This is a genomic window from Archangium lipolyticum, assembly GCF_024623785.1.
Lineage (GTDB): Bacteria > Myxococcota > Myxococcia > Myxococcales > Myxococcaceae > Archangium > Archangium lipolyticum.
The window spans coordinates 1-56,460 of the sequence record NZ_JANKBZ010000014.1; the positions used below are offsets into that span (position 1 = coordinate 1).

The following is a 56,460-nucleotide window of genomic DNA, read 5'->3' on the forward strand; positions in this document are numbered from 1 at the left end:
ACTCCACGTGCGCCGTGGAGATGGTGATGCCGCGCTCGCGCTCCTCGGGGGCCTTGTCGATCTGGTCGTACGCGAGGAACGTCGCGCCGCCCGTCTTCGCCAGCACCTTGGTGATGGCCGCCGTCAGGGACGTCTTGCCGTGGTCCACGTGACCGATGGTGCCGATGTTCACGTGCGGCTTCGTTCTTTCGAACTTTTCCTTACTCATTGCTGCTCCTCGCGAGGCCGGGTTTCCGGCCGAATCGAGAAAAGGTGCTGCGTCGTGCTCCAAACCCGCGGAAACGTCAATCTAAATCGCCCGGCCCCTCTACAAGGGACCGGTCAAATCAGCGGTTCAACGCGTCCTTCGATGCCGGCGCGTAGTGGCTGAACCGCATGGTGTAGGTGGCTCTTCCCTGGCTGCGGCTGCGCAGGTCGGTCGAGTACCCAAACATCTTGGCGAGCGGCACCTGGGCGTGGATTGCCTGCACGCCTCCCGGCCGGGGCTCCATGCCCATGATCTTCCCGCGGCGACCGTTCAGGTCGCCAATGACGTCGCCCGTGAAGTCGTCCGGGGTGACGATCTCGCAGTCCATGATGGGCTCGAGGAGCACGGGATCGGCGGTCCGCACGGCGTCCCGGAAGGCCATCGAGCCGGCGATCTTGAACGCCATCTCGTTGGAATCCACGTCGTGCATCGAGCCGTCGTAGGCCTCCACCTTCACGTCCAGCATCGGGTAGCCCGCGATGGGGCCGCTCTGCATGGCCTCCTGGACGCCCTGCCTCGCCGCGTCGATGAACTCCTTCGTCACCACCCCACCGACGATCTGGTTCTCGAAGGCGAAGCCCGCGCCGGGCTCGTTGGGCATCACCCGCAGGTTGATGTGGCCGTACATACCCTTGCCACCCGTCTGGCGGATGTACTTGCCCTCGCTCTGCACCGCCTTGGTGATCGTCTCGCGGTAGGCCACCTGGGGCTTGCCCACGTTGGCGTCCACCTTGAACTCGCGCAGGAGCCGGTCGACGATGATCTCCAGGTGCAGCTCGCCCATGCCGGCGATGATGGTCTGCCCCGTCTCCTCGTTCGTCTTCACGCGGAAGGACGGATCCTCCATCGCCAGACGCGCCAGGCTCGTGATGATCTTGTCCTGGTCCGCCGTGGACTTCGGCTCGATGGCCACGTCGATGACGGGCTCGGGGAACTCCATCCGCTCCAGGATGATGGGGTGCTTGTCGTCGCAGAGCGTGTCGCCCGTGCTGGCCAGCTTCAGGCCCACCACCGCGCAGATGTCGCCGGCGTAGACCTCCTGGACCTCGTCCTTCTTGTCCGCGCGCATCTGCACCAGGCGGCTGATGCGCTCGCGCTTGCCCTTCACCGAGTTCCACGCCGCGCCGCCCGCCTCCAGCTTCCCCGAGTACACCCGGAGGAACGTGAGCGTCTGCGACTGGAACGACGGATCATTCATGATCTTGAAGACCAGCGCGCTGAAGGGCGCCTTGTCGCTCGTCTCGCGCGTCTCGTCCTCGCCCTTGGGGCTCTTGCCGTGCACCGGCGGCACTTCCAGCGGGTTGGGCAGGTAGTCCACCACCGCGTCCAGCAGCGGCTGCACGCCCTTGTGCTTGAAGGCCGAGCCACAGAACACGGGGAAGATCCGCAGGGACAGGCAGCCCTTGCGGATGGCGGCGCGGATCTCCTCCTCGGTGAGCTCCTGGCCCTCGAGGAACTTCTCGGTGAGCGCGTCGTCCTGCTCGGCGGCCGTCTCGACGAGCTCGGCGCGGGCCGCGTCGGCCTCCTCGCGGAACTCCTCGGGGATGTCCACCACGTCGAAGCGGCTGCCCTGCTCCGAGTCGTGGAACACGAGCGCCTTCATCCGCACCAGGTCGATGACACCGCGGTGCTTCTCCTCGGCGCCCAGCGGGAGCTGCAGACGCACCGGACGCGCGCCCAGCTTCTCCTTGATGGAGTTGACGGACATCGTGAAGTCCGCGCCCACCCGGTCCATCTTGTTGATGAAGCAGATGCGGGGGACCTTGTACTTGTCCGCCTGGCGCCAGACCGTTTCGGACTGGGGCTCGACACCGTTCACGCCGTCGAAGACCGCGATGGCCCCGTCCAGCACGCGCAACGAGCGCTCCACCTCGATGGTGAAGTCCACGTGCCCCGGCGTGTCGATGATGTTGATGCGGAACTTCTGATCGCTCCGGGTCCAGAAGGCGGTGATCGCGGCCGAGGTGATCGTGATGCCGCGCTCACGCTCCTGCACCATCCAGTCCGTGGTCGTGGTGCCTTCATGCACCTCGCCCATCTTGTGGATGGCTCCCGTGTAGAACAGGATCCGTTCCGTGGTCGTGGTCTTGCCGGCATCGATGTGCGCCATGATGCCGATGTTGCGATAGCGCTCGAGCGGATACTCGCGAGGCATTTCTCCGAACCTCTCCAAGAACGGGAACGGGCGTGCTCCCCTGCCCTTCCAACCACGAACTCACGTAAACGGATGTCAAAGACCGGAAACACCCGGACGCGGGGGGCCGCATCCGGGTGCCGGGCACTGCGTCAAACCGAGGACTACCAGCGGTAGTGGGCGAAGGCCTTGTTGGCCTCGGCCATCTTGTGCGTGTCCTCGCGCTTCTTCACCGCGTTGCCACGGTTGTTGGCGGCGTCCATGATCTCGCCGGCCAGCTTCTCCATGGCCGTCTTCTCACCGCGCGCCTTCGCGTAGGTGATGATCCAGCGCATGCCCAGCGCCACGCGGCGGTCCTGACGGACCTCCACGGGAACCTGGTAGGTGGCGCCACCGACGCGGCGGCTCTTCACCTCGAGCACGGGCTTGACGTTGTCCAGGGCCTTCTTGAAGGTCTTGAGGGGATCCTCCTTCGCACGCTCCTCGATGAGGGCGAAGGCGCCGTAGCACACCCGCTCGGCGATGGACTTCTTCCCCTTGCGCATCAGGTCGTTCACGAACTTCGTGACGAGGCGGTCCTGGAACTTCGGATCGGGAAGGATCTTGCGCTTGGCTACTACGCGACGACGAGGCATTGCTTTCTATCCCTTACGCCCCGCTCCCATGCACCCGGGAGGCTCTGTTGGGGCTTCGAACTGCGTTGGCGATGTCGAGGAAGCTCCCCAGGGTGCGGGGCAAGCGACCTATGCGAATGAGACGAAGGTGATCGACCCGAATCAGCTCGGGCGCTTGGCGCCGTACTTGGAACGGCCCTGCTTGCGGCCGGCCACGCCCACGGAGTCCAGCGTGCCGCGGATGATGTGGTAGCGAACGCCGGGGAGGTCCTTCACACGGCCACCGCGGATCATCACCACCGAGTGCTCCTGGAGGTTGTGACCCACGCCGGGGATGTAGGACGTCACCTCGATCCCGTTGGTGAGGCGCACACGGGCCACCTTGCGGAGCGCCGAGTTCGGCTTCTTCGGGGTGGTGGTGTACACGCGGGTGCAGACGCCGCGCTTCTGAGGGCACTCCTTCAGAGCGGGGCTCTTGCCCTTGATGTTCAACTTCTCGCGGCCCTGACGGACCAGCTGACTGATGGTTGGCACTGAGCTTCTCTTCCTTCCCGATTGTCCCGGGCGGGTGTACCCGGGGGCGCATACAAACCTACAACTGCGCTTGAAAAAGGGCCGCGAGTATAGGGAGGGAGCACCCCGTGTCAAGCACTGCCGGCCCACGGGGTTCGAACCGTGGACTCCACCGGGGTCCATTCCTACGGTCTGTTGGCGGGCTCGCTCCTCTACTCTCCCAGCACCTAGAAGTCGAGGACCATCACGATCGCGTCCTCGGGGGGCTGCCCCTCTTCCACGTAGTAGTTCGGCCGCACGCCCACCGGGCGGAAGCCGAACGACTTGTAGAGATTGATGGCGGGCTCGTTGCTCCGGCGCACCTCCAATGTCGCCAGGCAGCACTTGCGCGCCCGCCCCTCGTCCAGGGTGGCTTCCATGAGCCTGCGGCCCACCCCCCGCCGCCGGTGCTCCGGCGCGGTGGCCACGTTGAGCACGTGCACCTCGTCATGGACGATCCAGAAGATGGAGACCCCCAGCAGGCGGCGCCCTCCCTCCGGCAGGGGCTCCTCCAGGAGGAAGATGACCGACCAGTCGTGGCTCAGCTCGCGCTGCAACAGCTCGAACGACCACGGACTGCGGAACGAGGCCTTCTCCAGCTCCATCACCGCCGGCAGGTCCTCCCGCGTCATCCTCCGGATCAGGAACGGACACGGCCTCGACTCCCTCGGACGGAACTCCTCGCGCATCCGCCTCATGGCTGAGCCTCCCGGGCGAAGGGGGCCACCCGCCGCACCCGCGCACTCGCCCTCACCTTGTCGAACTCCTCCTTCGCCAGCTGGTGGTAGCTCTCCCGGACCAGCTTCTCCTTCAGCGCCTCCCGCACCGACTCGTACGGCCCGCCCAGCGTCGCCTTGTGCTCCTCCCAGTACCGCCGCACCTCCGCCTCGCTCACCTGTGCCCGCAGGCGGATCCGGCTATCCAGGATGCGCTCGGCCCGCACTCCCCGCTCCAGCACCGCCGTCAGCTGCTCCAGGTCCGCGTCGTGCCGCGCCAGGAACGCCAGCAGCGCCGGCTCGCTCTCGAAGCGCTCGCGGAAGGACCTCAGCCGCGCATCCACCTCCGAACGCTCCGCCTGGAACGCCTGCAGCCTGTCCGCCCCCGCCACCAGCAGCCGATGGCCGATCGCCAGCTCCAGCGCCTTCTGAAGCGTCTGCTCGTCGAGTGGGGCCTCGGCCGCTCGCATGCCTCCCAGCTGCACGAGCGTCACCCGCGCCTCGAACTCCAGCTCGCTCAGGGTCAGGACCTGGTTCTCGATGACCGCCACCACCCGGTCGATGACGCGGCCCCCGGACACCGAGGGCTCCTCGGCGACAGCCTGCCCGGCCACCGCCAATGAGACCAGCACGAGCCAGCCCATCAGCCCCGTCTTCGCTCCACCCAGGCGCGGCGCTCCCATGCTCTCCCTCGTCCCTCCGGCCACTTTATACATCCGGACCGAAGGACACACGCCGTGCTGGCGCTTGCCGCACAGCTGGTTACGATCTTGCAGTTTGGAGGGCGGCAAACCCCATGGCGGACGACTACTACCAGATTCTCGGCGTGTCCCGGACGGCCTCTGCCGACGAAATCAAGAAGGCCTTCCGCAAACTCGCTCGCCAGTACCACCCCGACGTCAACCCGGGGAACAAGGCGGCCGAGGAGAAATTCAAGCAGCTCAACGCGGCCTTCGAGGTGCTCTCGGACGAGCGCAAGCGCAAGCTCTACGACGAGTTCGGCGACGAGGCTTCCAAGTTCGGCTTCGATGAGAAGAAGGCCGCGCAGTACCGGGCCTACAAGGCCGCGCAGGCGGCCGGCGGCGGCATGCCGTTCGGCGGTGGCGGCGGCGTGGACTTCGACCTGGGCGACATCCTCGGGGACATCTTCAACCGCTCGCGCGGTGGCGGTGGCGGCGGCGTGGACTTCGGAGAGATCTTCGGGCGCGCCGGGGGAGGCCGGGGGGATGGACCCACCCCGGGTGAGGACATCACGGCCAGGCTCACGCTCAGCTTCAACGAGGCCCTCACCGGCATCGAGCGCGGCATCTCCCTGCAGCGCCCCGGCCGCTGCCAGCGCTGTCAGGGCTCGGGGCACGTGGGGACGCCCACCACGTGCGCCACGTGCGGCGGCACCGGGCGCGCCCGCCGGGGCAGCGGCATCCTGGGCATGGGCGGCGCGTGCCCCTCCTGCCACGGCTCGGGCCGCTCCGCGCCCCCCTGCCCTTCCTGCCAGTCCACGGGCGTGGTGGACGAGACGGCGCGCCTCACCGTGAAGATCCCCGCCGGCGTCCAGACGGGCTCTAAAATCCGGCTGGCCGGCCAGGGCGCCGCGGGCACGCACGGCGGCCCTCCCGGGGACCTCTACATCGAGACGCAGGTGACGGAGCACCCCCTGGTGCGCCGCGAGGGGGACGACCTCTACCTGGACCTGCCCGTCACCGTGACCGAGGCCATGCTGGGCGCCGAGGTGCGCGTGCCCACCTTCCAGGGCGAGGTCACCGTCAAGGTGCCCCCGGGCTCCCAGTCGGGCCGCCGCATGCGGCTGCGCGGCCGGGGGGCTCCCTCGCTCAAGGGGGGGCCCTCGGGTGATCTCTACCTCACACTCCAGGTGAAGGTGCCCGAACACCCCTCCTCCGAGGCCCGAAAGGCCGCCGAGGCGCTCGCCAGCGCATACCAGACGGATGTCCGGGGGTCCTTGCAGTTGTGAATCGATGGCCAGCCCCTGGCCAACCAAGCTTCTTGCGTTAGCTTGCGCCGCGTCCTACACGGCGCCCAAGAACTCGCAGCACCCCTCGGAGCATCCGCATCATGGGCATCTTCGATTTCCTCGGTGGCTCCGGCCCCGAGAAGGCTCTCAAGCTCAAGTCCAAGGTGACCCAGAAGTATGGGGACCCCACGACCCGTCAGAAGGCCCTCCAGCAGCTCGGGGAGATGAAGATCCCCGAGGCCGTCAGCGTCCTGCTCCACCGCTACAACATCACCGTGGAGCCCCTCACCACGGACGCCGACGAGAAGGAGCACGTCTTCGAGCTCGTCAAGGGCTTCGGCCAGGACGCGGTGGCCCCCACCACCGAGTTCCTCCGCAAGAACGAGCAGGCCACCTCCTGGGCCCTGCGCGTGCTGGAGGCCCTCCTGCCCGAGGGCGAGGTCATCGGCATCGTCGTGGACGCGCTCGGCGCCCTGAGCACCCAGTACATGCGCAACCCCGAGAAGAAGGTCGTCCTGCTCCACTACGTCACCGGCAAGCAGGACCCGCGCATCCCCGCCGTGGTGCTGCCCCACCTCGATGACATGGCCGACGAGGTGAAGATCGCCGCCCTCAAGGCGCTCGGCCCCCTGAAGCACGAGCCGGCCCGCGAGCCCATCCTCCACGTCCTGACCGCCGGGGACTCCGGCCGCCGCGTGCAGGTGGCCGCCATCGAGGCGCTCCTGGAGAGCGGCTTCAACGTGCAGAGCCACCGCGAGAAGGTGGAGTCGGTCATCTCCGAGCCCTTCTTCGTCGACGGCTCCGGCGTGGTGAAGCGCCGCGCCTGAGCCTCGTGTCTGGCACCTGACGGGTCGGGCAGCTTGCTCCCTCCCCGTTATGTCCTCCATCGGACAGCGCAATTGTCCTGCGGTCGTCCCTGTTCCGACGGAGGGCCAGGGGAGGGTTTCCACCCCGGCTCCGGGTGGCGCAGGATCGCCTCGAGAGGTGATCGCGTCGCCCCCTGGTTGCCGAGGTAGCTCCGTGCCGAAGAAGAAGGTTCCGCATCTCGCAGAGATCGTCACCCTGCGCCCCGAGGTGAAGAAGTCCCCCCGGCGCGCCACCAAGCCCCAGCCTCCCGTCGAGGCCGAGGACGCCGAGCGCGCCCTGGTGGAGATGGCCCAGCACATCACCTCCAGCGCCGGTCCCACCGAGGCCCTGCGCTCGCAGCTGCAGATCATCCACGGGCTGATGCAGGCCAAGGCCTGCTACGTGGCGCGCTTCCTCCCCTCGCGCAACCAGCTCCATGTCGAGCACGTGCGCGGCCGCTACGACGAGCGCATCACCGCCGCCACTCCCGAGGAGGGGCTCGTGGGCCGCGCCTTCGCCGAGAAGGCCATCCTCCGTGACGAGGAGTCCGTCGCCGTGCCGCTCGAGAGCCCCCAGGGCGTCAGCGGCGTGCTGGCCCTCATCGCCCCGCGCCGCTCCGCCTCGGACTCCCTGCTGATGGCCCTGGCCGGCCAGCTCTCCGCCTCCTACGAGGTGGCCCGCCTGCGCGACGACAGCGCCCGGCGCAACAAGGACCTGCAGACGGCCATCGCAGGCCTCAAGGCCCTCGAGCAGAGCCGCGACGAGCTGCTCGGCAACGTCTCGCACGACCTGAAGAACCCCCTCACCACCATCAAGGCCTACCTGGCCATGATGGGCCGCGAGAAGCTCGGACCCATCGCCGACGCCCAGCGCCGCGCGGTCCAGGTGTGCGACCGCAGCGCGGACCGCATGCTGCGCATGGTGAATGATCTGCTGCTCATGTCCCGCCTCCAGGCCGGCAAGATGCAGCTCAACCAGCGCCCCTTCGGGCTCAAGTCCGTGGCCGAGGAGGTCGTCCGCAACCTCACGCCCCTGGCCGAGCAGTCCAAGGTGCGGCTCGACCTGCCCCCCTCCGGCGAGGTCTTCGTCCGCGGCGACCGCGAGCGCATCGCCGAGGCCATCCAGAACCTCGTGGAGGCCGGCATCCACCGCTGCGAGGAAGAGGACAGCGTGGAGCTGCGCGTCTCCGTCGATGACGGGCTCGCCCTGCTCACCGTGAAGGACTCCGGGCCGGGCATCGGCGCCGAGGACCTGGAGCACGTCTTCGATCCCTTCCACCGGCCCCAGGGCAGCCGCGGCGGTCCGGGACGCAGCCTCGGCCTGCCGCTGGTGGCGAAGATCCTCGCGCTCCATGGCGGCCGCGTGGAAGCCTCCAGCACCCTGGGTGAAGGCACCAGCTTCCAGATGGTGCTGCCCATGTTCGCCGGCGCCGTCAGCTCGCCCGACGCGGCCCAGGCGGGGCCTCGCGCCGGTGGCATCCTCCTCGTCGAGGACGACGCCGACTGCCGCGAGGTGCTCCAGCAGGTGCTCGAGCAGGAGGGGTACCGGGTCATGTCCACCTCCGGCGCCGCCGAGGCCCGCTCCATCCTCTCCCACATCCGGCCGGCCATGGTGCTGCTCGACCTGCGGCTGAGCGAGGACGATGGGCGCTCCGTGCTGCGCTTCATCCGCGGCACCGAGTCCCTCGCCGACGTGGCCGTCTACATCATCTCCGGCGCCAGCGAGGTCTCCAGCCTCGGCGCGGGCCAGGGTTTGGACCGCATCGACGGATTTTTCGAGAAACCACTGCAATTGCCACGGCTGCTGGACACCGTGGCCGCCGTGGTCCGTCCAAGCCGCCGCAACCCGGCGGTCACCTGAAAGGCACTCCCGGCGCGGTGCGTTGACAGAAGGTGCGCGGATTATCGCCGGGTTTCGCTTAGTATCCGCGCGATCCAATGAGTCCTTCCGTCTATTCCCGCTATCGGACTGCCTTCGTCGAGGCGCTCGCCCAGAACCTGGGCGTGCCCGCCTCCGAGATCGATTCGCAGATCAAGCCAGCGGACCCGGCTCATGGGGACTTCTCCTTCCCTACCTTCCCCCTGGCCAAGGCCCAGAAGAAGGCGCCACCGGCCATCGCCGCCGCGCTCGCCCAGGCCATCCAGGTGCCGGGCCTCGAGGTGGTGGCCGCCGGCCCCTACGTCAACGCGAAGTTCGCGCCGATGCCCTTCACCGGCGAGGTCATCGACACGGCGCGCGCGCAGGGCGTGCGCTACGGCGGGAGTGACGCGGGCAGCGGCAAGACGGTGGTCGTGGACTACTCGTCGCCCAACATCGCCAAGCCCATCGCCTTCCACCACATCCGCTCGACGGTCATCGGCCACGGCGTCGCCAACCTGCACCGGGCGCTCGGCTACAAGGTCGTGGGCATCAACTACCTGGGCGACTGGGGCAAGCAGTTCGGCTTGGTGGCCGTGGGCTTCCAGGAGTACGGCGTGCCCGAGCGCCGCCACGACATGGCCCACCTCGTGGAGGTGTACGTCAAGGCCAACCAGCGCGCGGAGAAGGAGCCCGCCTTCGACGAGCGCGCCCGCGACTTCTTCCGGCGCATGGAGGCCGGGGAGCCCGAGGCGCTCGCCATCTGGAAGGAGTTCCGCGAGACGTCCCTGCGCGACTTCGAGCGCATCTACGCCCGGCTCGGCATCAAGTTCGAGTACATGGAGGGCGAGAGCCGCTACCAGGACAAGATGGAGCCGATGATCGCGGAGATCGCCCGGAAGGTCGGCGTCAAGGAGTCGCAGGGCGCCACCATCGTGGACCTCCCCTACGCGGAGAACGAGCCGCCCATCCTGTTGAAGAAGAACGATGGCAGCACGCTCTACGCCACGCGCGACCTGGCGGCGGCCATCGACCGGTGGGAGCGCTTCCACTTCGAGAAGTCGCTGTACGCGGTGGCCACGGATCAGTCGCTGCACTTCCGGCAGATCTTCCGTGTGCTCGAGGCCATGGGATGCGAGTGGGCGAAGCGAATGGTGCACGTCAACTTCGGCCGCGTGCACGGCATGAGCACGCGCAAGGGCACGGTGGTGCTCCTCACCGACGTGCTCGACGAGGCCAGGGGGCGCGCCCTGGAGAAGGTCCAGGAGAACATCAAGGCGGGCCGCATCCAGACGAACGATCCGGACGGCCTGGCCGAGCAGATCGGCCTGGGCGCCATCTTCTTCGGCGACCTGAAGAACCGCCGGGCCACGGACTACACCTTCGACTGGGACGACGTGCTCGCCTTCGAAGGCCACTCCGGCCCGTACCTCCAGTACGCGCACGCACGCACCTGCAGCATCCTGCGCAAGGGCGGTGGGGCCCCGGCCTCCTACGACGCGGCGCTGCTCACCCTGCCGGAGGAGCAGGCGCTGCTGCGCGGCATCGCCCGGCTGCCGGTGGTGGTGCAGGAGGCCGCGGAGCAGTGCGAGCCGAGCTTCGTCGCGCGGTGGCTGTTGGAGCTGGGCGCTACCTTCAACAGCTACTTCACGGCGGGCAACCAGGATCGAGGCAAGCGCGTGCTGCTCGAGGACAACGAGCCCCTGAAGGCGGCACGGCTGGCCCTGACGGACGCGACGCGCGCGGCGCTGGCCGCTGGCCTGTCGCTGTTGGGAATGGCAACTCCGGAGTACATGTAGAGAGGCTCGCGTGGAGAAAGGGGGGCCGCACGTGGATACCGCCCTGGTGCAGGCAACGAATCACAGCGAGGCATTGAAGGAGGAGTTCGGCCCCATCTCCCGGGCGCTGGGCCAGCGCTACCTCGACGGGGTGCGCTTCCCCGCCGAGGCCGAGGCGGAGCTGCGTGCGCTCCACGCCAAGGGCTTCGTGGTGCACGTCATGCGCACCACGGCGTGGGTCAACTACCTCTACCTGGCCTGGGCCACGGTGCGCCGGGCCCTGCCGCCCGTGCGGGCCGTGGTGAACCTGCGTCCCTGGTTCACCCGGCCCTTCCGCAAGACGGCGCAGCGGGGTGACTTCGACGTCCGCTTCACCTACGCCCGGCGCCACGGCGGCAGCGGCCTCATCTTCCTCAAGAAGACGGCCCTGCTGAGCGCCTCGGGCAAGGACATCGAGGAGAACCCCTTCCCCGCCCTGGTGGCCATGGCGCGCAAGGGGGACCGCACCGTCTACCTGGTGCCGGAGCTCTTCGTCTGGGAGAAGCGCACCGCCCGCGCCAAGCCCAGCGTGTGGGACCACGTCTTCGGCAGCCCCGAGGCCCCCGGCTTCCTGCACTCGATGGTGGCCTTCTTCCGCAACTACCGCCGCGCGCAGTTCCGCATGGGCGAGCCCATCGATCTCAAGCGCTTCATCGAGGAGAACCCGCAGGACTCGGACGAGGTGATCGCCCGCAAGGTGCGCAGCGCGCTCAACCACCACCTGGCGCGCGAGACGCAAGCCGTCTTCGGGCCGCCGGTGAAGTCCCCCGAGCGCATCATCGAGGAGACGCTGCGCGACCGCACCCTGCGCAAGTCCCTGGACACGGTGGCCGTCGAGAGCAACCGCCGGCCCGAGAGCGTGCTGCGCCAGGCCCGGCGCAACCTGCGCGCCATCGCCGCCAAGCCCAGCCCCACCACGCTGGCCTTCGTCTCCCCCGTGCTCGGGTGGGTGTTCAACCGCATCTACGACGGCATCGAGGTGGACGAGGCGGGGCTCAACCGGGCCCTGAAGGCCGCCAGCAAGGCCCCGCTGGTGCTGTGCCCCTCGCACAAGAGCCACGTGGATTACCTGGTGATGAGCTGGATCCTCTGGAACCGCGGCTACGCGGTGCCACTGGTGGCCGCGGGCGCCAACCTGTCCTTCTGGCCGCTGGGGCCCCTGCTTCGCCGCTGCGGCGCCTTCTTCCTGCGCCGCTCCTTCAAGGACGACAAGGTGTACGCCGCCTCCTTCAAGGGCTACGTGAAGAAGCTGGCCCACGACGGCGTGCACCAGGAGTTCTTCCCCGAGGGCGGGCGCTCGCGCACCGGCAAGCTGCTGCAGCCCAAGCTGGGCATGTTCACCTGGCAGGTGGAGTCCGTGCTCGAGGGGGCTCGCAACGATCTCATCTTCGTGCCCGTGTCCATCGACTACGAGAAGGTCGTGGAGTCGAGCAGCTACTCGAAGGAGCTGGCCGGTGGCGAGAAGAAGCCCGAGGACATCAAGGCCCTGCTGAGCACCCCCAAGGTGCTGACGGCACGCTACGGCCGCATCCACCTCACCTTCGACGAGCCGCTGTCGCTGGTGGAGCTGATGAAGAGCCGCGGGCTCGATCCGGCCCAGCCCATCTCGGACGATCAGAAGAAGGGCCTGGTGCGTGCGCTGGGCAACCGGGTGATGTACGGCATCAGCAAGGTGTCCACGGTGACGCCCCACGCCCTGGTGAGCGCGGCGCTGCTGGCCCACCGCCGGCGCGGCATGACGAGCCGCGAGCTGACGGACCGCATCTCCGTCCTGCGCCGCATCGCGGCGGAGGAGAAGGCTCCGCTGTCCACCCTGCTGAAGGACTCGCCGAGCAACCCGGAGGCCATGGGCGCCATCCAGGACGCCATGCGCACCTTCTGCTCGGATGGGATGGTGCGCACGCAGAAGGCGCACGGCGAGGTCATCTACCAGGCCGAGGACGTTCGCCGCGCCGAGATGTCCTTCTACAAGAACACGCTGATGAACCTGGTGGCGGCGCGCAGCCTCGTGGCCAACGCGCTGCTGGTGGGGGCTCCGGCGCCCTTCGACGAGGTGAAGGCCCGGGCGCTGTGGCTGTCGCGGCTCTTCAAGGTGGAGTTCATCTACCGGGTGGGCGCCAGCTTCGACACCATCTTCTCGGAGGTGGTGGAGCGGCTGGTGCGGATGGGACTGGTGCTGCACCAGGGGGACACGCTGAGCGTGGCGCCCGAGCCCCATGCGCGGCCGGAGCTGGAGTTCCTGGCGGACCTGCTGCGGGACTACCTGGAGGCCTACCTGATCGCCACCCAGACGCTGCCGGAGGTGGTGACGGGCGTGGCCCAGGACCGGAAGTCCTTCGTGAAGCAGGCCATGGATCTGGGCCGGGCCGAGTACCACTCGGGGCGCATCACCGCGGCCGAGTCCCTGGCCAAGGTGACGCTGGAGAACGCCGTCGCCTACCTGCTGGACCAGCGCTACCTCGTGGAGGAGGACAAGAAGCTGAAGCTGGGGCCGGCGGCGCCCGACGCGGCGGCCTGCAAGCAGTTCGCCGAGGAGATCCGCCGCTACCTGCGCCAGCAGGCCTGAGCCCCTGCCCTACACGCTGCCAGCCTTCTCGATCACCAGGATCCGCGCCTCGCCGAGGGGATGGGCCACGTGCTCATCCCCCACCTGGGCGTGGAAGACGTCCCCGGCGCGCAGCGGGATGATCCGCACCTGGCCCTCCTGCTTCACGTGCATGTCCACGGCCCCATCGAGGACGGCGAACACCTCCTCGCCCTCGTTGACGTGCCACTCGTAGGGCGCGTTGGTCCAGTGTAGACGCACCGAGATGCCGTTCAGCTCGGTGATGTCCTGGGCGCCCCAGGGCCGCTCGGCACGGAAGTCCCTGCTCCGAAAGTGTCGCATCCCCTACTCGCTCCTTACCGCACCCATCACGGCCGGTCAGGCCCACACCACCCCGTACGTCCTCGCCTGCGTTCATAACCGGGACGCACGCCGTCAGCCGGGCATTATAGAAGTGCCGCACCCTGGCGCCTCGTGTTCCGAGCGCCGCCCTCGCCGCCGGAGAACGCCGTTGGAAGACGTCACCCCCAGCTTGCCGCCTACACACCCGCCGACCCTGCTCGAGCCACGCGCCGTGGCGGTGGTCGCCGCGATGCTCGTGTTCGTGGCCTTCCTGGTGACGGGAGTGTTCGTTCAGCTGCTCAACGCGGCCTTCGGCATCTGGTTCACGCAGATCTTCGTCTTCCTCGGCCTGGGCTGGCTCGTGCTGCGTGCCACCGGGAGGGAGCCGGTGCGCTACACCGGGCTGACCTTCCCGGGCCTGGGTCCGATGGCCTTCGGGTTCCTCCTGGGCGCGGTCAACTTCTTCGCCATCGTCGCCCCCGTCCAGTTCCTCTCCCAGGCGCTGATGCCCAAGGAGTGGCGGGAGATCTACGACGTGGCGGACATCTTCCGGGGCCAGTCGCCGGTGGAGCTTGCCCTCATCGTGGCGAGCGTGAGCCTCGGGGCCCCGGTGTGCGAGGAGTTCTTCTTCCGGGGCATCTTCTTCCAGGGGCTGAAGGCACCCGGGGGACCTCCCCTGCGAGCCCTCGTCCTCTCGGCCGTCGTCTTCAGCGCGTTCCACCTGGATCCGGTGGGCTTCCTCGCCCGCGTGGAGCTGGGAGTGCTGTTCGGCTGGCTGCTGCTGCGTACCGGCTCACTGTGGCCCGGCATCCTCGCGCATGCGGCCAACAACATCGTGTCCACGGTGCTGTTCTTCATCGCGAAGCACATCGAGTCTCCCCAGGAGCCGACGACCGGCCAGGAGGTGCAGTTCATCCTGATGTTCGCGCTCCTGGGCAGCGGAGCTATTTGGGGGCTGATGTCCGCCGCGCGCCGCTTCCCGGGCCTGTTGGGTCCGCCCCGGCCGACGGAGCTCGTGGAGGCCCGGGAGGCTCCCGTCCGGCTGGAGCCACTCTTCAAGGTCATCCACCTGGCCATTCCCTGGATGTTCGCCGCGGCGCTGTCCCTGGGCGTCTACGTGGCGCTGGACACCCGAGGCATCCAGCTGAGTCAGATCGACCAGCGCCATCCCCTGCAACCCGTCCCCGAGGACGCGCCGGATGCGTTGCACGCCGAGCGCGATGCCCTGTACGAGCTCCGGGTGCGCGCACGCCGGGGAGAAATCCCCCTCGAGGAATACGCCCAGGAGCGGGCGAGGCAGTCCAGACTGAAGAGGACCGATGTTCGCTGAACGTGAATGCTCCCTCTCCCCCTGGGAGAGGGCTGGGGTGAGGGTCGAGACGTGAGAACGATCACCGCGACACGCTACGTCACGCCCCTGCGCGAGGGCGGCTCGGTGCCCGCCATCATCGAGGCGGAGGACTCGGGCCTGTACGTCTTGAAGTTCCGGGGGGCGGGCCAGGGCATCAAGGCGCTCGTGGCGGAGATCCTCTCGGGCGAGCTGGCGCGGGCGATGGGCCTGAGGATGCCGGAGCTCGTGCTGGTGGAGTTGGATCCCGCGCTGGGCCGCGCCGAGCCCGACGAGGAGATCCGCGACCTCATCAAGGCGAGCCCGGGGCTCAACCTGGGCATGGACTACCTGCCGGGCTCCATCACGTTCGATCCAACGGTACGCCCCGCGCCGGGGGCCGCGGAGGCCTCGGCGATCGTCTGCTTCGACGCCTACGTGACGAACGTGGACCGGACGCCGAAGAACCCGAACCTCCTGAGCTGGCACAAGAACCTGTGGCTCATCGACCACGGCGCGTCCCTGTACTTCCACCACGCGTGGGACGACTACCTGGAGCGCAGCCAGAGCCGCTTCGCGCCCATCCGCGATCACGTGCTGCTGCCGTGGGCCTCGGCGCTGTCCGAGGCGCTGGCCACGCTGCGTCAGCGGGTGACGGCGGAGGTCATCCGGCACGTCGTCTCGTGCGTCCCGGACGTGTGGCTGGGCCCGGCGGTGGAGCCGCGCTTCGCCACGGTGGAGGAGCACCGGGAGGCCTATGCCACGTACCTGCTGAAGCGCCTGGAGGCGGCGCCAGCGTTCATCGAGGAGGCGGAGCGTGCCCGCGCACAGCTCGTTTGACTACGCCATCGTCCGCGTCGTGCCGCGCGTGGAGCGCGAGGAGTTCATCAACGCGGGCGTCATCCTCTACTGCCTCACCCGGCGGTTCCTGGATGCGAGGGTGGAGCTGGACGAGCGGCGCCTGCTGGCGCTCGCGCCGGACATCGACGTGGAGCTCATCCGCGGGCACCTGGAGGCCATCCCCCGCCTGTGCGCGGGAGGAAAGGCGGCGGGGCCCATCGGACAGCTGCCGCAGAAGGAGCGCTTCCACTGGCTGGTGGCGCCGCGCAGCACGATGCTCCAGACGGGCCCCGTGCACTCGGGCCTGTGCCAGGAGCCGGCGAAGGCCCTCGAGCACCTGATGCAGCGGATGGTGCGGCCCCCCTCGGGAGGAGAGCCGCACCGTTGATTCAGATGAAGCGGTAGGAGGCCACGTTGAAGACGGGGCCCACCATGGCGGCGGTCAACACGTCGCGGGCCACGTCGCCCTCGACCTCCACGCGTTGACCGTCCTTCTTGATCTTCCGATCGCCACCGGCGAGCTGGTACGTGCGCCCATCATCCCCCTCGAGCACCCAGACCCCCGTCTCGATGTCGCGGAACACCACGCGTCCGGTCAGCTTCATACCGCCGACTCCTTGCGGAGCATGGCCCGCGCGATGATCAGGCAGATGAACACGTTGACCACGAGCCAGGGCACCGCCAGGAAGGTGAAGGGCATCCACGCGAGCGCGGGGGCCTTGGACCAGGCGGCGTAGGAGAGGAAGCCCGCGAAGCCGAGCGACAGTCCACCGATGGCCGGCCGGAGCCCCTGGAGCTTGATGGCCAGGAAGGACAGCAGCAGGGGGATGAGCGAGCTGTAGAAGAGCGGGTTGGCCAGCTTGCCCCGGCCGAAGATGATGCGCTGCCAGTCGGGGATGGGCAGGTAGGCGGCGTCCACCACGTCCCCCGCCACGCCCGAGGCCCCGCCGAACCACGAGCGCGCGAAGAACACGCCCACCGTGGCCAGCACCAACGGGATGAGGAAGCTCGGCCGGAAGAGGATGTTGAAGTAGCCCGGACGCTCGCGTCCGCGCATCGTCAGCAGCACCAGCGCCAGCAGGGCCAGCGCCCACCACATGGACGGCCAGCGGGACACCCCGCCCCCGAGCGCGTTCAGCGAGGCCTCGGCGTCCAGCAGCCCGTGCCCGTACTCCTCCGTCCAGGCCTGACCCCCCACCCGCTTCGCCCCGGCGTAGAGGGCCTTCTCCACCTCATCCGGCCCGCTGGCGCCCTCGGCGTACAGCAGCGCCGCCACGGCGGCCACGTGCGGCGTCGCCATGCTCGTGCCCTGGTAGGCGGCATAGACGGAGCGCGAGACATCCCTCGGATCGATGGTGTTCTGCAGGATGCCGCCCGCGTCGCCCTGGCGCTTGTCGCCGCCCGGGGCCGCGATGTCCAGCTCCTTGCCATAGGATGAGTACGGGGCGCGCGTGCCGCTCGGCCCCACCGCCGCCACCGCCACCGCGCCCGGGTACGCCGCCGGGAACTCCACCCGCGAGCGCCCCGCGTTGCCCGCCGCCGCCACCACCGTGACGCCCTTCTTCCGCGCGTACGCCACCGCGTCCGCCATCACCTGCGAGTAGCCCCCACCACCCAGCGACATGTTGATGACGTTGGCGCCGTTGTCCGCCGCGAAGCGGATGGCCTCGGCGATGTCCGCCGACGTGCCCGCGCCGAAGTGGTTCAGCACCTTCACCGGCATCAGCGTCGCCTCGAAGGCCACGCCGGCCACGCCCTGGCCGTTGTTGGTCGCCTGCGCGATGGTGCCCGCCACGTGCGTGCCGTGCCCGTGGTCGTCATTGGCGTGCTCGTCGTCGTTGACGAAGTCGTACCCCTTCTTGAACTTCGTCCCCTTCAGGTCCGGCACCTGCTTGAAGTCGTCGTGGTCCTCGTAGGCGATGCCCGTGTCCAGCACCGCCACCACCGCGCCCTTGCCGTGGCTCTCCTTCCACGCCTTCGGCATGTGGATCATCCGGAGGTTCCACTGCTTGGGGTAGTCCGGATCGTTCGGCGTGTAGCCGTCCTCGTCGGCCTCCTCGCGCGCGGCCGGCTCCTCGGACACGAGCGCCTCTCTCGGGGGCACCGCGTACACCCGCAGAGGCTCGGCGGACTCGACGGCCGGATTCTGGCGAATGCGCGCGAGCACCGCGTCCACGTCGCCCACCTCCCGGGCGATCGTCACACCCGTGCGCGAGCCCTCCACGGAGTTGAACTCGAGATCCACCCCCCAATCCGGCTCCCAGGCATCGAACTCGGCCTTGCTGGTGCCGTCCTTGAAGTCCACGACGATGCCGCCGGGCACCTCCTGGGACAGCTCTCTGCGCGCGGTGTCCACGGCCGGACGCTCCGCGGCCGACGCCTTCCCCTCCCCGTCCGAGCGGGACGAGCAGGCCGCCGCCGTCAGGGCCAGCACCGCCAGTGCCAGGGTCAATCGCTTCATGGGCATGGGCGCTCCTTATGACGACCCATACGAACGAACGGCGGAACGATTGGGTCTGAATCGAGTCTGGTCGATACCCCTCCTGGGGGACAAGTTCCCTACAGGATGAGGATCCTTCGTCAATTCAACGGGTTACAACACATCGGTCACTTGCCCGACAGCATCTTCAGCCAGGTGCGCACGGCTTTTCCCACCAAGGGTAGGGCGTGATGGAAATTGGCACCGGCCCCCTCCACCACCTGCAGAACGCCCCCCGCCGCGTCCACCGCCTCGGCCAGCTCGGCCCGGGACAGGGTGGAGTCCAGCTCGCCCACCACCACCAGCAGCTCCCGCCCGAGCCCGGCCAGCTCCCGGGCGCTCACTCCCCTGGGGCTCACCAGACACAGGCCAGCGATCTGGGGGCGTCGCGCCCGGAGTTCGAGGACGACGCGGGCACTCCCGTGGAGCGCGGCCACCGCCGCCGTGGGAGCCTGGGCGTTCTCCAGCACCACGTCCAGCGCGGCCTCGGCGTCCTGGAGCAGCGCATCACCCGAGCCCCGCTCCCCCTGACTGCCACCGACACCGCGGTAGTTGAAGCGCAGCGTGGGGTGACCAGCCGAGGCCGCGGCGAAGGCCAGCTCGGCCCCGATGACATGATCCATCCCACCCCCTTCCTCGGGCCGGGGTGGGAGGACGAGCAGCGGGGGACGCTCGTCGCCCCGGTGCGCCACACCTTCCATCACCTCGCGGCCCACGGGGATGAGCGTGGAGCGCTCGAGGAACTGTCCTTTGAGGACCATAGAGGGCCTGGAGATTAACGCGGAGCCTGTCCGCGCGCTTCACTCCTGGAGCATTTCCTCCCGGGCAGTGAACGACAGCCGGGCCTCACAGGACAGGGCGCTTCCACCCGCGCACGAGGCGCAGCTGGATTTCAGCTCCACCACTCCCTTGGAGATGGTGTCCCGGTCCTCGAAGACGATGCGCAGGGCCGTGGACTCCTCCACCTGGCCCTCGCTCGACACCTGCACCCGCTCGGCCGAGAAGGCGTCCCCGTCACCGATGATGTTCCCCGAGAGCATCACCGGAGGAGCATCCCCCAGCCGCCAGCCACCTTCGGGCGATTCCAGCTCCAGGAAGGCGCTGTCCTTCTCTCCGGCCTGCCAGACGGTCCACACGAGCCCCTGGTAGAGGTTGCGATCCTCCACGCGCGAGGACGGAGGCGTGCCACCCCGGAAGCAGGAGGCCGCGAGCGCCGACAGGGGCGCGGGATTCACCGACACACGGTAGCGCCGGATCTCCTCACCCCCTCCACAGCCAGCGAGCACGGTGAGCACCACCACGATTCCCAGATATCGCATGTCAGGTCGCTCCCGCCGTTTCCGCCGCGTGCTCCTCGCGGACCCAGGCGTAATACCGATCGGTGTTCTCGGGGGTGTGGAAGAGCACGAGAAGCGCCAGATGCTTCTCCTCCCAGAGCCGCGTCAGCATGCCCCAGAGTCGATGGATGAGCTCCCTCTGCTCGGCGTCGGGTACATCGAAGACCTCCAGGGCCCAGTCCCGGCCCGGGAAGTCGCCTTTCGTGGTCCGATGATCCGTCCACCGGATGGGCCGATTTCCGACGACCTCCCGCACCTGACGACGGATCTCCTCCCGCTCGTTCACCATATCGGTTCCTCTCCAAGCACCCACCGGACGATGGCCGTAGCCGTCTCCAGCGCCCTCATTGCCAGCTCGACCGTCAGCTCTTCCTCGAGATAGTCCGCGGCCACTCGCAACCGAACCAGATCGTAAAGCCCTTCGCTCGCCTGAGCGTCGAGCACCCCGGCCCTGAATGCCTCGTAGGGCAGAGCATCATGTAGGAAGTAACATACACCGGGTCTGACCTCTGGAGTAGGAATACCCACTTCGTTCATCGCGTGCCAGCACGCATGGTAGGCCGCGTAGTACGCCCGCGAAGCCGCCGCGTTGGGGCACGGATCCTCTTCGTCCAGAAGCACACGTGCCGCCGCCAGGTTCTCCCACGCCTTCCTATCCATCGCCCTTCCCCTCCCCGCCTCCTTTCCGTCATACCGCCCACCTCTGACATGGGGCCGGCCACCCCCACTCCCGCGGTCATCCACCGCATTCCTCGCGACTCCGGGCGGGCTGCTGCTAACGTCTCCCTCGGACGAACGACGCCTCCTGGAGGCGGAGGACCCATGACCCGCGACGAAGCGCAGCGCCTGGTTCAGGCGTTCATGAAGTCCCTCGGACAGCCGAGCGAAGGCCTCAACCCGCAGGGGTTCGGCGGCGCGATGCTCGGAGCTGCCCAGCTCTACTTCGAGTACCACTCGGACAAACAGGCATTGGAGGCGAGCGCCCTCGTCTACAAGTTCCGCGATCCGCCCAAGCCCGGCGTGCTCGACGGCTTCCGGGAAGAGGAGAAGGCCGGCACCGACACCGGCGGTGGCGCGGTGGACTACGAGACCGAGAACAAGAGCCTCTTCCTGAGCCGCATCTACTCCACGCCCCCCTCGGACGCGGCCTTCAAGGAGGACATGCAGCGCCTCACCCAGGCCAGCCTCGTGTGGGGTGACGAGGTGCTGGACCGCGTGGCCTCGCGCGTGTTCAAGCGCTGAGCCACACGCGGGACGTCAGGGAGCGGCGCGAGTCGCTCCCGCCTGCTCCGCCGCGTGCTCCTCGCGGACCCAGGCGTAGTAGCGATCCGTGTTCTCCGGCGTGTGGAAGAGAATGAAGAGCGCCAGGCGCTTCTCCTTCCAGAGCTGACTCATGATTCCATCGAACAGCTGCCCGTGAAGCTCACGTTGCTCGGAGGAGGGCACGTCGAAGACCTCCAAGGCCCAATCCCGCCCTGGGAAGTCCCCTTTGGTGGTCCGGTGATCCGTCCACCTCACGGGCCTGCCCCCCACGGCTTCCATCACCTTCCGACGAATCTCCTCCCGCTCGTTCACCATGTGGGTTCCTCCCCCAAGAGGCGTCGGACGAAGCCCGTGGCTACCTCCAGTGCCTCTTTCACCAGTTCGACCGTCAGGTCATCCAAAACGTAGTCCGCTGCCACTCGCAGCTCGGCCAACCAGCCCAGATCCTTGCTCGCCTGCCTGTCGAGCACTCCAACATCGAGTGCGTCTCGAGGCAGAGGCTCATGTAAGAAGTAATATACTCCCAGCCTGACTTCTGGAGTAGGTATACCTACTTCGTTCATCGCATGCCAGCACGCATGGTAGGCCGCGTAGTACGCCCGCGAAGCCGCCACGTTGGGGCACGGGTCCTCGACATCCAGAAGCACACGTGCCGCCGCCAGGTTCTCCCACGCCTTCCGCTCCATCGCCCTTCCCCTCCTCGCCGCCCACCCCTTCTATCACCCACCTCTGACATGGGCTCGCTCCGCCTCACCTGAGCGGTCATACTGCGCTCCTGCCCAGGACGAGGAGAACGAATGGGTTTCTTCCGGAAGAAGTCGGTGAAGCAGGACGTACCGCCACCACGGCGCAACCTGTGTCTGGCAATGGTCGCGCTCGAGCGCGCGAGGCCGCTCCCCGAGGGAGCCCTGCTGGCCTTCCTCGAGGACCACTGGAAGGAAACGCAGGGCGCGAAGGATGTCCGCCAGGAGGGGGACACGCTGAGCTTCGAGTTGGGCGGAGCGCTCGTCACCCTCACGCTGATGCGAACCCCCATCCCCTGGGGAGACCTGGAGGGCCCCGCGCGCGCCGCCTGGCACTGGCCCGAGGCGGCTGAGCGTCTGAAGGCCCATCTGGGGCACGTCATCGTCACCGTGCTGGCCCCTGGGATGGACCGCATCGAGGCGACGCTGTTGCTCACGCGCGTGGTGGCCACGGTGGCCGCCACGACCGATTCCTCCGGCGTGTACTGGGGTGAGGGCCCGGTGGTGAACGCACCGGACGACTTCGTCGAGGAGGCGAAGCGGACCTCTCGCGAGCGGCTCCCCCTCTACCTGTGGCTCGCCTTCCACCTCGTGCGCAACCCGGATGGCACCTTCTCGCTCTGTACCTCCGGCATGAGGTCTTTCGACTTCATGGAGTTGGAGCTGGTGGCGTCCCGCTCGAAGCCCGCAACCCTCGTCGACCGGGCCTTCAACTTCGCCCACTACCTGCTCGACCATGGCCCCGTGCTCGAGGACGGTCACACCATCGGCCTGTCCGCCCAGGAGCGCTTCCGCGTCCGACACCTGCCCTCCATCCTCGACCCGGCTCGCCAGGTGTACCGGATCGAGATGTGAGGACTCCGGCTCTCACGCTCGCGACATGAGGCACGCGGTACCCTCACCCCGTCCCTCTCCCGAAGGGGAGAGGGGAAGTGGGTTGCTACACCGACACCATCACGTAGAACTTCAGGTAACGGCCCTCGGGGAACTGTAGACGAATCGGGTGGTCCGGCGGCTGGTAGCGCTCCTCCACCATCGCCAGATCCACTCCCGCCTTGAAGGCCGCCTCCTTCACCGCTCCCATGAAGTCGTCCGGCCCCACTCGCGCCGAGCATGAGGCCGTCGCCAGCAGCCCTCCGGGCTTCAACAGCCCCAGCGCCTGACGGTTCAGCGAGGCGTATCCGTCGATCGCCGCCTGCACCGCCCGCTGGCTCTTCGCGAACGCTGGCGGGTCCAGGATGATCAGATCGAACATCCTCCCCTCCTCCCGGAACGACGCCAGCAGCTTGAACACGTCCGCCGCCAGGAAGTCGTGCTTCTCCGCCGGCAACCCGTTGCGCGTGAAGTTCTCCCGCGCCAGGGCGATCGCATCCGGATCCAGGTCCACCGAGAACACGCTCTTCGCCCCACCCAGCGCCGCGTTCACCGAGAACCCTCCGCTGAAGCAGAAGCAGTTCAGCACCTCCCGGTCCTTCGCCAGCCTCCGGATGAGGTACCGGTTCTCCCGCTGGTCCAGGAAGAAGCCCGTCTTCTGCCCGCGCCACGCGTCCACCAGGAACGTCGCGCCGCGCTCACGGATGCTCAGCAGCTCCGGCGCCTTCTCGCCCCACAGCATCCGCCCCGCGCCCCGGCCCTCGTCCTCCTCCGCGTCGTCCCGGCCCACCTCGTCCCGGCCGATGATGCCCTTCAACTCCGGCACCGCCGCCTTCAGCGCCTCGACGATGAGCCCCCGGTAGGGTGTGAGCCCCGCCGAGTACAGCTTCAGCACCGCGTACTGGCCATACAGGTCCACCACCACGCCCGGCAGCCCGTCTCCCTCTCCGTGAATCAGCCGGAAGCTGTCCGTGTCGTGCAGGTCGATCAACGAGCGCCGCTCGGCCAGCGCCTGCTTCACCCGCTGCGCGAAGAAGGCCGCGTCGATGTTCTGCCGCGGATTGCGCGTCAGCACCCGCACCGCGATGGCCGAGTGCGGATCGAAATACCCCCGCGCCACGAACTTCCCGTTCTCCGCCAGGTCCACCACGCTGCCCGGTGGAATCTTCGGCACCTTGTCCAGCGCCTTGCGGAAGACCCACGGGTGTCCCGCGCGCAGGTGACGGCCCAGCCCCGGGGCCAGCTCCAGCTTCACGACGTTCATTCTCCGACTCCTCGACGGGCCCCGCGGCCCCTCTGGGCGAGGAGGGCGCGCGCGAGCTCCTCGAAGCCCCGCCCCTCCTCCGCCCGGGTGATGAAGGCCGGCGGCGTCTCGATGCGGTCCAGCACCCGCCGCACGTTGGCCACCCCGACACTCAGAGCGAACTCTCCAAACATCGGGGCATCGTTGAAACTATCCCCGGCATACACGAAGCGCTCATCCCCCGGCGTCAGCCGCAGGCCCCAGGCCAGCTTCAGGAAGCGGCGCACCGCGGAGCGCTTGTCGAAGCGGCCCAGCCAGCAGTTGATGTGCACCGACGAGCGCACCGCCGTCACCCCTCGCGCCCGCAGCAGCGCTTCGATCCGATCGGCCCCCTGCTCGCCCAGCCGCGCCTCCTCGTTGTAGTCCACGGCCAGGTCCACCTCCGTGTAGGCGCTGTCCATGGACAGACGCGCCCCAGGCACCCGCCGCAGCACGTCCGCCACCTCCGCCACCAGCCGCTTGCGGTTCGACTCCCGGACGCGCGGGGATTCGGCATACACCTTGCGCAGCTTCCCCCCGGGCCCGCGCAGGAAGAGCAGGCCACCGTTCTCCACCACCACCCCATCCACCGGCAGCGTGCGCGCCCAGGCCTCGCCCCAGCCCGCCGGGCGTCCGGTCACCAGCACCAGCTTGAGGCCAGCGTCCGCCAGGCGCTCGAGCGCCCGCACGGTGGAGGAGCGCAGCCGGTGCGAGGTGGTCAGGGTACCGTCGACGTCGGTGAAGACCCCTTCCACCCGGGAGAGGTCCGCGTCGCGCAGGGGGCGGGGGGCGGCCATGAGGACTGGGGCACCTACACCGTTCCCGGCCTCGCGGGAAGGCCCGCGTGCACGTCACCGGGCTCCTGGGCCCGCAAGACGAAGCCCCCGGGAGGCAGTGCCTCCCAGGGGCCGTTCAGCTCAGTTCTGCTTCAGCGCATCACGGGGTGTAGGAACCCTTGAGCGAGGTGCTCGAGTACGAGCTGTACCCGCGCAGCAGCACGTAGATGCGGGTGGCCGCGGTCTTCGCCGCGATGTTGCACGTCTCGTTGTTGCCGGACAGGTACGGACGGCAATCGTACGAGGACGTGGTCGGCGCGGAGCCAGCCTTCACGTACAGGTCCGCGTCACCCGAGCCGCCGCTGAGGGCGAAGGTCGACGCCTTGCCGGCCGGAACGTCCAGGTAGTAGTAGGTCTGCGAGCCCGAGGCGCCGGACAGACCCGTCTTCGCCACGCCGTTGGTCAGCGCGGTGGCCGGAGGAGGCGTCACGGGAGCACCCACGCCCACGGCCGTCCAGGCCGCCGTCACGGACGCCACTTCCGCCGCCGTGTAGCCGAGCGCCGTCGCGGCCTGCTCGGTGTAGGTCTTCGCCTGGGCGAAGGTGGTGGAGGCCGTCATGTAGTCCACGTTGGCCTTGTAGAAGATGGCGCCGGCCTTCTGCACGCCGATACCCGTCACCTGCGTGGTCGACTTGCCGCGCGGGTGCGTGCCGCCCTTGGAGAGCAGCGTGAAGGCCAGGTTGGCGATACCCGAGCTGTAGTGCACGTCCACGCTGCCGGAGCTGCTCGTCCAGTAGTCGAGCGAGACGCCGTCCTTGGCCGGATCGTACATGTAGCGGAGCGCGTCACCCGCGGTGGCCGGCGTCCAGATGTCGTCGCCCACCATGAACACCGCGTTGGTGGTGGCCCAGGTGCCCGAGGCCCAGCTCTCGCAGTAGGCGCCGAAGATGTCGCTCATCGCCTCGTTGAGGCCGCCGGACTCACCCGAGTAGGTGAGGTTGGACTCGCGCTCCGTCACCGCGTGGGTGAGCTCGTGCGTGGTCACGTCCGCGGACAGACCCAGCATGCCCGAGTTCACGCCATCGCCATCGCCGTACACCATCTGGCTGCCGTTCCAGAAGGCGTTGACGTACCGGCTGCTGTAGTGGACCGTGCTGCGCAGCTGCGCGCCCGCGTTGTCGAACGAGTCGCGGTTGAAGTTGGTCTTGTAGCAGTTGTACGTGCCACCCAGCTTGTCGTAGTTGCCGTCGACGTGGGCATCATTCGTGGCCGCGCCGCCCTCGGAGCGCTTGAGCGTGCCCGGCAGGCTGCTGCCGTTGTTGGCGCTGTACACCGCGCGGTTGATCGCGGTGTGGACCTTCGAGTTGCGCAGCAGGATGGTGCCCTTGTGCGCGTCCACGTACACCAGCTCGTCGATGGGCAGGTCGCGGCCCTCGCCCTTCAGCGCCACCTCGTAGGCCAGCCTCAGCTTGCCGTCGGCGCGCACGTACACCAGGTTGGCGCCCTCGGTGGTCAGGCGGCTGCCGTCGGTGCTGTTCGCGGCGGCGAACTGGGCGGCCTCCGGGGCGATGCTCGCCTTGGAGGAGACGATCTCACCATCGCGCGCCGTACCGTTGGCGCCGATGATGGTCCCGTCCGAGGCCACGTGGATGAGGAGCTCCTCGCCCACCACCGGCAGGCCGTTCTTCGTCTGGCCGTAGCGCAGGTGGGTGACGCCCTGCTCGTCCACGCGCGAGCGCCTGGCCACGAGGTCGTTGGCATCGAGGCGGAACACGGCGGCGATGCCGGGCAGCGAGTTGCCCACGCGGCTGTGCGCGTCACGAGCCGCCAGGCCCTGGACGGCGCTGCTGGCGGTGCCCAGCTTGCCGGTGATCATGTAGGGGAAGTTGCTCTCATCCGCGCCAGCGACCTGGGCGGAGGGCAGCGCGGCCAGGGCGGCCTGCACGTCACCGAGGGAGTCGGCCTCGTCGAACTTCTGGGCGCCATCGGGCAGCTGCGAGTTGTCGACACCGCAAGCCGCGAGGGGAAGGGCGAGCAGCGCAGCAGCAAGGAAACGAGTGCGAAGCAAGGGGGGATTCCTCCTGGCCAACGACGAGGTGCCGTTGGACGCAGGAGGCATAAGCAGGGATCGGGCCAACTCATAAAGCATTGGAATCCCTGCCTTCGCGATTCTTCTCATCAACCGCGTGGAGTGAGGATGTCACGCCCTTTCGGGCACGCGGTGTAAATGCTGTTTACATACGCGGAGGAAAACCGTTTGATTCCAGGCATTTCCACAAGCATCGCGAAACTGTCTGCTTTTCGGACACTCTCTCGGTGAAGAGGTCAGACCTGACCCATCCCGGATATTGGAGTATAAACCTTTCAAATCAAGATGCAACTTTCCGGTAGGCCCATCCTCGCCGTACCAGGTGGGAGAGCCAGCCGATCGCTCTAGAGTCGCGCCCCATGCGGCTCGGGTGGCTCAAGAACCTCTATGTGCAGGTGCTGATCGCGGTGGTGGCCGGAGCGCTGCTCGGTCACTTCTGGCCCCACGCGGGCGAATCGCTCAAGCCGCTCGGCGACGGCTTCATCAAGCTCATCAAGATGATGGTGGCGCCGGTGGTGTTCACCACGGTGGTGACGGGCATCGCCAAGATGGGAGACCTCAAGCGCGTGGGGCGCGTGGGGCTCAAGGCCTTCATCTACTTCGAGGTCGTCACCACGGGGGCGCTCGCCATCGGCCTGGTGGTGGGCGAGCTGCTGCAGCCGGGAGCCGGACTGGGCGTGGACGTGTCCCGCCTGGATGCCAGGGCCGTCGAGGGCTACGCGACCGCCGGCAAGTCGATGTCCACGGTGGACTTCCTGTTCAACCTCGTCCCCTCCTCCCTGGTGGAGCCCTTCGTCAAGGGAGACATCCTCCAGGTGCTGCTCATCGCGCTGCTCACCAGCATCGCGCTCTCGAAGATGGGCAAGGCGGGCGAGAGCATCACCCACGGGCTGGACGGCATCGGCCACCTGCTCTTCGGAATGGTGGGCCTCATCATGCGGATGGCGCCCCTGGGAGCGCTGGGCGCCATCGGCTTCACCGTGGGCAAGTACGGGGTGGGCGCGCTGTTCGGCCTGGGCCGGCTGATCGGCGCCTTCTACGCCACCGCGCTCCTCTTCGTGCTGCTCGTGCTCGGCCCCATCGCGCGCTGGACGGGCGTGGGGCTGTGGCGGCTGTTGCGCTACATGCGGGACGAGCTGTTGCTGGTGCTGGGCACCTCGTCCTCCGAGTCCGCCCTCCCCTCCTTGATGGTGAAGCTCGAGGCGCTGGGGTGCCCCAAGAGCATCGTGGGGTTCGTGGTGCCCATGGGCTACTCGTTCAACCTGGACGGCACGTCCATCTACCTCACGCTCGCCGCGCTCTTCGTGGCCCAGGCCACCGGAACCCCGCTCAGTCTGGGAGAGAAGCTGGCGCTGCTCGCGGTGCTGCTGCTCACCTCCAAGGGAGCGGCGGCCGTCACGGGCGGAGGCTTCATCACGCTCGCGGCGACGCTCTCCGCCACCGGCCACGTGCCCGTGGCGGGGATGGTGCTGCTGCTGGGCGTGGACCGGTTCATGTCCGAGGTGCGCGCCCTCACCAACCTCGTGGGCAACACGGTGGCGACCCTCGTGGTGGCCAGGTGGGAGGGCAGCCTGGACATCCAACGGGCCCGCGAGGTGCTCGCGGCACCACCTCCCTCGCTGATGGCCGTGGAGGAGGCCGTGGAGGCCCGGTCCGCGAGCGCGTCCAACGCCGCCCAGGGGTGATTCACATCACGTCCAGCCCGGAGAGCAGGGACTGGAGCTCCAGGATGGTGGAGCGCAGCTCGGCGCCGGAGAGCTGGGCGAGCTGCACCTTGCGCACCTTGCGCAGGAAGGTATCGAGCCGGGGATCCCGCCCGTAGAGGGACTGGGCACTGGCGGCTGCCTCGGCCAGGGCCCGCGCCGCCGCCGCCGGCTCCGAGCCCAGCAGCCCGAGCGCCCGCTCCAGGCGCACCCCACAGCCCGCCCACACCTCGCGGTCATGGGCGATGAGCACCTGGCGCTGGTTCACGTTGGAGAGCGAGCGCACGAAGGTGTCCAGCTCCTCCACGAGCGAGAGCACCTCCTGCTTGCGGGGGTTGTCCTGGATGGCCAGCCGGCCCACGTTGCCGCGCATCTCGATGATGTGCCGCTTGTCCTGTGCGCGCAGGTGACGGTAGGCGGCGGTGCGGCCGAACGCGTCCAACTCCGTCTGCAACTGCTGGGCGTTCCACTGCACGTCCTCGGGCTCGGCCTCGCGCACCTTGTTCAGCCGCGCCGCGACGATGCGCGACAGGTCCGCCACGATGGCGCGCACCATCACCGCCGCCTTCACCTCGGCCTCGTGGCCGGGCACCACCTGCTGGCGCGTCATGGGGCCGAAGGCACTGGCGGACTCGAAGACGAGGTTGCCGATGTGCTCGCGGAAGCGCGCGCGCAGACGTTGGATCTCCGCCAGCAGCGTCCACCGGTCCGACACCACCGAGGGGTTGCGCATCGTCTCGCCGAGCTGGGTGATGCCCTGGGCGAGCTGCTGCATCCAGCCCTGGAGGAGCTCGGAGGCGTCCTTGGCCCGCCGCGCCTCCACGGTGGCCGCCAGGGGCGCCGCGAGGCCCGGCGCCCCGCCAGCCCCCGCCGCCTGGAACTGCTCGCGGATGACGTTGAGGAGCGCGTTGACGTCCACCACCGTGTCGCGGATGACGGGAGCCATCTCCTCCCAGAGAGACAGGTCCGGGCTGCCATCCACACCGGCGGTCTCGTATTTCACCAGGTCCAGATCGCTCAGACGCGCGATGGCCTGACCCGCCGCGGTGTACACCTTGCGCAGGCGCTCGGCGAAGGCTCGATCGGACAGGGATTGAAGGAGCTCTTCGAGCTTCGGGGAGAGAACGGGCGGAGGAGTATCGGCGGCCACGGCATGCCTACTGTAACGGGTCTGTCGAGGCGCGTCGCGGACTTCCGAGCCCGGAGCGTGTGAATCCGGGCACTTGGCCTGGGCCCCTCGACTTCACGGTGGGAGCGATCTAAGGACGCGCGCGAATGATCCAGGTTCTGCTCCTGAGTGAAGGCAAGATTTTCTCGGGCGGTGAGGAATTGCTCGATCAGCCCGGCACGCGGTGGATCGACGTCCTCCACCCGACCGAGGAGGAGATGAAGCGGCTCGGAGATCGCTTCGGGCTGCACAAGCTGGCGATCGAGGACTGCCTGCACCTGGATCAGCGGCCCAAGCTGGAGGAGTACCCGAACCACCAGTTCATCGTGCTCCAGGGTTTCTCCTCGGAGACGAAGGACGTGTGCGAGCTGACGCTGCACGAGCACCACTTCTTCCTGGGGCCGGACTGGCTCATCAGCGTGCACGAGCTGCGCTTCGAGGGGCTGGATGCGGCGCGGCAGCGCGTCCAGCGTGAGCCCCAGGCGACGCTCGAGCGCGGGGTGGACTTCCTGCTGTACCTGCTGGCGGACGCGCTGATGGACGGGAACTTCCCCATCCTCGACAAGTTCAATGATGAGCTGGAGGACCTGGAGTCGGCGGTCTTCGAGAACCCGCAGCCAGAGCACCTGCAGCGCATGTTCGACCTGAAGCGGGCGCTGGTGACGGTGAGGCGGGTGCTGTCGCCCCAGCGGGACGTGCTGGGCTTCCTGACCCGGCGAGGCATTCCCAACGTGGGGGAGCGCACCGCGCTGTACTTCCGCGACGTGTATGACCACCTGATCCGGCTGCACGAGCAGATCGACGCGGTGAGGGATCTGCTGGGCAACGTGATGGATGGCTACCTGTCGATGCTCGCCAACCGGACGAACGACATCACCAAGCAGCTCACCATCTTCTCGACCATCTTCCTGCCACTGTCGTTCATCACGGGCTTCTTCGGGCAGAACTTCGACTTCCTGAGCCACCGGGGGTTCTTCTGGCTGATGATGGTGTCGGTGGTCGGACTGCCGGTGGGCCTGGTGTTCTGGTTCAAGAGCAAGCAGTGGATCTGAAGTCCCTGGAGGAGCCCATGCTCACCATCACCGTCGATGGAGTTCCCCTGCACTACCGCGACGAGGGCCGCGGGCTGCCGGTGCTGCTGTTCCACGCATTTCCGCTGAACGGAGATGCCTTCGAGAAGCAGGTGAAGGCGTTATCGGGGCGCTACCGCTTCATCATTCCGGACATCCGGGGCTTCGGGCGGAGCGGACTGGGGGATGGTCCCACGGAGATGTCGCGCATCGCCCGGGACGGGCTGACGCTGCTGGACGCGCTGAACGTGGAGTCGGCGGTGGTGGGTGGGGTGTCCATGGGCGGGTACGCCAGCATGGCGCTGCTGCGCGAGGACGCGGGCCGGGTGCGAGGGCTGGTGTTGGTGGACACGCAGGCCACGGCGGACGACGAGGCGGGACGGGCGCGGCGGGAGACGTCGGCGCAGGAGGCGCTGCGGGAGGGGCCCGAGGCGTCGGTGCGAGCGCTGCTGCCGAAGCTGGTGGCGGCGGGGCCGGACTCGGAGGTGGGACGCGAGGTGGCGGCGCTGATGCGGACGGCAGCACCGGCGGGCATCGCGGCGGCGCAGCGGGGCATGGCACTGAGGCCGGACGGCAAGGACATCCTCGCGCGCTACGCGGGGCCCGCGCTGGTGGTGGTGGGCGAGAAGGATCTGGTGACGCCGCTGGAGAAGGCGAAGCAGATGGCGGACCTCATCACCGGGGCGCGCCTGGAGGTGATTCCAGACGCGGCGCACCTGTCCAACCAGGAGCAGCCGGAGCGATTCAACGCGGTGCTCGACAGCTTCCTGTCGGGTCTGTGAGGAGTTCCCTCCTCCCGCGTCTCAGCTTCGCTCCGGCACCAGACGCCAGGCCTGCCCGAGCATCCGCCTCGGCATCAACCCGTTCTCCCCGGCTACCCAAGAATCTATAAGGGCGTACGCACGATCGTGCAGGCGACACCATCAACACAGCCCCGAGGGGTGGACATCCTGGACACCCAAACAACAATGATCCGGACATCCTTCTTGGTTCTCCTTCTTTCCATGTGCACGGCCACCAGCGCACTGGCTGCTGGAGAGGCTGGGCTCGAGCCCAGTAACGAGCGCTACATGCCCGTGGGCGATCCGAACCTGGATCCCAACTGGGACTGGACCCCTTCTGGAGCAGGACACACGCTGTACTTCACCGATCAGCTGGGCATCGTCCGCTCCACAGTCCGGCAACTTCCCTTCTACACGGCGGGGCATCCCCTCAACACGCTGGAGAAGGACATGTACCCCCAGGACGGTTGGGTCCTGGCCTACCGCGACTTCGGCACGCCCACGGCGGCGCCGGACGTGCCCTTCTTCGTCCTCTACAACAAGTACCGCGGCATCCTGCGCGTCATGCTCTTCAACTCCCGGGAGCTGACATACACCCGCTTCAACCTGGAGCTGAGCTTCAAGAGCAGCACGGCCGCTGGCGCGCTTTTGACCTACTCGGACGCCACCCGCGCCTTCCTGAATGACTACGACGCGACCAAGGTCGAGAGCTTCATGGTGGAGGCCAACTCCATCAACGGGTGGATCTACGGCGACTTCATGCTCACGGGCTACGATCCGGCCCTGAATGACGCCACCCAGTTGCGGCTACAGCTCCGGGGCATGGACGTGTCCAACGTCACCCTGGAGTCCACCGAGTTCACCCTGAGCCAGGTGTTCAGCGACGCCAACCCGGGCTCGTCGAGCAACCTGGGCAGCAACCTGGTCGAGTCGGCCACCAAGGGACACAAGTACTACAAGGACGTGGCCTCCGCCGTGAAGTCCGTGCGGGAGACGGCGAGCAAGGCGGCCGATGGAACGTGGTGGAAGAGCATCGTTCAGGGGTTGGTGGGCACGCCTTCCAGTCCCTCGGCTCTTTCCAAGATCGCCCCCATCGTGGGCGGGCTCGTCGGCTTCATCACCACCTTCATCGGAGGGCTGGATGACCCGGCACCCCGCGAGCCGCTGAACTTCCAGGGCTCGCTGAAGATGAGCGGAACCATCACCCTGTCGGCGCCCCTCTACGCCCTCGACTTCGCGACGAAGTACACCATCGGTGGTGGCAATCCGCCGGACTACTACCGGCCCCTCAACGATATTTCCTGGGGCATCTTCAACCTGGCCTCGAAGCCGATCGTCAAGGCCAAGGTCGAGCGGGAGTGCTCTCGTACCGGCTGCGTCATGCGGCGGACCCACAGCGTGGACTCCCTCCCCTCCCACGTCTTCAATCCGTCGGCGGGGCTGCAGTTGGTCTCGGTCCGATACGCCTTCACCTACGACAACAAGGTACCGACGGAGTTCTCCACCAACTCGTACTGGTACTTCGGTGGACTCGCCCCCACGGGCATGGCCGTGGAGGTGAAGATGCGGACGACGAGCCCGACCCTGTACTTCGATGACGACATCGTCCTCTACAAGGTCTATCCCGTCGCCATTCAGCTGGTGCAGTAGGAACCCCCCTCACGAACATGAGCGAGAACATGCGAACCCTGAATTGGATGATGGTCCTCGGCGCGGCCGTGGGGCCGATGTTGGGCTGCGGGACGCCGGATCCGCAGCCGCAGCCGCAACCTCAGCCCCGGACCCAGCTGCGGGTGCCGCTCTACTCGTACATTCCGGATGCGGCGGGAGATGGCCTCAAGGCCATGTCCGCCCGCATCGAGGCCGACTTCGAGCTTCAGCACCCGGACGTGGATCTGGTGGTGAACCCCTCGTGCTTCAAGGATGACCTCTACGAGCCCACCCAGCTCGCGAGCTCCCTCCAGGGACAGGGGGAGTGCGCCTACGATCTCGTCGAGACGGACACGATGCTCCTGGGAGAGCTCGTCGCCACCGGAGCGGTCCGTCCCTGGTCGGCGCTGCCGGAGGGCGTGAACTGGCACCCCGCGGGCGTCAAGGCCTCGACGCTGGAGGGCAAGCTGTACGGCGTGCCTCACTGGCTGTGCACGCACTACGTCATTTCGCGCGACGAGGCCGTGAGCAACGCCCGCACGGTGGATGAGCTGGTCCAGCTGCTCGCTTCACGCAAGACGCCGGAGATGGACGTGGCGGGCAACCTGCTGGGCAGCTGGAACCTGCCCTCGCTCTACCTCGACGCCTGGTCGGATACCCACGGCCCCGAGCAGATCCAATCGGCCGTCACCACGGAGCGCTATGACACGCAGGTGATTGCCGGAATGAGGTCCCTCGCCCAGGCCTGCGAGACCCCGGCGGGCAATCCCTGCCTCGATGGGACCTTCGACGCCGACGCGAACATCGATCTGCCCGCGACGCTCTTCGCGGAGGGCAAGGCCGACGTGACGCTGGGCTACTCGGAGCGGCTGCACACCATCTTGAAGAAGCTGCCCTCGGCGGCGGACCGTCAGCAGCTGCGCATCTCCCCCGCTCCGCTGGGCGCGGGCAGCCAGACCCTGCTGTTCACCGACTCCTTCTTCCTCGGGGCCCAGTGCACCGGCGAGTGCGAGAAGGCGGCCATGGCGTTCGTGAGCTACATGAGCCAGCCGAGCACGTACGCGTGGATCCTCCTCAGCGAGGACGCTCCCGCCACCGGGCGCGTGCCGCGCTACCTCATGCCCGCGAACCTGGATGCCTATCAGGCGCCTGGATTGAAGGAGGATCCCCTCTACCAGCGCATCGACACCACCACGCGCATCGCCTCTCCGTTCCCCAACAGCGGCGTGCTGGGGATCCGCAAGACGATGAGGGATCACCTCGTCCAGGAGCTCACGAAGGCCCCCTGAGCCGAGCAACCCTGGCGGAGGACTCCCGCGTGCTCACGGAGCCGCGGGGGCCTCCCGGGGCTCCGCTTCGTTGGGATGGGGCTCCCGAGCGGCCTGCTCCAGGTGGTCCACCCGCCGCAGCTCGGGGAAGGACCAGGCCCAGAGCGCCACCACCACCAGCGTGCCCACCGCGCCTGAGACCACCGCCGACACCGCGCCCATGTGCTCGGCGAAGACTCCGGCGCGGAACTCGCCCAGCTCGTTGGAGGCGCCGATGCAGACCATGTTCACGGCGCCCACGCGGCCGCGCATGTGATCCGGCGTGGCCACCATCTCCAGCGTGCTGCGCACCACCACGCTCACCATGTCGGCGGCACCCGCGATCGCCAGCGCCACGACGGACAGGGGCAGCGAGCGGCTCACCCCGAAGACGAGCGTGGCCGCGCCGAAGATGGCCACGGAGATGAACATCTTCCATCCGGCCCGGCCTCCGAGGGGACGGGAGGCGAGGAACACGGCCACCAGCGCCGCGCCCACCGCGGGCGCGCTGCGCAGCAGCCCCATGCCCCAGGGCCCCGTGTGCAGCACGTCGCGCGCGTAGATGGGCAACAGGGCCACCGCGCCACCCAACAGCACGGCGAACAGGTCCAGGGTGATGCTGCCCAGCAACAGCCGTTGCCGGCGCACGAAGTGGAACCCGGCCAGCAGCGTGGAGAAGGAGAACGGCTCGCGGGAGGACTGGCCCGTGCGCACCTTCAGGGACAGCATCCACAACACGGAGAGCGCGCACAGCAGGGCCGAACCGATATAGGCCCCCTTGGCGCCCCCCCACCCGTAGAGGAGCCCGCCCACGGCGGGACCGGCGATGGTGGCCACCTGCCAGGTGGTGGAGTTGATGGCCACCGCGCGCGTGAGCGCCTCGGGGGGCACCAGGCGGGGAACGAGCGCCGAGCTCGCGGGCGAGTAGAAGGCCCGCGCGGTGCCGAAGAGTACCAGCACGCCATAGACGAACCGCACGTCACTGACATGGCCCAACGTGAAGGAGAGCAGCAGCAGGCTGCACAGCAGCATGACGGATTGGCACACCACGATGATGGCGCGCCGATCCACCCGGTCCGCGACCTGACCTCCGACGAGGGCGAAGACGAGGAAGGGCAGGAACTGCGCGAGGCCCGTGTAGCCCAGGGCGAGCGCGCTGCCCGTCAACTCGTACACCTGCCAGCCGATGGCGACCGATTCGATTTGCACGGCGAGCACCGCGCACAGGCGTGCCAGCTGGTAGAAGCGGAAGTCGCGGTACTGGAAGACGGAGGGAGGGGCTGAGGGAGCGTCGGGAGAGGCCATGCGGTCAGGCGGCTCTAACGCAAGCTCCGTGCTCCCGCCAGTCACAGTTGGAGCAAGCAGGCCAGCAAGCGCCCTTCACCTTTCGACAGAGCCCTGTCAGGCTCCGGCCATGGCTGACTTGATCCTCACTGGAGCCTCGCGCGGCATTGGTCACGCCCTGGCGTTGGCCCTGGCCGAGCGGCGTGATGATCGGCTCGTGCTCGTCGCCCGCGACCGCGCCCGTCTGGATGCCCTCGTCACCGCCGTCGAGCAGAAGGGCGGCCACGCCGTCGCGGTGCCGGGAGACCTCTCGTCCCTGGCCGAGGCACGGGCCCTGGGGCAGCGCCTCGTCGAGGTGGTCACCCCTGGCGCGACGCTCATCCACAATGCCGGGCTGTGGCCGGCGAAGCGGGTGCTCACACCTGAAGGACTCGAGGCCGCCTTCGTGGTCAACCACCTGGCGCCGCTGGTGATGCAGCGGGCGCTGCTCGACGCCAGGCGCCTGCGCCGGATCCTGGTGGTGAGCGCCGGCCTGATCCTGAAGGGTCGCTTCGACGCCGCCCGCACGCCCACGGGCGAGGACTTCTCGGGCATCCGGACCTACTGCACCACGAAGCTCTGCTTCGCGCTGGCCATGCGCGACATCGCCGCCGCCGAGCCAGGGCTCGACGTCGTCGTCCTGCACCCTGGGGTAGTGCGCACGGACCTCGGGGCGCGCTCGGGCCCCATCGGATGGCTGCTATCACTCGTGAAGCGAGGCTGGGAGACGCCCGAGGTCTGCGCGGCACGGCTCGCGAGGATCCTCGAGCGAGAGCGCTGGTCGCCGGCGGGAGAAGCCCGCTGGCTCATCGAGGAGAACGAGCAGCCGTGGCCGGCGGTGGCGGAGGACGAAGCAACGAGGAGGGCGGTGCGAGAAACCACCGAGCGACTGCTCGCGAAGCAACCAACGAGTCCCCGGAAATAACCGGGTTACGCATGCTCCCTCTCCCTTTGGGAGAGGGCGGGGGGTGAGGGTATTCGCGTACTGAAGACCCTCACCCTGACCCTCTCCCAGGGGGAGAGGGGACATCCACGGCAGACTCAGACCTGGAGCGCCTTGGAGATCGGCAGTTCCCGGACGCGCGTACCCGTGAGAGCGAAGACCGCGTTGGCGATCGCCGGGGCGACGGGCGGAACACCGGGTTCACCCACTCCGCCCGGAGCCGCGTCGCTCTGGATGATATCGACGTGAATCTTCCGCGGCGTCTCCGCCATGCGCACCAACCGGACGTCGCGGAAGTTCGACTGCTGGGGCACGCCGCCCTTCATCGTGATCCCGCCATGGAGCGCCAGGCTCATTCCGAAGATGACCGAGCCCTCCATCTGGGCCCGGACGCGATCCGGATTGATCACCGTCCCCGCGTCCGCGACGATCCAGGCCTCATCGACACGGAGCTTGCCGGCGGCGTCACGCACGACCGAGGCGACCACGGCCGTGTAACTCACGAAGCTGCGATGGGCGGCGAGGCCCAGGGCCCTGCCCTCCTTCTTCCGGTCGTTCCACCGGGAGAGCTGCGTCACGCGCTCGATGACATTGCGCAGGCGCCGGACATCGACGGGGTGGGTCTCGAGGGGAGAGCCATAGTTCCTGAGGTTCTTGATCCCCAGCTCCTCGAGCGAGGACACGCGGGGCGGTCCGAGAATCTCCAGCATCACGTCGCGGGTGTCCTCCCCCCGGGCGTGGGCGATCTCGTCGATGAAGGAGTTGATCGAGAAGGCGTGGAAGATGTTGTAGACGGACCGGAGCCAGCCGATGCGGACGTGGGCATTGGCCTCGCAGGCCTCGGCGCGGACGTTGGGAACCGCGAGCGCGAGATCCAACACCCCCTGCTGGAGGTCCCCTTCCCCGGGCTTGTTGACGGGCGCGAAGGTCGAGCCGATGGGCGGGAACGCGGTGCGGTGCCGCCAGGCGACGACCTTGCCGCGCTCGTCGAGGCCCGCGCTCAGCAGCTGGGTGCTGACGGTGTTGTAGTAGTCGTGCTGGACGTCGTCCTCACGGGTCCACTGCACGCGCACCGGAGTACCGGCCTCCCTGGCGAGCAGCACGACCTCGGAGACGAAGTCCGCCTTCGACTTGCGCCCGAAGCCGCCGCCCAGGAAGGTCACGTGGACCTGGACCTTCTCCTCGGGAAGCCCGAGTGCCCGGGCCGCCTCGGTGCGGGCCGCCTGCGGATTCTGGGTGGGAGCCCAGACCTCGCAGGTGCCATCCTGGACGCGGGCGAGCGCGACGGGCGGCTCCATCGGCACGTGCGGGAGGTGGGGCACGTGATACTCCGCCTCGATCACACGCGCGGCCTTGGCGAGGGCGGCGTCCGCGTCCCCGACGTTCCGGACGGGCGTGCCGGGCGCGCGCACGGACGCGGTGAGCTCCTGACGGAACCGCTCCGAGTCGTACTTCGCGTTGTCCCCGTGCTCCCAGGTGATGTCGAGCGCCGCGCGGCCACGCATGGCGGCCCAGGTGTTCTCCGCGAGGACGGCGATACCGCCCCAGGACTGGAACATGTACGGAGGCTTCGGCGCGGGAAGCTCGATGACGCGCTTCACCCCGGGGATGGCGAGCGCGCGCGAGGCGTCATACCGCGCCACCCGGCCGCCCACGACGGGGGGCCGCGCGATCACCGCGATGAGCATGCCCGGGAGCCGGAGGTCGGCGCCGAACGTGGCGCTGCCGTTGACGTACGCGGGCGCGTCCAGCAACGGCAGCGGCCCACCGGTGCGCCGGAGCTCGGCCTTGGGCCGGAGCGGAACCGCCGCCGGCTTGGGCACGGGCAGCTTGCCCGCCTCGACGGCGAGCTCGCCGAAGCCGAAGGTGCGGTTGCTCCCGCGGTGGATCACCACGTGGTCGCGCGCCTCGCACTGCTCCGGCGCCACCTTCCAGCGCCTGGCCGCGGCGGCGATCAGCATCACGCGCGCGGTGGCCCCCACGCGCCGCATCTCCTCGTAGATGCTGCGAACGCTGTTGGAGCCGTCGGTGTTCTGGTCGCCGTAGGCCCGATCACCATCGGCCTGAACGATCTTCACCCGCGCCATGTCCGCGCCCAGCTCATCGGCGATCAGCACCGGGAGCGAGCTGCGGATACCCTGCCCCATCTCGGACCGGTGGCAGACGATCGTCACCAGCCCGTCGGGAGCCACGTGCACGAAGACGTTCGGGTTCAGCCCGGGCGAGGTCCTCTCCTCGGCCTGGGAGCTCGTCTTCGGCTTCGGTCCCGCCTGGCCCGTGGGCTCGCTGGTGGGCTTCTGGCCGGTGAAGAAGGCCAGGGCGAGCCCTCCGGCGGAGACGTTCATCCCGGCGAGGAATGTCCGCCGGGCAATCAACATGGGCTTCTTGCTCATGGATGTCCTCGTCATTCCTCGGAGATGCCGGCGACCTTCTTCACGGCCGCGCGGATGCGCGTGTACGTGCCACACCGGCACAGGTTGCCCGCGAGCGACTGGTCGATCTCCGCGTCGGTGGGCTTCGGATTCTTCGCCAGCAGGGCCGCCGCGGTCATGATCTGCCCGGCCTGGCAGAAGCCGCACTGGGGAACGCCCATGTCGACCCAGGCGCGCTGCAGGGGGTGACTACCATCGGCGGAGAGCCCCTCGATGGTGGTGATGGAGCGCCCGGCCGCGCGGCGGATGGGCGTCACGCACGAGCGCACCACCTGGCCGTCGAGGTGGAGGGTGCACGCGCCGCAGAGCGCCTGGCCGCAGCCGTACTTCGTCCCGGTGAGGCCCAGCACATCCCGCAGGGCCCAGAGCAGTGGCATCTCCGGGTCGACATCGAGCTCGTGCTCGACCCCGTTGACGCGAACTCGAATCGTCATGGCCGTGCCTCCTCGGAAGGACACTCGGCGCCCGTGTCGGCCCAGGCCGCCACGATGGCCCCGAAGAGCTTCTGGGTGCCCGGAGCGGGCTGCCGGTCCGCGCCCGGCGTCCAACCCCAGCCCACCAACTCGTCATGCGCGTTGTGCTCGACGATCTGCGCCAACGTCTTGCCTCCGTTCCGTTTGGGATCCTTCAGTTGCTCGCATATCGCGCGCGGGGTCTTGCCCACCCACGCCATCGAGCGCGGAGCGAGGTGCCAGTTCGGCGCACCGGGGACCCGCGCGAGCTCGAGGTTCTTGTCCTGGTGGCAGCTCGTGCACTCCATCCCGACCACGCCGCGATCCTCGGGGCCGCGCACGACGGGAGGATTGTGAGGCTGCCAGTCGGTGCCGTGATAGGGCGTATCGCCGTCGGGATGGCAGTTGGCGCACCGGGGATGGAGCAGGACCCGGCTGGCCTCGAGGAACAGGGCACGCGACCGGTCGGCCCGATCCGCGATGACTCCGAACGCCTCTGGGGAACGGAGCTCACCGGGACCCACCGGGGGGAGCGCGCCTCGTGCATCGACGGGCTCGGGCTGGCGCCGGCAGGCTCCCGCGGTGAGCAGAACGAAACCAGACGTCACGACGAGAAGGGCATTCCGCATCGGCGGCGAGAATCCAGGAATCAGGACGCACCCGCAACGGCGAAAACACGGAAGGAGCGAAACCCGAACTTCACCCACATTCCGCTTGCAAAAACGCGAACAGGTCAGCGGGGCACCTCGAAACGCACCCGCTCGCCGCATCCGGAGGGCTGGATGCCGAGCGGGGGGCAATCGGGGAAGGCGGCCGGCGAGCAGGCACTCACGGCGAGCACGGGGGGCTTTACGCTGCCGGTGGATCCCCACGGGCGTAATGAGGAAAGGTCCTTTCGGCTTGCTCCCACCCCGTCCAAAAGGAGACAGGAGCGGGGCTTCAACTGGGGGGCCTACAGGCCGGGGTGTTGGCCAGTGAACCAATGCGTGCCCGCCTCCGCCGACCGGAAGCCGGGCCCATCCAGCAATCGCGGTAGGGGCAATCGGGAGAAAGCAATGATGGAACTCAAGCGGGTGCTGCTCGTGGAGGACAGCCCCAACGACGCGGAGCTGACGTTGGAGGCGTTCGCGGAGACGGGACTGGCCAACGAAGTGGTGTGGGTGCGGGATGGACGGGAAGCGCTCGACTATCTCTTCCAGGAAGGCGCATTCGCCAGCCGGCCCCACGGGCAGCCTGCCGTGGTCCTGCTGGATTTGAAGATGCCCAAGGTGGATGGGTTGCAGGTGCTCGAGCAGGTCAAGAACAACCCGAACCTCAAGTCGGTCCCGGTGGTGATGCTCACCAGCAGCCGGGAAGAGGCGGATCTGGCGCGCTCCTACGGTCTGGGCGTCAACGCCTACGTGGTGAAGCCGGTGGGCTTTCCGGAGTTCGTCAAGGCATTGAAGGAGCTGGGACTGTTCTGGGCGGTGGTGAACGAACCGCCCCCGGGCTCGCTCCGGAGGTCCAACGCATCGTGATCGCGCGGGTCGAAGCGGAGCACCATACACAGGCACGGGAACAGGGCGGCAGGTTGTCCCTCCTCCTGGTGGAGGACAGCGCCCTGGATGCCGAGCTCATCGCCGCGCGGCTCGAGGAGGGCGGTCTGCTCTTCGAACTGCTCCGCGTGGACAGCGCCGAGAGCTTCAACGCGGCCCTGGCCGAGCACCGCTTCGACCTCATCCTCTCCGACTACAAAATCCCCGGCTTCGACGGGCTGAGCGCCCTGGATACCTGCCATCGCACGTGCCCGGAGGTGCCCTTCCTCTTCGTCTCGGGCGCCCTGGGCGAGGAGCGGGCCATCGAGCTGCTCAAGCGCGGCGCCACCGACTACGTCCTCAAGGACCGGCTGGATCGGCTGGTGCCGAGTATCGAGCGGGCCCTGCGCGAGGCACGCGAGCGGATGGACCGCCAGCGGGCCGAGGCACGGCTGCAGGAGCGCGAGCACACCCTCTCCACCCTCATGGCCAACCTGCCGGGCATGGCTTTCCGGCGCAAGGTGAAGGACAGGCCGTGGCACCTCGATTTCGCCAGTCAGGGATGCCTGGATCTCACGGGCTGGCCTCCCGAGTCCTTCGCCACTGGCGGAGAGATCAGCTGGGACCGCATCATCCATCCGGAGGACCTGGAGCGGATGGAGCGCGAGGTGAGAGCCGCCCTCGCCGAGCGCCGCCAGCTCTCGATCTCCTACCGCATCCGCACCCGCGGGGGTGAGGAGCGCTGGCTGTGGAGCCGCTCCCTGCCCCGGTTCGCTCCGGATGGCTCCCCGGAGTGCTTCGAGGGCTTCGTCACCGACATCACCCAGCAGAAGCAGGCCGAGGAAGAGGTGAAGCGGCGCATCGAGTTCGAGCAGCAGCTCATCGGCATCGTCTCGCACGACCTGCGCAACCCCCTCACCGCCATCATCTTCGGCGCCTCCGTGCTGCTCAAGCGCGAGGGCCTGGACGAGAAGGTCACCAGCTCGGCGCGACGCATCCTCGCGAGCGCCGAACGCGCGGGCCGCATGATCCGCGATCTGCTCGACTTCACCCAGGCGCGGCTGGGCGGCATCCCCGTGGCCCGCGCCCCGCTCTGCCTCCACGCCCAGGCGAGCCAGGTGATCGATGAGCTCGGACACACCCACCCCGAGCGCGGGCTGGAGCTCACCCGGGAGGGCGACACACATGGGGAGTGGGATCCGGATCGCATCGCGCAGGTCATCTCCAACCTGGTGGGCAACGCCCTCAAGTACTCGCCCCCGGACAGCGTGGTGAGGGTGCGCACCCGGGGCGAGCGCAACGTGGTGCTGCTCGAGGTCCACAACCGGGGCGAGCCGATTCCCCCGGCGCTCATTCCCGAGCTGTTCAAACCGCTCAACCGCGGCACGGCCAGGACGGACATGCAGACCCGCAGCATCGGGCTGGGGCTCTACATCGTCGACAACATCGTGCGCGCACACGGCGGCTCCGTCCACGTGAGCTCCACGGCCGCGGAGGGAACGATCTTCACCGTGCGGCTGCCGCGCAGCCCCTCTTCCGCCTAGAGGCCCCCCATGCATCCCCTTGATTTCGGAGAGCTCTTCCGGCTCTCCCCCAACCCCTACATGGTGCTCGACCGGCAGCTGCGCTACGTCACCGCCAACGACGCCTACCTGCGCTCCACCGCGAGCCGGCTCGAGGACATCCAGGGCCGCTTCCTCTTCGACCTCTTTCCCCACGACCCGAAGGACCCCAACAACGCCAGCGTGCAGTTGCTGCGCACCTCCCTGGAGCGCGTGCTCGCCACGCGGGCACCAGATGTCCTGGCCCTCATCCCCTACCGCGTCCCCATGCACACCGAGAAGGGCATCGTGGAGGCGGAGCGCTTCTGGAGCGCCACCCACACGCCCCTGCTCGATGCGAACGGGGAGGTGGCCTACATCCTCCAGCACACGGTGGACGTGACGGAGTTGCAGCAGCTCAAGCAGGCCGCCAACGAGGCGGAGCGGCGCGAGACCTCCGCGTCCGCCGCCCTGGAGGCGGGAGTGCTGGGCCGGGCCAGGAAGCTCCAGGAGGCCAACCAGCTGCTCGACTCCGAGCGCCGCCACCTCCTGAACCTCTTCGCGCAGGCCCCCAGCTTCATGTGCTTCCTTCGCGGAAGGGAGCACGTCTTCGAGCTGGCCAACCCCGCCTACGGCCAGCTGGTGGGACAGCGGGAGTTGGTGGGCAAGCCCGTGCGGCAGGCGCTGCCGGAGGTGGTGGGACAGGGCTTCGTCGAGCTGCTCGATCAAGTCTTCACCACGGGCGAGCCCTTCATCGGCCGTGGCGTGCGTGTCCTCCTCCAGCGGCACGCGGGGGCTCCGCAGGAGGAGGCGTACGTCGACTTCATCTACCAGCCCATCCAGGGAGCGAACGGCACGGTGGCGGGCATCTTCGTCCAGGGGCACGACATCACCGATCAGAAGCGGATGGAGGCCGCCCTCAAGGAGAGCGAAGCGCGCTTCCGCAACATGGCGGACCATGCTCCCGTCATGCTGTGGGTGACGGATCCCTCGGGCGCCTGCACCTACCTCAACAAGAGCTGGTACGAATTCACGGGACAGACCGAGGAGACGGGGCTGGGCTTCGGGTGGCTGGCGGCCACCCACCCGGACGACGTGAAGCGGGCCGAGGCCATCTTCCTCGAGGCCAACGCGAAGCAGGCGCCCTTCCAGCTCGAGTACCGGCTGCGGAGGAAGGACGGGGAGTATCGCTGGGCCATCGACGCGGCCTCGCCCCGCTACAGCCCCTCCGGCGAGTACCTGGGCTACATCGGCAGCGTCATCGACATCACGGAGAGCAAGCGCGCGGAGGAGGAGATGCGGCGCTTCAACCAGCAACTGGAGCGGCGGGTGCAGGAGCGCACCGCGGCGCTGCTGGAGGCCAACAAGGAACTGGAGTCCTTCAGCTACTCCGTCAGCCACGACCTGCGCGCGCCCCTGCGGCACATCATGGGTTTCGCCCAGCTGCTCGAATCGCGCACGAGCGAGAGCCTGGATGCCACCGCGCGCCGCCATGTGAAGACGATCGCCGAGGCGGCCCGGCAGGGTGGCAAGTTGGTGGATGACCTGCTCGAGTTCAGCCGCATGGGCCGCGCGGAGCTGAAGAAGGCGCCGGTGAGTCTGGGGGACCTCGTGGCGGAGGTGCGGCGCGAGCTCGCTCCCGAGGCCGAGGGACGCAAGGTGCAGTGGCGGGTGGGAGCCCTGCCCGAGGTGCAGGCCGACCCGGCGCTGTTGCGCCTGGTGTTCAAGAACCTGCTCTCCAATGCCCTGAAGTACTCGCGGCCCCGAGAGGAGGCGCTCATCGAGGTGGAGGCCCGCGACGGGGATGGCGAGCTCCAGGTCACCGTGCGCGACAACGGGGTGGGCTTCGAGATGCAGTACGTCGACAAGCTCTTCGGCGTCTTCCAGCGGCTGCACCGGCCCGAGCAGTTCGAGGGGACGGGAATCGGCCTGGCCAACGTGCGGCGCATCATCGCCCGGCATGGAGGGCGCACCTGGGCCGAGGGCGCGGTGGGGCAAGGGGCCACCTTCCACTTCACCCTGCCCCGGGCGGAGGTGGCTCGGCCACTCTCCGCCTGACGTTCCCTCCCGATGCCCCAGGTGCCCCAACGGGAGCCGCTCAGTTCGGCGGGCAGAAGATGATGTCGAAGTCCTCGGCGTTGCACGCCGCCATCACCGAGTCATCGCCGGACCACGAGTAGGACTGCGAGCAGGCCGCGTCGAAGTACCTCGCCACGACACTGTTGGGATTGTCGCGGTCGCGGCTCACGCAGGAGATGACCTTGCCGGCGGCGTTGCGCAGCTGTCCCTCCGCGGGGCAGTTCGGGAGCAGGTCCATCGGGCAGCTCCGCGTCTGCCCCGAGCAGGTCGTCGTCCCACCCAGCTCATAGGGAACGATCTTCAGGGGGAGGTTGTGGGCATCCACGTGGCTGAGGTTGAACCAGTCCCAGCTGGTGTAGGAGTAGAACACCTCGTTGAAGCCGAACTCCGCGAGCGAGTGGTGCTCGAAGCCCGGATCCTCTCCCTTGCGGAAGCCCCAGTAGCGCTTCGTGGGCATGTACGCGGTGACGGAGCCGATGGTCCGGCACGCCTCCTGGCCCGAGCCCAGGAGACCGCCCGTGATGTTGTTGCCGGCGAAGTTGACCTCGAAGCCGCACCGGTTGATGAAGCGCAGGGTGGTCTGCCCATCATTGGCGATGGCGCACCCGCGGCCCGTGCCCGGATCGGAGCCGCCGCTCACCTTGTCCAGGGTGTAGAGCTGGTTGGCGCTGCCGGTGTACGGGTACTGGACGTACTGCGTGCCGTTGTTCGCCGAGCCCCAGTACAGGTCCATCACCATGTCCGTGTGGCGCGCATGGATGCTGAACTGGTTGTTGCCCCGGGCCACGAACTTGAACTGCTGGTTGTTCGCGCCGACGTACGTCCACTGGTGGAAGTAGGCGTTCTGCGCGGTGCTGTTGTCCTTGATGTCGAGCGCCTTGTTGCTGTTGACGTTGATGATCTTCCAGTAACCATCCGACGTCGGGGAGATGTGGAACTTCTGAGCGTTGGTGCCGTTACAGTCCCACTGCTGCACCGTGGCTCCGTCCGCGGTGCTCGCCGAGGCGATGTCGACACACTTGTTGGTCATGACGGAGCGGATGACGTAGTCGCCCTCCGTGATGCTCGACACGATGGCCGTGCTCTGGAGCTGCCCGCTCACCTCGGCGCTCTCCAGCTCGTTGGCGGTGCAGCCACCCAGCCCCCCCACGACGCCCAACAACGACAGACAACGGTACACACTCATACGGAACATGGTGCTCTCCTGGGGCATGGCCCCATGAAACGGATTCGGCCTCACTCGGTGCCTTCTAGAGGGCCGACCCCCGTTTTTCGGGTCACTGCCTGAAGTCCCGAAGAGGAGGTGGTGTCCCCGGTCGCGCGCTGGTGACGGCAGTCATCACCCCTGGTGTCTGTTGTCACCAGGGGCCACGGGTCCGCGGACTCACGTTGGAGTGGGACGGCATCACCTTCAGGTGGAAATCCCCGGAATCAGCGGAATTCTACATGGCTGTGTTATTGCAGAAATTCCAGAACGTGCTCGAAAGGGCTGGTCGCGATGAACCCACTCCAACGAAGAGGAAGCACCATGAGCCGAGGTAACCCGGATGAAGCGCTGTTTGTCGTTCGCCGCCGGACACGTGTCCTGGGGGTTGCCGCATTGACCCTGCTCGCGGCCAGCACGGGTTGCGCTGTCCCCCCGGACACGGAGCAGGACGAGCGCACCGGCCATGAGGAGAAGACGCTCGCGGCGAACCCGTTGACGGTCACCCTGCGGACCTGGTCGGGCCATTACCTCGTCGCCGATCAGGGCGGTGGTGCGGACCTGATGGCGTACAGCACGCAGGCCAAGGAGTGGGAGACGTTCACACTCACGGACGTCAACGGCGGCTCGCTCGTCAGCGGAGACGTGGTGACGCTGCAGTCGATCAGCGGCCAGTGGGGCTCGGCGATCAACGGCGGCGGCAGCAACATCCGGTTCACGGCGACGACGCCACTGGCCTGGGAAGAGTTCAGCATCGTGAAGCTGAGTGGCACCGGCAACATCGTCAGCGGTGACAGGATCGCGCTGAAGACGACGGTCAGCGGGCAGTTCGTCTCCGCCGTCAACGCCGGCGGCAGCACCGTCGTCGCGTCCGCCCCCTCGGCGAGGGAGTGGGAGACCCTCACCCTGAGCATCCTGAGCGGCGGTGGTGGCGGGTCCGGCCCGGACTTCGGACCCAACGTCCGCATCTTCGACCCCTCCATGTCGATGGCGACGATCCAGAGCCAGATCGACACCATCTTCCGGCAGCAGGAGACGAACCAGTTCGGCAGCCAGCGGTACGCGTACTTCTTCAAACCGGGCCAGTACAACCTCGACGTCCAGGTCGGGTTCTACATGAACGTGTTCGGCCTCGGGCAATCGCCCGATGATGTGACGATCACCGGAGCGGTCCGTACCAAGGCGGACTGGTTCCAGGGCAATGCCACCCACAACTTCTGGCGCGGCGTCGAGAACCTCTCCATCGTCCCGACGAAGGACTCGAATACGGCGGTGTGGGCCGTCTCACAGGCGACCACCATGCGCCGCATCCACGTGAAGGGCTCCATCAACCTCTGGGATAACGCCTGGAACAACGCCTGGTCGAGCGGCGGGTTCATCGCGGATTCCAAGATCGACAACACCATCAACTCCGGAACCCAGCAGCAGTTCCTCACCCGCAATACCAGCCTGAACAACTGGGTGGGCCAGAACTGGAACATGGTCTTCGTCGGTGACGAGCAGGCTCCGGTGGGCACCTGGCCGAACCAGGTCTACACGGTCGTCGACACGACGCCGGTCATCCGGGAGAAGCCCTATCTCTTCATCGACAGCGCCGGAAACTACGCGGTCAAGGTTCCCTCCCTGAGGATCAACAGCAAGGGGACCACGTGGAGCGCCGGGACGACCGCCGGTGCGGTCCTGTCCATCGACAAGTTCCACATCGCCCGCTCCGACAGGGACACGGCCAGCACGCTCAACGCCGCGCTCAGCGCGGGCAAGCATCTGATCCTCACCCCCGGTATCTATCACCTCGCGAGCCCCCTCCAGGTGTCGAACCCGGGGACCATCGTCCTGGGGCTCGGCCTCGCGACGCTCATCCCGGACTACGGAAGCGCCGCGATGAACGTCGCCGACGTCGATGGTGTGACCATCGCGGGCGTCCTCTTCGACGCGGGCCCCACCAACTCCCCCGTGCTGCTCACGCTCGGAAACACGACGAGCACGGTCAGCCACGCGGGCAACCCCACGGCGCTCTTCGACGTCTCCTGCCGCGTGGGCGGAGCGCAGGCCGGCAACGCGACGAGCTGTGTCACCCTCAACAGCAATGACGTCTTGATCGACAACCTCTGGCTCTGGCGCGCCGATCACGGCAACGGCGTGGGTTGGGACGTGAACAAGAGCATCAACGGCATCACCGTCAACGGCAACAACGTGTCGGCCTATGGCCTCTTCGTCGAGCACTTCGAGGGGTATCAGACCGTCTGGAATGGCAACGGTGGCCGCGTCTACTTCTACCAGTCCGAGATTCCCTACGACGTTCCGAACCAGAGCCGGTGGACGCACGACGGCGTGAGGGGATACGCGTCGTACAAGGTCGCCAACTCCGTGACGAGCCATGACGCCCGGGGCCTGGGGATCTACTCCGTGTTCTACAACCCGGTGATCCTGGAGAACGCCATCGAGTCGCCGACCCACTCCGGGGTGAAGTTCCAGCACATGATCACCGTGTTCCTCGGCAGCACCGCGGGCGCGGCGATCAACCACATCATCAACGGCACGGGCAACGCGGTCACCCATCAGAACATGGTCTCGAAGTCGTCCTACTGAGCGCGCTTCCTCCGGATTGGAACAGGGGCTCCACCCACGGTGGGGCCCCTCCGCGCTTCCAGTTTTCCCTGTTCTTCCTGTATGAGTCCGCCTTCCTCGTTCCGGTGAACTCATCCAGGGAGCAACCCACGTGACCTCACCTCATCGACGCTGGTGGAAACCCCTCTTCGCTCTGGGCCTCATGGCCCTGGGCGCCTGTGGCCCTGAAGGAGATGGGTCGGAAGCAGACTCCTTGGAGGGCCATGAGGTCACCCTCGTGGCCAATCCGCTCACGCTGGCGGACTACCCCATCAAGGCGAGCGCGGACCAGCGCTACCTCGTCACCGCCACGGGAGCTCCATTCCAGTACGTCGCCGACACGCCCTGGGCGCTGCCCTCGAAGCTGAGCCAGGCGGACGTGATCGCGTACCTCGACGATCGCCAGAAGAAGGGCTTCAACACCATCCAGGTGATGCTGCTCCCACTGCTGAGCCAGTGGACGAAGAACTACTACGGCGACGTGCCCTTCAACGGCATGAACCCGGCGTCACCGGCCATCACCTCGGTGGCCACGACGGACCCCTCGGATGCGAGCGGCTACGACTACTGGGACCACGTCGAGTGGGTGATCGACCAGGCCGGTCAGCGAGGCATCCAGGTGGCGGCGGCGGTGTCCTGGTACGGCTACGGAGGCAGGGACTGGCGCCCGTACATGACGACCAGCGCGGCCACGTCCTACGGGACCTTCCTGGGCAAGCGGTTCGGGGGCAAGAACAACCTCTTCTGGATCCTGGGCGGAGACAACGATCCCATCGGCGATGTCGCCGACGTCCCGGCGGGCATGGACACGAGCGACCGCGTCGAGTCGACCAACGCCATGGCGAACGCCATCCGAGCCAACGAGACGAAGCTCCACCTGATGTCGTACCACGCGAAGCGGAGGAGCTCGTCCGCGAAGTTCTTCGTGAGCCAGCCCTGGCACACCGTCCACTTCGCGTACTCGCCCGAGACGACCTACAGCTACGTGCTCGCGGACTACAACCGCACGACGGTGCGGCCCGTGGTGATGCCCGAGTCGTATTACGACGCCCGCCCCTCCTCGCCCATCCTCGACCGCCGGCGCCTGCGCGCGCAGGCCTGGTGGTCGTACCTCAGTGGCGGCGTGGGCTTCGCCTACGGCCATGAGAACATCTGGGACATGGACTCGGACTGGAAGAACGCCTTGGGGGCTGCATCGGCCACCGACATCAAGAACCTCGCGTCCTTCCTCGCGGGTTACAAGACGCACCTGCTGCGGCCGGACCACCGGACGGGGAACACCCAGAAGTTGCTGACGGGCGGATACGGCACCACCTCCACCAACGGGGGCCTCGACTACGGAGTCTCCGCCACGGCGAGCGATGGAAGCTTCGGCCTGGCGTACTTCCCGACGACGCGCTCCGACATCGTCGTGAACCTCGCCGCGCTGGGGAGCGGCAACGTGACGCTGTCCTGGTGGAACCCGGGCACGGGTGGAGCGAAGACGCTCATTGGCACGTACACGGCGACGGGGACGCGGGCGCTCGCCTGGCCCTCGGGCTACACGGATGCGCTGCTCATAGTGGAGCGCGCGGGCAGCACCCCGCCGCCCTCGGGAACGCTCTTTCGAGCCATCAACCTCGGTGGGCCGGCGCTCACCATCGACGGACGGACCTGGGAGGCCAGCAGCGGCGCGGCCAACCTCACCCTCTCGGGCACGCGCTTCGAGGACCAGACCATTCCGCTGGTGCCCACGACGGACGCCAACCGCGCGCAGATGATCCGCTCGTGCATCTACAGCACGACCGCCGCGGTGACGATCGGCGTGGTGCCATCGGACACCTATGACGTCTACCTCTACGTATGGGAGGACAACGCGACGAAGACGTTCGACGTGCTGGTAGAGGGCAAGCTCGTCCAGGATGACTACGTGAGCGGCGCGCCCGGCCAATGGAAGCGGCTGGGCCCCTGGGTCGTCTCCGTCACGGATGGCACCCTGAACCTGACCACCTCGGGAGGCACCGCCAACCTCTCGGGCATCGAGGTCTACTACCACTGACGCGGTGAGGGGCTGGCAGTGGCTCAGCCGACCCTGAACTCTTCCAGCATTCCCTCCCGCCTGAACCGGCGCGCGTGATGGAGGAGCCTCTCAGCCGAGTCGCCCTCCTCCACCGGATGCACATACAGGGGCATCTTCCATTCGCCCGCGTGGAAACGGGCCGCGGCGACCGACACCAACTGGCTCCGATCGCGGTAGCGCAGACGGAGCAGCCCGCCCGCGGGCCACGCCAGGAATCGCACGTGAGGCAGTTCCCGCCCGAGACGGAGGGCCTGGGCCCCGCCGAGCAGGGACTCCAGACTTTCTTCCCGCACGGGAAGCTCGGCCAGCACGCGCTCGCGCAGCGGGCCTCCCGGCCACTCCTGCACCGACGCCTTCACACCGATTGAGCGGGCCGAGGAGAGAAGCGCGCGCCTCACGAGCTGGCGGTGGCATGTCCGCGCCGAGAAGGGGGAACCGCAGCTGCAGAAGAACACCACGCGCCGCCGCTGCCGCCGTTGGGCCAGTGCGAGCCCGAGGAGCTCGTAGGCATCCGCGGGGGTGACCAGCCGCATCGGGCCCTCTCCGGTTCCGACGGCGGCATTGCCGAGCCCTGGGAACCAGCGGTACCGGGCCCGGCCGGCCCGCTGCTCGAACGCGTCGTCCAGGAACCCCACGGCACGCACCTGACGACGCACGCGCACATCGACGAACACCGGAGGCTGGAACCCTCGGGCCTGCTCGACGGCGTCAAAGGCCCGCAGCAACTCCCGGGTGGAGTTGCCCCAACCCTCATAGCCCCATGCGAAGACGGTCAGCATGCGAGGAGTCTACGGCCTGCCCCTTGTCCAAACCGCGCAGCGCCTTGATCCGCCAGGCAAGAATTCAACAGGCCCGCGTAAAACATTATTTCCCTGTTTAAATCGAATAACATATTGACACTCCGATTTCGGCGCTCGCAATGTGGGCCCTTCGCCGAGGCCGGCGAATCGATGCCATCGCGTCCACGACGCTCATTGCAGGGGAGCACACCATGCCGAAGTCGAAGCAACTCTCGTCCCGCCTCCGTCCCGCCCACCGAGCCTGGCCGGCGCTCGCCGCCTTCGCCCTGGCCGCGCTCGCTCCGGCGGCCCATGCCGATTCGGCCATCTACGGCGGCGGCCCGTTCTATTCCGGCGGCACCGCGGTGATGGACGACCTGCGCAACTCGGGCTTCACCACCGTGATCCTGTGGAGCTTCCACATCGAGGACAACGGCGACCTGGTCTACAACGACATCCCGGTGGTCAAGAACGGCGCCTACATCGGCGACCCGGCCTGGCCGACGCGGCTGGCCACGCTCAAGACCGCGCCGACCTCGGTCGAGCGCATCGAAGTGTCGACCGGCGCCTGGAGCGTTCCCGATTTCGAGCGCATGGCCAGGCTGGTCAACGGCACCGCCGCCGGCTGCGGCAGCACCCTCGTCTGCGGCACCGGCAGCAACAGCATCCTGTACCGCAACTTCCAGGCGCTGAAGGCCGCCACCGGCGCCGACGCGGTCAACTTCGACGACGAGAGCGCCTACGACCTCGCCCCGACCACCCAGTTCGGGCAGATGCTGATCGGCCTGGGCTACAAGATCACCTTCGCGCCCTACACCAATCAGAGCTTCTGGAGGAACCTCAAGAACAACCTCGGCAGCGCGGTCGACCGCATCTACCTGCAGGTGTACGACGGAGGCGCCGGCAACAATCCGGCGAGCTGGAACACCGCGATGGGCATGACCGTCGATCCGGGCCTGTGGTCGCGCCACGGCACCGGCTGCGGCAGCGGCGACAGTCCGGCCACGGTGCAGAGCAAGATGAGCAACTGGAAGGCCACCGCCGGCATCGCCGGCGGCTTCATGTGGCTGTATGACGATGTCCTGGCGTGCTGGTCGCAGGGCACGACCGCGCAGTACGCGGCGGCGATCAACACCGCGGTCAGCGGCAACACCCCACCGGTGGCCAATTTCGGCGTCAGCGTGAGCGGACTGACCGCGAGCTTCAGCGACTCCTCCAGCGATATCGACGGCAGCATCGCCTCGCGCAGCTGGAATTTCGGCGACGGCAGCGGCTCGACCGCGACCAACCCCAGCCATACCTACGCCAGCACCGGCAACTACAACGTCAGCCTGACCGTGACCGACAACGGCGGCGCCAGCCACACCAGGACCCAGACCGTCTCGGTCGGCGCCGGCAACATCAACCTGGCGCTCAACAAGCCGGCGACCGGCTCCAGCGCCTGCAACAGCAGCGAAACGCCGGCCAAGGCGGTCAACGGCAGCGTCTCCGGCGGCACCACCGACAAGTTCTGCTCGTTGACCTCTTCGTCCTGGCTGCAGGTCGATCTCGGCTCCGCGCAGACGGTCAGCAGCTTCGTGGTCAAGCATGCCGGCGCGGGCGGCGAGTCGAGCACCTGGAACACCCGGGCCTTCACCATCCAGACTTCCAGCAACGGCACCAGCTGGAGCACCCCGGTGACGGTGACCAACAACACCGCCAACACCTCGACCCACTCGATCAGCCCCACCTCGGCGCGCTACATCAAACTCAACGTGACCACCCCGTCCCAGAACGGCGACCCGGCGACGCGCATCTACGAATTCGAGGTGCGCTGACCCCGCCAATCTCAAACGGCTCGAGCCGTGGCGAGACGCGGCTCGAGCAGACGGTCGACGAGGGCATCCACCTCGGCTTCCGCTTGGGCGATCGACGCCGCGAGCCGCTCATCGGCGAACTCGTCGTACTCGATCGCCACTGACTCCACATGGGTGATGCCGATGTATCCAAAGGCGGTCCGGATGCTCGGCTCCACGTGGTTCATGTGCTCGATTCGCTGTCCCTTTCCATAACCGAAGTCGCCGCGCGAGCTCAGCACCACGAGCGTCTTGTTCGCCTCCGTGAGCAGGGGCCAGTAGGGGTCGCCCTTCCGTGTGCGGTCGAAGCCGAACGTGCGGCCCACACGGACGATGTTGTCGATATAGGCCTTGAACTGCGCGGGGACGCCGAAGTTGTACATCGGCACGCCGGCGACGATCACATCCGCGGCGAGCAGCTCGTCCACCAACGCATCGCTCTCCGCGAGCGTCTCGCGCATCCAGGGCTCGCGCAATGCCGGCTTCGTGAAGGCGGAGTGGATCCACCGGCCCGTTACCGGCGTGGGCGGATTCAGCCCGACATCCCGGTAGATGACTCCATCCCGTGGGCGGGCGGCACGCCAGCGCGCCACGAACCGGGCCGTCAGACGGCGAGTATGCGAGCCATGACGGTTGACGTCGGACCCGCCTGGACGGGCACTCGAGTCGATATGCAGCAGCTCAGCCATTGTCTTGTCTCCCCTGCTCCATGAGCTTTCCCGGGCCATCCCGCGCGTGTTCGCTCTCTCGCCGTGGCGGCCCTGTGTCGCGGAAGAAGATGCGTCCGGGCACGTTCCGTGACAAACGTGTCTTTCTCAGCCGACGGCTGAATGGAACTCATCCATCCACGACCATGAGACAGCTGCCTCCACTCTCCGCGCTCCGGGCCTTCGAGGCGGCGGCCCGCCACCTCAGCTTCAAGCGGGCCGCCGGGGAACTGGGCGTGACCCCGACCGCCATCAGCCACCAGATCCGGCAACTCGAGGAGCTGCTCGGAGTCGGGCTGTTCGAGCGGCGCACCCGGCAGGTCCTGCTCACTCCCGAGGGGCAACTGCTCTACCCGGTGCTCCGCGACGGCTTCGACGCGTTCGCGAAGGCTCTGGACGCGCTCACCGCTCGCCCGTCCCGCCATGTGGTCACGCTCTCGGCGACAAACGCCTTCACGGCCCGGTGGCTGGTGCCCCGGGTCGCGGCCTTCCGCGAAACCAACCCCGGCATCGACCTGCGCCTGCACGCCTCGAACGAGCCCGTCGACTTCCGCTCCGGCGTCGCCGACGCGGCGATCCGGTACGGGCGTGGGCCCTATCCCGGGCTCGTCTCCGAGGAGCTGTTCTCCGACTCCTTCGCTCCCGTCTGCAGCCCCCGGCTCGGGATGAGACGCAAGGAGGACCTGCGCAGCCGCTCCCTGCTGCATTTCGAGTGGCGGCGCGTCGAGCGCGACACGCCGACGTGGCGCTTGTGGCTCGAGCGCGCCGATCTGCCAGGCATCGACGCCACGGGCGGGACGACCTTCACCGACGAGAGCCACGCGATCCAGGCGGCGCTCGCGGGACAGGGCATCGCGCTCCTGAGCCTGCGACTCGTCGATGACGATTTGAGGAGTGGGACCCTCGTTCAACCCTTTGGGCCGGTGCTCGAGGGCTACCGCTACCACCTCGTCCATCCCGCGGAAGCACGGGCGCGCCCGGAAATCTCAGCCCTTCGCGCCTGGCTCCGGAGCGCCGCGGCCCAGCCTTGAGCCCCGGCCGCGACGTCACTTCGAGCGCTTCGACGCGCGATAGGCCGCCCACGCGCCGGTCGACCAGAGGGCACAGGCGACGAGGACGGGCTGGAAGAAGAGCCGGATGAATCGCGCCCTGTCGGTGTCGAGACCGAACGCGCTGATGCCATTGACGTACTGCGAGATGTTGCCCGGGAAGACCGCGACGAAGAACGCGGCCACCACCCACCCGACCTGCGGGCGCAGGCGGCGCGCGAAGAGGAGCGCCGCGCCGAGCACGAGCTCGACCATGCCCGAAGCGAGGACGACGAAGTCGGCGTCGAGTGGTACCCACTTCGGCACCTGGGCCTGGAACTCGATGCGGGCCCACGTGAGGTGGCCCGCCCCCGCGAGGAGCAAGGAGGCTCCCAGCCAGATGCGTGCAAGGGTTTTCAGGAGACTGGGGCGTGCCACGGCAGCGTCTTGAGACATGATTCCTCCAAGGGAAGTTCGTGGATGCTGGCCGGCGGGCCGTGAGCAGCGGATGCCCCTCAGCGCTCGCGACTGACCTCCTGCTCGCACGGCGAGCGGTTCGGCCGCCAAGCATATTGCGTCAAATCAAATTGTACGCAACCTTTTTGTGGGAAGGACTACCGGCCAGTCCCAGGCGCATGGTTTCCTCCCCGACCAGTACTTCCTCGTGTTCCAGAAGGCGTAGGTCGGAATGAAGCGGCTCATGGGAGGGATGGGGCTCGCGTGTCTGCTCGGGACGGCGGCGGTGGCCGGAGGCCCCGTATTGCGCGAGCAGGTCCGGGTCAAGGTCGACGGTGTCGTCGAGCGCTGGCGCTTGGAGTGGCGCTCGACGCCCGCGCTCGAGTGCTTCGAGAGCTCGGGGGCCGTCTCCTGTGGCTGCGAGGGTTTCGCCTACGCCGAGCGTGGCGATCTGGAGCTCGTGCGCCTGCGTCCGGGCAAGCCACCCGAGCGCGTGCCGCTCACGCCCCTGTTCGAGAACCTCGCGATGAAAGTGGACGAACCCAAGGCGATGCTGCGGCGCTGGGCGCCTCGCGAGGGGGACGATGAAATCCATCCCGACAAGCTGATGGGCGTGCTCGGCCGCCGCAAATCATTGCGAGCCATGGAGCTCGGCGACTACGACCACGATGGCCAGGCGCGCGAGTTCGTGCTGCAGACGAATGCCTTCATCTGCGGCCTGCGCGAGGCGGTGCTCATCGGCTACGACCGGCGCGACGGCCGCGTGCGCGCGCTCGGCACCGCCGAGCACCCCGAGAAGCCGCTCGTGCTGGAGCCCGAGACCTGGGCGGAGCTGCTGAAGTCGAAGCAGGTCGAACGGGTGGAGATGGAGTGCGGCGACCACGGCAGTGAGATCCGGGACGTCATGCGCGTGTCCGCGGATGACAAGGGTTTGCACGCCACGCTCGACCGCTACCCGTGCACCGATGATGAAGATGGGGTGGGCGAGCGCGAGTCGAGCAAGGCGCTCTGACCAGAGCGTGTCCTATCGCGTGCCCTCGCCCCGGGCGCCGGAGTCTCGGAGGGTGAAGCGCTCCACGGCGGACGGAGCTCCTGTCCCACCGATGACCAGCACCTGCCCCGTGGGCAGCGGAACCGTGGCCGCGCCGTAGACATGCGCCTGGAGCTGGGGAC

General features: G+C 68.0%; 52 protein-coding genes (1 of these 52 only partly in view). 24 read left to right on the forward strand and 28 right to left on the reverse strand.

What is annotated here, in order from left to right; genetic code table 11:
- From NR810_RS27345 to NR810_RS27370, 6 genes are all read right to left on the reverse strand, one after another.
- The coding region (locus tag NR810_RS27345; RefSeq protein ID WP_257456735.1) for a GTP-binding protein at positions 1-208 on the reverse strand (208 nt) is incomplete at its 3' end.
- 118 nt (positions 209-326) lie between these two features.
- Positions 327-2,402: an elongation factor G gene (gene fusA / locus NR810_RS27350; protein ID WP_257456747.1), complete on the reverse strand. Its 2,076-nt coding sequence runs from the start codon at positions 2,400-2,402 to the stop codon at positions 327-329.
- Between the two features lie 143 nt (positions 2,403-2,545).
- Entirely contained in the window at positions 2,546-3,016 is a 471-nt protein-coding gene (gene rpsG, locus NR810_RS27355) for a 30S ribosomal protein S7 (RefSeq protein WP_043408972.1), read from the reverse strand.
- A gap of 141 nt (positions 3,017-3,157) precedes the next feature.
- The gene (rpsL, locus tag NR810_RS27360) at positions 3,158-3,529 is read right to left on the reverse strand and encodes a 30S ribosomal protein S12 (RefSeq protein ID WP_095986884.1); all 372 of its coding nucleotides are present in this window, start codon (positions 3,527-3,529) and stop codon (positions 3,158-3,160) included.
- Positions 3,530-3,735: 206 nt separating this feature from the next.
- The gene (gene rimI / locus NR810_RS27365; RefSeq protein ID WP_257456774.1) at positions 3,736-4,245 is read right to left on the reverse strand and encodes a ribosomal protein S18-alanine N-acetyltransferase; all 510 of its coding nucleotides are present in this window, start codon (positions 4,243-4,245) and stop codon (positions 3,736-3,738) included.
- Positions 4,242-4,946, reverse strand: a complete 705-nt coding sequence (locus tag NR810_RS27370; RefSeq protein WP_257456777.1) for a hypothetical protein — start codon at positions 4,944-4,946, stop codon at positions 4,242-4,244. The genes rimI and NR810_RS27370 overlap by 4 nt, the downstream gene beginning before the upstream one ends.
- A 113-nt stretch (positions 4,947-5,059) precedes the next feature.
- Between NR810_RS27370 and NR810_RS27375 the strand changes: the two genes are divergently transcribed.
- From NR810_RS27375 to NR810_RS27395, 5 genes are all read left to right on the forward strand, one after another.
- A complete protein-coding gene (locus tag NR810_RS27375) occupies positions 5,060-6,232 on the forward strand; it encodes a DnaJ C-terminal domain-containing protein (protein WP_257456789.1) in 1,173 nt (390 codons plus the stop codon).
- 101 nt (positions 6,233-6,333) lie between these two features.
- Positions 6,334-7,059 carry a HEAT repeat domain-containing protein gene (locus NR810_RS27380; protein ID WP_257456791.1) on the forward strand — a complete coding sequence of 242 codons (726 nt, stop codon included), beginning with the start codon at positions 6,334-6,336 and terminating at the stop codon, positions 7,057-7,059.
- Between the two features lie 193 nt (positions 7,060-7,252).
- Positions 7,253-8,938, forward strand: a complete 1,686-nt coding sequence (locus NR810_RS27385) for a hybrid sensor histidine kinase/response regulator (protein ID WP_257456793.1) — start codon at positions 7,253-7,255, stop codon at positions 8,936-8,938.
- Positions 8,939-9,015: 77 nt separating this feature from the next.
- Positions 9,016-10,734, forward strand: a complete 1,719-nt coding sequence (gene argS, locus NR810_RS27390) for an arginine--tRNA ligase (protein WP_257456796.1) — start codon at positions 9,016-9,018, stop codon at positions 10,732-10,734.
- Between the two features lie 31 nt (positions 10,735-10,765).
- Positions 10,766-13,318: a 1-acyl-sn-glycerol-3-phosphate acyltransferase gene (locus NR810_RS27395; protein ID WP_257456799.1), complete on the forward strand. Its 2,553-nt coding sequence runs from the start codon at positions 10,766-10,768 to the stop codon at positions 13,316-13,318.
- A 9-nt stretch (positions 13,319-13,327) separates the two neighbouring features.
- On the opposite strand, the gene NR810_RS27400 is transcribed toward NR810_RS27395, so the two are convergent.
- Positions 13,328-13,639 (reverse strand): cupin, encoded by a 312-nt coding sequence (locus tag NR810_RS27400; protein WP_257456802.1) that lies wholly within the window; start codon positions 13,637-13,639, stop codon positions 13,328-13,330.
- 169 nt (positions 13,640-13,808) lie between these two features.
- On the opposite strand from NR810_RS27400, the gene NR810_RS27405 reads away from it, so the two are divergent.
- From NR810_RS27405 to NR810_RS27415, 3 genes are read left to right on the forward strand one after another with little or no spacing between them, the layout of a single operon-like run.
- On the forward strand, positions 13,809-14,969 hold the full coding sequence (locus tag NR810_RS27405; protein WP_407653841.1) for a CPBP family glutamic-type intramembrane protease: 1,161 nt from the start codon (positions 13,809-13,811) through the stop codon (positions 14,967-14,969).
- Between the two features lie 51 nt (positions 14,970-15,020).
- A complete protein-coding gene (locus tag NR810_RS27410) occupies positions 15,021-15,806 on the forward strand; it encodes a HipA family kinase (RefSeq protein WP_257456807.1) in 786 nt (261 codons plus the stop codon).
- Positions 15,784-16,194 carry a DUF3037 domain-containing protein gene (locus tag NR810_RS27415; protein WP_257456809.1) on the forward strand — a complete coding sequence of 137 codons (411 nt, stop codon included), beginning with the start codon at positions 15,784-15,786 and terminating at the stop codon, positions 16,192-16,194. Before NR810_RS27410 ends, NR810_RS27415 begins: the two co-directional genes overlap by 23 nt.
- 1 nt (position 16,195) lies before the next feature.
- Here NR810_RS27415 and NR810_RS27420 read toward each other — a convergent pair whose 3' ends face one another.
- From NR810_RS27420 to NR810_RS27445, 6 genes are all read right to left on the reverse strand, one after another.
- On the reverse strand, positions 16,196-16,411 hold the full coding sequence (locus NR810_RS27420; RefSeq protein WP_257456811.1) for a DUF5818 domain-containing protein: 216 nt from the start codon (positions 16,409-16,411) through the stop codon (positions 16,196-16,198).
- On the reverse strand, positions 16,408-18,273 hold the full coding sequence (locus tag NR810_RS27425; RefSeq protein WP_257456812.1) for a S8 family peptidase: 1,866 nt from the start codon (positions 18,271-18,273) through the stop codon (positions 16,408-16,410). Before NR810_RS27425 ends, NR810_RS27420 begins: the two co-directional genes overlap by 4 nt.
- Positions 18,274-18,413: 140 nt before the next feature.
- Positions 18,414-19,046: an alpha/beta hydrolase gene (locus NR810_RS27430; RefSeq protein WP_257456815.1), complete on the reverse strand. Its 633-nt coding sequence runs from the start codon at positions 19,044-19,046 to the stop codon at positions 18,414-18,416.
- A 39-nt stretch (positions 19,047-19,085) separates the two neighbouring features.
- A complete protein-coding gene (locus NR810_RS27435) occupies positions 19,086-19,604 on the reverse strand; it encodes a hypothetical protein (protein WP_257456817.1) in 519 nt (172 codons plus the stop codon).
- Between the two features lies 1 nt (position 19,605).
- On the reverse strand, positions 19,606-19,911 hold the full coding sequence (locus NR810_RS27440; protein ID WP_257456819.1) for a hypothetical protein: 306 nt from the start codon (positions 19,909-19,911) through the stop codon (positions 19,606-19,608).
- On the reverse strand, positions 19,905-20,282 hold the full coding sequence (locus NR810_RS27445; RefSeq protein ID WP_257456820.1) for a hypothetical protein: 378 nt from the start codon (positions 20,280-20,282) through the stop codon (positions 19,905-19,907). The genes NR810_RS27440 and NR810_RS27445 overlap by 7 nt, the downstream gene beginning before the upstream one ends.
- 162 nt (positions 20,283-20,444) lie before the next feature.
- Between NR810_RS27445 and NR810_RS27450 the strand changes: the two genes are divergently transcribed.
- Positions 20,445-20,864 carry a hypothetical protein gene (locus NR810_RS27450; RefSeq protein ID WP_257456822.1) on the forward strand — a complete coding sequence of 140 codons (420 nt, stop codon included), beginning with the start codon at positions 20,445-20,447 and terminating at the stop codon, positions 20,862-20,864.
- Positions 20,865-20,879: 15 nt separating this feature from the next.
- Here the strand turns inward: NR810_RS27450 and NR810_RS27455 are convergent, their stop codons facing one another.
- Together NR810_RS27455 and NR810_RS27460 are read right to left on the reverse strand one after the other, a co-directional pair.
- On the reverse strand, positions 20,880-21,200 hold the full coding sequence (locus NR810_RS27455; RefSeq protein ID WP_257456825.1) for a hypothetical protein: 321 nt from the start codon (positions 21,198-21,200) through the stop codon (positions 20,880-20,882).
- A complete protein-coding gene (locus tag NR810_RS27460; protein WP_257456827.1) occupies positions 21,194-21,571 on the reverse strand; it encodes a HEPN domain-containing protein in 378 nt (125 codons plus the stop codon). Before NR810_RS27460 ends, NR810_RS27455 begins: the two co-directional genes overlap by 7 nt.
- Positions 21,572-21,682: 111 nt before the next feature.
- Between NR810_RS27460 and NR810_RS27465 the strand changes: the two genes are divergently transcribed.
- Positions 21,683-22,483 carry a DUF4261 domain-containing protein gene (locus tag NR810_RS27465; protein WP_257456829.1) on the forward strand — a complete coding sequence of 267 codons (801 nt, stop codon included), beginning with the start codon at positions 21,683-21,685 and terminating at the stop codon, positions 22,481-22,483.
- A gap of 85 nt (positions 22,484-22,568) precedes the next feature.
- Here NR810_RS27465 and NR810_RS27470 read toward each other — a convergent pair whose 3' ends face one another.
- The 3 genes from NR810_RS27470 to NR810_RS27480 form a co-directional block, all read right to left on the reverse strand.
- The gene (locus NR810_RS27470; RefSeq protein WP_257456832.1) at positions 22,569-23,765 is read right to left on the reverse strand and encodes a class I SAM-dependent rRNA methyltransferase; all 1,197 of its coding nucleotides are present in this window, start codon (positions 23,763-23,765) and stop codon (positions 22,569-22,571) included.
- Complete coding sequence (locus tag NR810_RS27475) at positions 23,762-24,580, reverse strand: HAD-IIB family hydrolase (RefSeq protein WP_257456833.1); 819 nt, start codon at positions 24,578-24,580, stop codon at positions 23,762-23,764. The genes NR810_RS27470 and NR810_RS27475 overlap by 4 nt, the downstream gene beginning before the upstream one ends.
- Before the next feature lie 139 nt (positions 24,581-24,719).
- Positions 24,720-26,627: a M4 family metallopeptidase gene (locus NR810_RS27480; protein ID WP_257456836.1), complete on the reverse strand. Its 1,908-nt coding sequence runs from the start codon at positions 26,625-26,627 to the stop codon at positions 24,720-24,722.
- 380 nt (positions 26,628-27,007) lie between these two features.
- On the opposite strand from NR810_RS27480, the gene dctA reads away from it, so the two are divergent.
- Positions 27,008-28,333 (forward strand): C4-dicarboxylate transporter DctA, encoded by a 1,326-nt coding sequence (dctA, locus tag NR810_RS27485; protein WP_257456849.1) that lies wholly within the window; start codon positions 27,008-27,010, stop codon positions 28,331-28,333.
- 1 nt (position 28,334) lies between these two features.
- Here the strand turns inward: dctA and NR810_RS27490 are convergent, their stop codons facing one another.
- The gene (locus NR810_RS27490) at positions 28,335-29,501 is read right to left on the reverse strand and encodes a hypothetical protein (protein WP_257456850.1); all 1,167 of its coding nucleotides are present in this window, start codon (positions 29,499-29,501) and stop codon (positions 28,335-28,337) included.
- Positions 29,502-29,626: 125 nt separating this feature from the next.
- Between NR810_RS27490 and corA the strand changes: the two genes are divergently transcribed.
- The 4 genes from corA (at position 29,627) to NR810_RS27510 (ending at position 34,310) form a co-directional block, all read left to right on the forward strand.
- Entirely contained in the window at positions 29,627-30,571 is a 945-nt protein-coding gene (gene corA / locus NR810_RS27495; RefSeq protein WP_257456852.1) for a magnesium/cobalt transporter CorA, read from the forward strand.
- 17 nt (positions 30,572-30,588) lie between these two features.
- A complete protein-coding gene (locus tag NR810_RS27500; RefSeq protein ID WP_257457343.1) occupies positions 30,589-31,371 on the forward strand; it encodes an alpha/beta fold hydrolase in 783 nt (260 codons plus the stop codon).
- Between the two features lie 288 nt (positions 31,372-31,659).
- A complete protein-coding gene (locus NR810_RS27505) occupies positions 31,660-33,021 on the forward strand; it encodes a hypothetical protein (protein WP_257456854.1) in 1,362 nt (453 codons plus the stop codon).
- Positions 33,022-33,050: 29 nt separating this feature from the next.
- Positions 33,051-34,310: an extracellular solute-binding protein gene (locus tag NR810_RS27510; protein WP_257456855.1), complete on the forward strand. Its 1,260-nt coding sequence runs from the start codon at positions 33,051-33,053 to the stop codon at positions 34,308-34,310.
- A gap of 33 nt (positions 34,311-34,343) precedes the next feature.
- Here the strand turns inward: NR810_RS27510 and NR810_RS27515 are convergent, their stop codons facing one another.
- Complete coding sequence (locus NR810_RS27515; protein WP_257456856.1) at positions 34,344-35,633, reverse strand: MFS transporter; 1,290 nt, start codon at positions 35,631-35,633, stop codon at positions 34,344-34,346.
- 109 nt (positions 35,634-35,742) lie between these two features.
- Here NR810_RS27515 and NR810_RS27520 point away from each other — a divergent pair, with 109 nt between their 5' ends.
- On the forward strand, positions 35,743-36,576 hold the full coding sequence (locus NR810_RS27520) for an SDR family NAD(P)-dependent oxidoreductase (protein ID WP_257456857.1): 834 nt from the start codon (positions 35,743-35,745) through the stop codon (positions 36,574-36,576).
- 116 nt (positions 36,577-36,692) lie between these two features.
- On the opposite strand, the gene NR810_RS27525 is transcribed toward NR810_RS27520, so the two are convergent.
- From NR810_RS27525 to NR810_RS27535, 3 genes are read right to left on the reverse strand one after another with little or no spacing between them, the layout of a single operon-like run.
- Complete coding sequence (locus NR810_RS27525; protein ID WP_257456867.1) at positions 36,693-38,987, reverse strand: xanthine dehydrogenase family protein molybdopterin-binding subunit; 2,295 nt, start codon at positions 38,985-38,987, stop codon at positions 36,693-36,695.
- Positions 38,988-38,998: 11 nt separating this feature from the next.
- Positions 38,999-39,460 carry a (2Fe-2S)-binding protein gene (locus NR810_RS27530; protein WP_257456870.1) on the reverse strand — a complete coding sequence of 154 codons (462 nt, stop codon included), beginning with the start codon at positions 39,458-39,460 and terminating at the stop codon, positions 38,999-39,001.
- On the reverse strand, positions 39,457-40,107 hold the full coding sequence (locus NR810_RS27535; protein WP_257456872.1) for an Isoquinoline 1-oxidoreductase subunit: 651 nt from the start codon (positions 40,105-40,107) through the stop codon (positions 39,457-39,459). Before NR810_RS27535 ends, NR810_RS27530 begins: the two co-directional genes overlap by 4 nt.
- A 426-nt stretch (positions 40,108-40,533) precedes the next feature.
- Between NR810_RS27535 and NR810_RS27540 the strand changes: the two genes are divergently transcribed.
- Genes NR810_RS27540 through NR810_RS27550 form a run of 3 tightly spaced genes read left to right on the forward strand, consistent with a single transcriptional unit; the run spans position 40,534 to position 44,591 of the window.
- Positions 40,534-40,995, forward strand: coding sequence for a response regulator (locus NR810_RS27540; protein WP_257456875.1), 462 nt, complete (start codon positions 40,534-40,536; stop codon positions 40,993-40,995).
- The gene (locus NR810_RS27545; protein WP_257456878.1) at positions 40,992-42,536 is read left to right on the forward strand and encodes a sensor histidine kinase; all 1,545 of its coding nucleotides are present in this window, start codon (positions 40,992-40,994) and stop codon (positions 42,534-42,536) included. Before NR810_RS27540 ends, NR810_RS27545 begins: the two co-directional genes overlap by 4 nt.
- Before the next feature lie 9 nt (positions 42,537-42,545).
- The gene (locus NR810_RS27550; protein WP_257456894.1) at positions 42,546-44,591 is read left to right on the forward strand and encodes a PAS domain S-box protein; all 2,046 of its coding nucleotides are present in this window, start codon (positions 42,546-42,548) and stop codon (positions 44,589-44,591) included.
- Positions 44,592-44,631: 40 nt separating this feature from the next.
- Here the strand turns inward: NR810_RS27550 and NR810_RS27555 are convergent, their stop codons facing one another.
- Positions 44,632-45,807 (reverse strand): RICIN domain-containing protein, encoded by a 1,176-nt coding sequence (locus NR810_RS27555; RefSeq protein WP_257456897.1) that lies wholly within the window; start codon positions 45,805-45,807, stop codon positions 44,632-44,634.
- Positions 45,808-46,140: 333 nt separating this feature from the next.
- Between NR810_RS27555 and NR810_RS27560 the strand changes: the two genes are divergently transcribed.
- Positions 46,141-48,405 carry a hypothetical protein gene (locus NR810_RS27560; protein ID WP_257456899.1) on the forward strand — a complete coding sequence of 755 codons (2,265 nt, stop codon included), beginning with the start codon at positions 46,141-46,143 and terminating at the stop codon, positions 48,403-48,405.
- Positions 48,406-48,661: 256 nt separating this feature from the next.
- On the forward strand, positions 48,662-50,461 hold the full coding sequence (locus NR810_RS27565; protein WP_257456902.1) for an apiosidase-like domain-containing protein: 1,800 nt from the start codon (positions 48,662-48,664) through the stop codon (positions 50,459-50,461).
- A gap of 23 nt (positions 50,462-50,484) precedes the next feature.
- Here the strand turns inward: NR810_RS27565 and NR810_RS27570 are convergent, their stop codons facing one another.
- On the reverse strand, positions 50,485-51,261 hold the full coding sequence (locus tag NR810_RS27570; RefSeq protein WP_257456905.1) for a hypothetical protein: 777 nt from the start codon (positions 51,259-51,261) through the stop codon (positions 50,485-50,487).
- Between the two features lie 212 nt (positions 51,262-51,473).
- Between NR810_RS27570 and NR810_RS27575 the strand changes: the two genes are divergently transcribed.
- Positions 51,474-53,078, forward strand: coding sequence for a PKD domain-containing protein (locus NR810_RS27575; protein WP_257456907.1), 1,605 nt, complete (start codon positions 51,474-51,476; stop codon positions 53,076-53,078).
- 11 nt (positions 53,079-53,089) lie between these two features.
- Here NR810_RS27575 and NR810_RS27580 read toward each other — a convergent pair whose 3' ends face one another.
- Complete coding sequence (locus tag NR810_RS27580; RefSeq protein WP_257456910.1) at positions 53,090-53,785, reverse strand: FMN-dependent NADH-azoreductase; 696 nt, start codon at positions 53,783-53,785, stop codon at positions 53,090-53,092.
- Between the two features lie 164 nt (positions 53,786-53,949).
- Between NR810_RS27580 and gcvA the strand changes: the two genes are divergently transcribed.
- Positions 53,950-54,834: a transcriptional regulator GcvA gene (gene gcvA, locus NR810_RS27585; RefSeq protein WP_257456912.1), complete on the forward strand. Its 885-nt coding sequence runs from the start codon at positions 53,950-53,952 to the stop codon at positions 54,832-54,834.
- A gap of 15 nt (positions 54,835-54,849) precedes the next feature.
- Here the strand turns inward: gcvA and NR810_RS27590 are convergent, their stop codons facing one another.
- Positions 54,850-55,287, reverse strand: a complete 438-nt coding sequence (locus NR810_RS27590) for a DoxX family protein (RefSeq protein ID WP_257456913.1) — start codon at positions 55,285-55,287, stop codon at positions 54,850-54,852.
- Positions 55,288-55,519: 232 nt separating this feature from the next.
- On the opposite strand from NR810_RS27590, the gene NR810_RS27595 reads away from it, so the two are divergent.
- Positions 55,520-56,299 carry a hypothetical protein gene (locus NR810_RS27595; RefSeq protein ID WP_257456915.1) on the forward strand — a complete coding sequence of 260 codons (780 nt, stop codon included), beginning with the start codon at positions 55,520-55,522 and terminating at the stop codon, positions 56,297-56,299.
- Between the two features lie 12 nt (positions 56,300-56,311).
- Here the strand turns inward: NR810_RS27595 and NR810_RS27600 are convergent, their stop codons facing one another.
- On the reverse strand, positions 56,312-56,460 hold the final stretch of the coding sequence (locus NR810_RS27600) for a Kelch repeat-containing protein (RefSeq protein ID WP_257456917.1). Its footprint extends 1,057 nt past the window's final position; the window shows 149 of its 1,206 coding nt (coding positions 1,058-1,206); its start codon lies off the right edge, out of view; its stop codon occupies positions 56,312-56,314.

What these genes read in the sequence shown, in the direction of transcription:
- NR810_RS27590 (WP_257456913.1), bottom strand. Translation starts at nt 55,287, where the DNA reads ATGTCTCAAGACGCTGCCGTGGCACGCCCCAGTCTCCTGAAAACCCTT.
- NR810_RS27370 (WP_257456777.1), bottom strand. Translation starts at nt 4,946, where the DNA reads ATGGGAGCGCCGCGCCTGGGTGGAGCGAAGACGGGGCTGATGGGCTGG.
- NR810_RS27595 (WP_257456915.1), top strand. Translation starts at nt 55,520, where the DNA reads ATGAAGCGGCTCATGGGAGGGATGGGGCTCGCGTGTCTGCTCGGGACG.
- NR810_RS27520 (WP_257456857.1), top strand. Translation starts at nt 35,743, where the DNA reads ATGGCTGACTTGATCCTCACTGGAGCCTCGCGCGGCATTGGTCACGCC.
- NR810_RS27470 (WP_257456832.1), bottom strand. Translation starts at nt 23,765, where the DNA reads ATGAACGTCGTGAAGCTGGAGCTGGCCCCGGGGCTGGGCCGTCACCTG.
- NR810_RS27445 (WP_257456820.1), bottom strand. Translation starts at nt 20,282, where the DNA reads ATGGATAGGAAGGCGTGGGAGAACCTGGCGGCGGCACGTGTGCTTCTG.
- NR810_RS27555 (WP_257456897.1), bottom strand. Translation starts at nt 45,807, where the DNA reads ATGTTCCGTATGAGTGTGTACCGTTGTCTGTCGTTGTTGGGCGTCGTG.
- NR810_RS27465 (WP_257456829.1), top strand. Translation starts at nt 21,683, where the DNA reads ATGGGTTTCTTCCGGAAGAAGTCGGTGAAGCAGGACGTACCGCCACCA.
- NR810_RS27560 (WP_257456899.1), top strand. Translation starts at nt 46,141, where the DNA reads ATGAGCCGAGGTAACCCGGATGAAGCGCTGTTTGTCGTTCGCCGCCGG.
- NR810_RS27450 (WP_257456822.1), top strand. Translation starts at nt 20,445, where the DNA reads ATGACCCGCGACGAAGCGCAGCGCCTGGTTCAGGCGTTCATGAAGTCC.
- argS (WP_257456796.1), top strand. Translation starts at nt 9,016, where the DNA reads ATGAGTCCTTCCGTCTATTCCCGCTATCGGACTGCCTTCGTCGAGGCG.
- NR810_RS27580 (WP_257456910.1), bottom strand. Translation starts at nt 53,785, where the DNA reads ATGGCTGAGCTGCTGCATATCGACTCGAGTGCCCGTCCAGGCGGGTCC.
- fusA (WP_257456747.1), bottom strand. Translation starts at nt 2,402, where the DNA reads ATGCCTCGCGAGTATCCGCTCGAGCGCTATCGCAACATCGGCATCATG.
- NR810_RS27535 (WP_257456872.1), bottom strand. Translation starts at nt 40,107, where the DNA reads ATGCGGAATGCCCTTCTCGTCGTGACGTCTGGTTTCGTTCTGCTCACC.
- NR810_RS27455 (WP_257456825.1), bottom strand. Translation starts at nt 21,200, where the DNA reads ATGGTGAACGAGCGGGAGGAGATTCGTCGGAAGGTGATGGAAGCCGTG.
- NR810_RS27375 (WP_257456789.1), top strand. Translation starts at nt 5,060, where the DNA reads ATGGCGGACGACTACTACCAGATTCTCGGCGTGTCCCGGACGGCCTCT.
- NR810_RS27530 (WP_257456870.1), bottom strand. Translation starts at nt 39,460, where the DNA reads ATGACGATTCGAGTTCGCGTCAACGGGGTCGAGCACGAGCTCGATGTC.
- NR810_RS27460 (WP_257456827.1), bottom strand. Translation starts at nt 21,571, where the DNA reads ATGGAGCGGAAGGCGTGGGAGAACCTGGCGGCGGCACGTGTGCTTCTG.
- rpsG (WP_043408972.1), bottom strand. Translation starts at nt 3,016, where the DNA reads ATGCCTCGTCGTCGCGTAGTAGCCAAGCGCAAGATCCTTCCCGATCCG.
- NR810_RS27540 (WP_257456875.1), top strand. Translation starts at nt 40,534, where the DNA reads ATGATGGAACTCAAGCGGGTGCTGCTCGTGGAGGACAGCCCCAACGAC.
- NR810_RS27570 (WP_257456905.1), bottom strand. Translation starts at nt 51,261, where the DNA reads ATGCTGACCGTCTTCGCATGGGGCTATGAGGGTTGGGGCAACTCCACC.
- NR810_RS27515 (WP_257456856.1), bottom strand. Translation starts at nt 35,633, where the DNA reads ATGGCCTCTCCCGACGCTCCCTCAGCCCCTCCCTCCGTCTTCCAGTAC.
- rimI (WP_257456774.1), bottom strand. Translation starts at nt 4,245, where the DNA reads ATGAGGCGGATGCGCGAGGAGTTCCGTCCGAGGGAGTCGAGGCCGTGT.
- NR810_RS27435 (WP_257456817.1), bottom strand. Translation starts at nt 19,604, where the DNA reads ATGCGATATCTGGGAATCGTGGTGGTGCTCACCGTGCTCGCTGGCTGT.
- dctA (WP_257456849.1), top strand. Translation starts at nt 27,008, where the DNA reads ATGCGGCTCGGGTGGCTCAAGAACCTCTATGTGCAGGTGCTGATCGCG.
- NR810_RS27500 (WP_257457343.1), top strand. Translation starts at nt 30,589, where the DNA reads ATGCTCACCATCACCGTCGATGGAGTTCCCCTGCACTACCGCGACGAG.
- NR810_RS27400 (WP_257456802.1), bottom strand. Translation starts at nt 13,639, where the DNA reads ATGCGACACTTTCGGAGCAGGGACTTCCGTGCCGAGCGGCCCTGGGGC.
- NR810_RS27550 (WP_257456894.1), top strand. Translation starts at nt 42,546, where the DNA reads ATGCATCCCCTTGATTTCGGAGAGCTCTTCCGGCTCTCCCCCAACCCC.
- NR810_RS27425 (WP_257456812.1), bottom strand. Translation starts at nt 18,273, where the DNA reads ATGCCCATGAAGCGATTGACCCTGGCACTGGCGGTGCTGGCCCTGACG.
- NR810_RS27380 (WP_257456791.1), top strand. Translation starts at nt 6,334, where the DNA reads ATGGGCATCTTCGATTTCCTCGGTGGCTCCGGCCCCGAGAAGGCTCTC.
- NR810_RS27475 (WP_257456833.1), bottom strand. Translation starts at nt 24,580, where the DNA reads ATGGCCGCCCCCCGCCCCCTGCGCGACGCGGACCTCTCCCGGGTGGAA.
- NR810_RS27440 (WP_257456819.1), bottom strand. Translation starts at nt 19,911, where the DNA reads ATGGTGAACGAGCGGGAGGAGATCCGTCGTCAGGTGCGGGAGGTCGTC.
- NR810_RS27505 (WP_257456854.1), top strand. Translation starts at nt 31,660, where the DNA reads ATGCCCGTGGGCGATCCGAACCTGGATCCCAACTGGGACTGGACCCCT.
- NR810_RS27525 (WP_257456867.1), bottom strand. Translation starts at nt 38,987, where the DNA reads ATGAGCAAGAAGCCCATGTTGATTGCCCGGCGGACATTCCTCGCCGGG.
- NR810_RS27575 (WP_257456907.1), top strand. Translation starts at nt 51,474, where the DNA reads ATGCCGAAGTCGAAGCAACTCTCGTCCCGCCTCCGTCCCGCCCACCGA.
- NR810_RS27510 (WP_257456855.1), top strand. Translation starts at nt 33,051, where the DNA reads ATGCGAACCCTGAATTGGATGATGGTCCTCGGCGCGGCCGTGGGGCCG.
- NR810_RS27430 (WP_257456815.1), bottom strand. Translation starts at nt 19,046, where the DNA reads ATGGTCCTCAAAGGACAGTTCCTCGAGCGCTCCACGCTCATCCCCGTG.
- NR810_RS27420 (WP_257456811.1), bottom strand. Translation starts at nt 16,411, where the DNA reads ATGAAGCTGACCGGACGCGTGGTGTTCCGCGACATCGAGACGGGGGTC.
- corA (WP_257456852.1), top strand. Translation starts at nt 29,627, where the DNA reads ATGATCCAGGTTCTGCTCCTGAGTGAAGGCAAGATTTTCTCGGGCGGT.
- gcvA (WP_257456912.1), top strand. Translation starts at nt 53,950, where the DNA reads ATGAGACAGCTGCCTCCACTCTCCGCGCTCCGGGCCTTCGAGGCGGCG.